Raw genomic sequence first — 41,584 nt, 5'->3', positions numbered from 1 at the left:
GTAAGCATTATCAACCGCAACGGCCAGGTTATTTATGCCACAAAGGGCTATAACAACTACAGCAATGCTTTCGATGGGCACGCCGTTAATGGAACGCTGCAACAGCCGGGCACCTACTTTTACTCGGTAGAGTATAAAAAAGGTGAAGATACGTTAAGAAAAACCGGGTACATTGTTGTGAAGTATTAAAAGAATATCCGCCATAAGAGTAATGTCAGTGGTTATTGCCTGGCAATCGGCTTGTTTATCGGTACACCAAATATCAATTTTATAACTTGCTATAATTCAGCCATAATGATATATTAGGAGTATATTTACATCCCCCATTTTATTAAGCTTCGGATCCCTTCATGTATTAATTATTTCGCCATGAATAAACAACTACACACTGTTAAAAATTTAATCGCAACAGGCCATAAGCTCTGCCGGGCAGCGTTTATTTTGGCCATGCTTTTAGTTTGCGCCCGCAATGTGCATGCACGAGCTAAGGCAGATACGCTATCAGGCAATAATAATATAAGGATCATCAGGATAACAAATGGCACTTTCGATCATCCTTTTGATCCGGCAATCCTTAATTATAAGGTTACACTACCTGCCGGAACAGAATTTGTAGACATAACTTTTTATTTTGCGGATTCGCATGCCTCTTATTTTTCAAATTACGACGGCCAGACTTATTATTCGAGCAATTTTCCCAACGGCGTGCCTGTGACCGAGTACAACGTTGCTTATGGAGCAGCAGATGTATATATACCCATCACCGCAGAGAATGGGGCGGTTAAAACCTATCATTTACAAGTAGCCGCTGAAGTACCCGACTCCAAACTTTCTATCCTATTTGTTAGCAAAGGAACTTTAAGCCCTGCATTTTCACCCGATATAACAAACTATGACTTAGAGGTACCGCCCGGCACATCCCCTGTTACCATAACACCCGTTGCCCACGACCCGCTTGCCGATGAAAGAATTGGCACTCTATACGGACCGACCGACATCACTACCCCGGAAGGTTATACCAATGTTTCTATAATTGTAACAGCGCAAAGGCAATTAGGCACAACGGTGTATAAAATAAAGATAAAACGCCCCCCGCTGCTTACCAGCCTCCCGATCAGTGCTGGTACTTTAAGCCCCGCGTTTAACTCTGATATTGAAAATTACACGGTAAAAGTGCCTTACTCTACCACTGGTATAAAACTTGCACCGTTACACAATAGTGCATCGGGCACGGCTACCATAAAGGTAAACGGCACTACAGTAAGCAGCGGTACCGCATCGCCATTGATACCACTGGTTGTAGGCGCAAATAACATCAGCACAGTAGTAACCACTTCGGATGGTGTTAAAAAAACGTATACGGTAAATGTAACCCGCGTAGGTGTAAACGATGTAAGTATAAGCATATGGTCGGTTAGCCCCGGTTTATTGACCCGATTGGGTACGCCGGATAGCTGGGCAACATCGGTAAGCAGCAGTGTGAACAGCGTTAGGCTTACCATTGCTACCATAAATGCAGCAACTATAAAAATAAATGGGGTGATAACAGCCCAGAACACCGCTTCGGCCCCAATAACGCTTACCGGCGCAACCACAACCATACCGGTCGAGCTAACGCTGGCGGATGGTGTAACAAAACGTTTGTTAACGGTTACCGTAAATAAAGCGGGCTCTAATGATACAGGTATCAGCTATATGGCCATCAGCCCCGGCAAGCTAACCCGGGTAGCTACAACAGATACCTGGACAACGGAAGTAAGCTCCAATTTGGCCAGTGTAGAGCTCGCCTTTGGCACAAAAGACCCGGCGACTATAAAAGTAAATGGGGTAGCCACAGCACAAAGCACGCTTTCGGCCCCCGTAGCGTTAAGCGGAGCCACAACAACAGTCCCGGTAGAGATCACGGCAGAGGATGGTATAACCAAACGCGTGGTGACCATACTTGTTAAAAAGGGTGGAGGTTTTAATACGGGTGTCAACAACCTGGCCATCAGTAACGGCACAATTTTTAAACGCGTGGGTACAACGGATATATTTGATGGCCAAACTACCGGCAGTTCTTACCAACTTACAATCGGGACCATCGACCCGGCATATATATATGTATATGGGGCTAACTATACGCCGCAAAATACACCGTCAATGTTGCTACCCACCGGGGGAAGCGTTAGCGTGCTGATTGCGGCAGAAGACGGGGTGACGAAACGATGGATCACTATATATACGACCAAAGTGACGCATGACACCGGGATACAAAATATGAAGATGAACCCCTTAAATGAAATAGTACGCGTTGGCACAACAGATACATTTACAGCAGAAGTAGAAAATACGGTAACCCATATTGGCCTTTACTTTACCCTTAAAAGCCGCGCAGCAACCATGACTATAAATAATGTAGTCAATCTCGGCAGCACTTACAACGAAAATATTCCTCTTATGGGCACCTACACCACTATTCCGGCAGAGATTACAGCGGATGACGGCGTAACCAAACGGCCCTTAACTTTTATTATACACAGATTGCCCCCTCCCGAAACCTTTGAAGTAACAAGGAATAAAAACAACGGCATCGACGTAGTGCAAAACCAACCCAACCCCGAAGTTCAGCCACCCGCCGAACTGACGGTTCACCAATCAGTATCGCCAAACGGCGATGGTATTAATGACCGCTTTACCATAGATGGCATTACGGCCTACCCGCAAAATACGGTAAGCATTATCAACCGCAACGGCCAGGTTATTTATGCCACAAAGGGTTATAACAACTACAGCAATGCTTTCGATGGGCACGCCGCTAATGGAACGCTGCAACAGCCCGGCACCTACTTTTACTCGGTGGAATACAAAAAAGGTGAACAAACACTAAGGAAAACTGGCTATGTGGTTGTTAAGTACTAAATGCAACAAAAGTTATTTAAGCGTACCAATAATTATATTTCCCGTTCCTTTGCACCGGCAAGCATCCGGGTAAAATCGCTGCGCTGAGGCAGGTCTAAATAGGGGTACTTTATTTTACTAAGATACAATCCCTGCGGATAGGCCGGTTTAATGAGCTGTGGTAATTGCGGATCGATAAGGTGCGCCTCAAATTCATCAACGCTTAATTTGCCGGTGCCTATCTCTATCAGCTTACCCGTGATGATGCGCACCATCCGCCCTAAAAATCTATTGGCCGAAATATGGAAACGCAGCTTATCGCCCGTGCTATCGGTAAAAACCTTCGCTTCGCTGATGTTACAGATGGTATGCTCATTCCGCCCCGGCATTTTGCAGAAGGCATGGTAATCGGTATAGTTGAGCAATAACCCGGCGGCGCGTTGCATATTGGCGAGATCCCAATCCTTCACCAAATACATCGAACTGAAATTGCTCAGAAAAGGGTCTTTATAGGTATGGATAAAATAATCGTAGCTGCGTTCGGTGGCGTCAAAGCGGGCGTGTGGCAGGCCTTCCATGGGAATGATATCAAAAACCGAAATATCATCCGGCAGGATATTATTCATTCTGAAAATCAAATCGAAATCCCATGCCTCTTCTGCATCCATGTGGAAAAAGAACTGGCTGGCGTGTACCTGCGCATCCGTGCGGCCGCAACCGGTTATGTAGGTTGGTTTCTTAAATACCTGGCTCAGGCAGTTCTCTAAAACCTGCTGAACGCTGATGCCGTCCGGGTGTTTTTGCCAGCCGTGGTAATTGGTGCCGAGGTAACCGATATAGAAAAAGTAGCGCACGTTGTTAAGGATAGACGGGTAAAAATAATCATTTAGCGGTGCCGTGTCATTATTATGTCCCCTTTTAATTGCGCGTTTGGGCGTACTGATCTTTTTTGTACTATTACCCAACATTATAAACGCATGGACCACGTACTGGATAACCCCGTTTGGAACGCCTTATCATCAGGCAATAAAAATTTAGCTGAAGGCAACGAACGCATCAAATATTTCGACCCGCAGGTTTCACCATTTGTGGGTTTTAAAGATAACACCGAAGCAAGCTTTGAAGAGCTATACCACATGGCACCGGTAGGGAGGGTTTTCGGGTTTGTTTCCCCGGTTGAGGTGGAGATGCCTGCGCCCTGGGAAGTATTGGTGTACATTAAGTGCCTGCAAATGGTGCATAACCAAAATACCGTTGTTCCTGTAGATACAACCGTCGAACTTATCCCCTTAACCGAAAAAGATATACCGCAAATGCTCGCCCTCACCAAGCTAACTAACCCCGGCCCTTTTGCCGAGCGGACCATAGATTTTGGGCATTACCACGGCATGTTTGATGGCGATAAACTGGTTGCCATGGCCGGGCAACGGATGCATGTTTTTAACTACGCCGAGGCAAGCGCCGTTTGTACCCACCCCGGTTATTTGGGACGAGGCTACGCAAAAAAGGTATTGCAGTTCCAGGTACAGCGCATCCTCGCCGCTGCGGAGATCCCATTTTTACACGTACGCCATGATAACGAGCGCGCCTTTCGTGTATATGAAAGTCTCGGCTTTGCTACCCGCAAAACTATCCACTTTTACATTATTAAAAAAATATAGCGTAACCGCTAACGGTCTTCTCTCGCGCGGCTTCTTCCGCTTTCTATGTAGGCTTTTATTTCCTCTACATCGTTTTTAGTGAAGCCATGCGCCTCAACTTTATTACCGCTATGGAAAAAGCGGATGGTTGAAAAGCCGATCATCGGCGTATCTGTTTCTACGGCCGATATGCTCTCGTAGGCGATAGTAGTAGTATCGCCGCTAAACAAGCCGGGGACCTTGATAGTAACGCCATTCTCTTCGGTGTAAATTTCGGATGGGAATACTTTATTGCCTTCAGACAGGCGCGATGCGGTATATTTCATGGTAGTTTAATGTGGATTAACAGCATCAAATATAAACCCTTTATAGTGATTATTTTTAGCTGCATTTATCTTAAACGTTTTGCTGTATTGTATATTTTACCAGACACTAAAACAGCCATTGAATATCTTTAAAGGCCCTTTATCTGTTAAATGCCGCCTCCTGAATTTTGGCATTATTATTAATATATATCAAGCATCTAAGAAAAATTAAAACTGACAAACAATATGAAAACTTCATTACAAACCACCATCCTGTTAAAAGCATTCGATATTGAATTGAAAAAGATCATTGACGCTGATTTGGAAAAATATAAAGCCGAGCAGCAACGCAAAAAGAACCTGTCGTTTATAAAACAACTGCTGGCTGCGTAATCGCATCTGCTCTACATATATGGCACCCTAATAGGGTGCCACCGCAAACCTCAAGTTTTTAATTTGGGGTTTTTGTATTTTGAGCTGTCAAACACCACAGGCCTTTCATTTTTTAGGTTGTTTTGATAGCTTTGGTCTTGCTCGCGTTAATGCGACAACCTCTCAAACCCACCAATATGAAAATAGCTACCTATAATGTAAATGGTGTGAACGGCCGCCTGCCGGTACTGCTGCGCTGGCTACACGAAACCCAGCCCGATGTGGTTTGCCTGCAGGAACTAAAAGCACCGCAGGAAAAATTCCCGCTGCAAGCTATTAACGATGCCGGCTACAATGCCATTTGGCACGGCCAAAAAAGTTGGAACGGCGTAGCCATACTGGCCCGCGGCCTCGAAATTAAAGAGCTGCGCCAGGGCTTGCCCGGCGACCCGGATGATATACAAAGCCGGTATATAGAGGCGGTAATTAACGATGTAGTGATCGGCTGCCTGTACCTGCCGAATGGCAACCCGGCACCGGGCCCCAAGTTTGATTATAAGCTCGATTGGTTTAACCGCTTAGCCAGCCACGCCACCGGGCTGATTGCCTCGGGCTTGCCGGTAGTATTAACCGGCGATTATAATGTGATGCCTACCGAACTGGATGTGTACAAACCCGAGCGCTGGCTGGACGACGCGCTCTTTAGGCCCGAAACCCGGCTGGCCTTTAAAAACCTGGTGGACCAGGGCTGGACAGACGCCCTGCGCAAACTTTACCCCAATGAAGTGATCTATACCTTTTTTGATTATTTCCGCAACGCTTACGGGCGCAACGCGGGTTTGCGGATAGATCATTTTTTGCTTAGCCCCAGCCTGGAAGGCCGCCTGCTGGCCGCCGGGGTTGACCGCCATGTGCGCGGCTGGGAAAAAACCAGCGACCATTGCCCGGTATGGATTGACCTTAAAGCCGAATAAACAAAGCGGGCATTCAAATTATTGAATGCCTGCCGTAATATAATATCGCTTTGTTATTAGTTAGAAAGCGCCTTTATCTTTTCTGCCGCGTTTTTATTGCCGGGATTTAAATCCAGCGATTTCTGATAATTCAACAACGATTCTTTATTGTTCCCGGTGATCTCGAGCGCTTCGCCCAGGCTATCGTAAGCATTGGCGCTTTTTGGATAAAGCACGATGTTCAACTTAAAGATCGCCACCGCCTCTGCAGGCTTTTTTTGCCCAAGCAACTGATAGCCCCAGCCGTTAAGTTCACCTTCCGGCAACTCTAAATTTTTTGTTTGCTTTTTCAACTGCGCGGCTACTGGTACCGCTTTGTTAAACCCTTGCTTAATAAGTTCGGCTCGTAATTTCTTTACTGAAGGCGACAGGCCAAATCCATTAATTTCGTGCATCTCGGGTATGTAGTACCCTGCTATCTCATCAACAAATTGCTCGGGGTTTGCGCCCATCAGGTTGCTGAGCACCACAATAGAAAGGTCGTCTTTTACATAAATAAACACGGCGTTCCTGCCGCCGCCAACAGGGCCAACAGCGGGGTGTTCTTCGCGGGTAACCGTTGGCCAGCCCAGCGCGTAGCCATTAGTAAGCTGGTTAAACCCGCCTATTTTGCCATTGTTTAAAATGGCGGGCTGCCACATAGTTTGTATACTGGCTTCCTGCTTTAACAGCTGGCCGCTTTTAAGCGCAATTATCCAGTTGGCCATATCGCCCGCGGTAGATAATATGCCGGCCGCCGTACGGAAAAACTCCGGAAACTGCATGTAGCCAACTCCCGGACGATTGCGAATAAGGCGGTTACCTACGTGCCTAACATTGGTATAAGCACCCGCCGAGTTAGGAATAATGTCGAACGAATCGCCAAACCGTGTCAGTTTCATGCCGGCCACTTTAAATTGCCGCTCCTCTATAAATTTGGTGAAATGCATGCCGCTTAACTTCGTGATGATCTGCCCCATTAGTACGTAGCCGGTTTGGTTGTAGGCAAATTTTTCGCCTGTTTTAAACTCAAGCGACAAGGCTTTTACTTGTTTCATGGCAGCCTGCTCGTCGCCATTACCCATTACCTGTTCTGTTTCGTCTAAAATATCCGGCAAGCCCGAAGTGTGGGTTAACACCTGCTGTATAGTTATTTGTTGCCAGGCAGCCGGTAAGCTGTCTATGTAAGCAGAAACCCGGTCCGAAACCTTCAGTTTCCCCTCCTCGGCTAACTGCATTACCGCTACACCCACAAAGGCTTTGGTGATAGAGTTTATGGAGAAGATACTTTCGTTGGTTGCGGCGATATTATTCTCGGGGTTGGCAATGCCATAGCTTTTAAGCTTGACGATCTTCCCCTGCCTTACTACCGCCAGTTGCAATGCGGGGATACGCTTCTGCTGCATTTTGTTCTTTACAAACACGTCGATGCTATCAGGATCGGTCGTGTTTTGCGCCCGGGATAAGGATGGTAAAGATATTAAGGTGATAAGAAATGCGGAGGTTATGTATTTAAGGTTCATGGTATGCGAATTTATACCATTAGGATAGCCTGCAGCACATTATGTTACAAACCAATAGGCAATGGGCTGAATAGTAATGTGTTTAAAATTCAGCGCTCCGGCAGATGTTTACCAGCCGATATAAAGACATTTACAAAACGGCTATTTATCAATTGCTAATAAATAATTTGTCGCACCGGGAATTTTCTTTACCTTTCTCTCCTAATCTTTATCACAAAATACATGTATACCATTCTCTGCCGCAAACCGCGGCCGGCTCAAATTATTAAGTCTTTTTTTAAACTCGCCCTACTGTTATTGTTATTAACCAGCTTTAAAGCAAGTGCGCAAAACTGGGCCGACGACGACAAAACCTATGGGATCGGGCTCCGGGCAGAGTATGATATGCCTATCGGCAACTTAAAGTTCACCTACAAGGCCGCGCCGGCTGCTGGCATCAGTTTCTACATAAACGAGGGAACTGCAACGGCGGAGGTTGGTTTAGGATACCGTGAGTATAAACCCAAACTGGATACTTTTTATTACCTGGTTAATGATAATGATTACGGTACAGCCACTTACAGTAAATTTAAAACAATTATGTTTTACCTGGGCGGCGCCTACAACCTTTCGCTTAGCGATGCCATGCGCATTTACGGCGGCTTTAACCTTGGGTTTTACTTCACAAAATTTAGCTCGAACACATCAGATGCATTTGTGAACTATACTGAAGATATAACTGAAAGGCAGGGGTACATAGCCCCAAAACTCGGTTTTAACTTTACCCTGAGTGATCATCTTCGGCTTAATGTTCAGGGGGCGTATAATTTATTTGCTCCGTTGGGTAAGGCAGAATATAATTCGCGCGTGGGCACTTTTTATTATTCGGTTACCACGGGAGCTGCTATTATTTATAATTTTTAATACCATGAAGTATTTATACCAAACCATAGCCGCTTTCTTGTTTTTTTCTTTTGTAAGTTGCCAAAAGGGCGAAAACCCTTACGTATCAAAAGATGTGATAGCCAGGCTGGATAGTATCCGGCATCCGGCCATTAAAAACGTCGCTTTTATTTACAATAGCGAGGTGTATTACCTGGCCGATTTTAATGGCGCGGCCCAGAAGATAACCAGTTCGGGTGGTATCAAAAAGTTCGTAAAAATGTCGCACGATCATACCAGGTTTGCTTACCAAAACGGTACAACTATTACCGTTGTAGACAAAAGCGGAACGGTGCTGAAATCGTTATCCTATGCAGATATCCGCAATTTCGACTGGAGCTTTGATGATAAAACCCTTTATGTTGTTAATGGGGAACAGATAACGTTTTACGGCCCGGCTATTACTACGCCGGCTATGACCAGCTATAATGGCTATTACGATTTTATTTCCGCCGCGATATCCAAAAATGGTGACCTGGTTTACATTCTGCGCAAATACCATTTTGATGGATCAGACGAGTACATGATGGTAACCCGCAAAGCCGCAGGCGGAGATCCTGTTTTCTATAAAGCCGAAGATAGCCTTTTGCCGCCCATGAAAAATGTTTGCTTCGCGGCAAACGGGGTTGATGTGGTACTTACTTTTGCCGAGCCGCATTCGGGCGATGATTTTGGCGGGGTAGCTATTTTTGATAACCTGGAACAATACCCTGTTAAAACCTTTAGGTTTAATGGCGTTAGCACACCAACTTATAACAGAGAGGTAAAATACCTGCTTGCCGGCCTCGAGGATAACGACCCGCATACCGGGCATTACATCAGGGCTTTGTACCTGGATACCGATGTGCCCAACAACGACAAAATACTTACCGCCTATCCGGGCGTGAAGTACTTAGACTGGAAGTAATACCCCCCCGCCCACTGAAGTTAAACGTAACCTGAATATCGTATATCTTTAAAACCCGTTGATCGAATGTCAGCGGGTTTTAAATTTTAATAATACTTTTGCCTGCGTCTATCCATAAAGCATGAGTGCACCGAGCCCGGAAATCTTAAAAAGCAAACAACACTTTCACATTCTTGATGGGATGCGGGGCGTGGCGGCCCTGGCTGTTGTGCTATTTCATTTTATGGAAGTAGTTTATACCGACTACAGCCTGAACTTTATCGGCCATGGCTTTTTGGCGGTCGATTTTTTCTTTTGCCTTTCGGGCTTTGTTATTGGCTATGCTTATGATAACCGTATCGGCAAAATGGGTGTATGGGAATTTTTTAAATCGAGGCTCATTCGTTTACATCCGCTGGTTATTATGGGTTCGGTATTAGCGCTGCTTGGATTTTTGTTCGACCCCATTGTTGCGGTGGCGGATGCCTACAGTGCAGGTAAGATCGCCTTAATATTTCTTTGCTCTGTTTTAATGATCCCCTACCCGGTGGTGACAGAACGATATTTCAACCTCTTTAACTTAAATGCGCCTGCCTGGTCGTTATTTTGGGAGTATGTGGCCAATATACTTTACGCACTCCTACTATACAGGCTTAACCGGAAATGGCTGATATTGCCCGCCCTGTTGGCTGCGGCAGGCATTTTCTATGTGGCCATCCATTCGGGGAATTTAATGGGCGGATGGAGCGGTGGCACCTTTTGGGATGGCGGGATCCGCATAGCGTATTCGTTCCTGGCGGGCCTGCTTATTTACCGTTATGATCTAATCATCAAAAACAGGCTTGGCTTTTTAGGATTGGCGGTGCTGCTGTTTCTGGCATTTGTAATGCCTTTTGGCAGCTGGAACTGGTTAACCGAGCCATTGGTTTTACTGGTTTATTTCCCCTTGCTTGTTTCATTAGGAGCCGGAGCTACGCTTACCCCGGGGTTAACCAAGATTTGTATCTTCTCGGGTAACATTTCTTACCCGCTGTACATGACGCACTATACCTTTATCTGGATATTTGCTAACTATAACACCAAGTATAAACCATCGCTAAGCCAGCTGGAATATATTATTCCCATTAGTATGGTGCTGCTGTTGGGGTTTGCCTGGCTGGTAATGGTAGTTTTTGATATGCCCCTGCGCAAATATTTAACGGCCAAACGCAAACAGGCATAGGCGGCGATACTGCTATATTTCCACAGCAGCCGGCTTTACCGGTTTTCGTAAACAGTAGAGTAAATAGCGGTAAGTTTCCCTGCCGTAAAAATAACCTGTACAAAATTGTAACGCTTATCGCTTATGGTTGAAACAAAATACCATTGCGGCGATGCGCTCATCTGAGGGTCGTAAGCTTTGTTTACATCTTTAAAAAAGATGGACATCCGCTCAAATTTATTAGCGTAAGTACCTTTGTTTTTTATGTTAACCAGTTTTTGATATATGGCATCTACAGGATTACCAACCGCAATCGTAGCGCTTGCACCATTGCCTATAGGCCACATGTTTAGCTCTACGCCATCATTCGTATATATCGATTTCACTTTATCGTCGGCAAAATTGAGCTGGATGCCAGTGCTTGTTCCTTTAGTTTCATCCAAATAAACTGATGAATACAGTGGTATTTTATTTTCCAGGCTCTCCAGATTGGTGTATACGTTATTAACAATACCCATATAGGTGATACCGCGCTCGCCACGCATAGCCTGTACTTTTGCATAGATCTCGGCGCTGGTTTGCCCTATGGCTATACCCCATTGCCCGCCCGTGGTAAGCGTATCGCTGGATATCAGTTTTGGCGGGATAGGATCCGGACCCGTCGTTTCGTTTATGGAATTTTCTTTTTTACAGCCAGCAACCGATAAAATGATCATTGTAAGGATAGGGAGTAGGCGTTTCATATCTTGGTATTTATTACTATTACGTGGCTGTAGACCAATGTGCTACATCAATTTAAAGGAATTTTATTCATGCGATACAACGCCACACGCTGGCTGAAAAGAAACGCGTAACACCGAACAAATGATAGGCAAGGGTTAATAACTACCCGTTATTAATTAACCGGGCCATTAAAAACGCCGCCCCCGCTGCCAGGGCTCCTATAAAAACCACCTTAACTGCTCCCCCGAGGGCTGGTTGCCCGGTAAGCTTGCTTTTAAAGTAACCGAAAACAAAAAGGCTGATCAGCGTAACCAAACACGAATAATAAAGCGCGGTCACTGAATTCTCAACCAATATGTAAGGAGAAAGCGGGATGATGCCGCCAATTATATAAGACACTCCAATGGTGACAGCACTTCTTGTAGCGCGGTTAGCCTGCGGTTCCTCTAAACCGAGTTCGTAGCGCATCATAAACTCTACCCATTTATCTTTATCCTTTGCCATTTCATCGGCCACCTGTTGCTGTAAAGATTCGGACAGGCCAAAGGCGGCGAACACAGCTTTCACTTCGGCTTTTTCCTGCTCGGGCACCCTGTCAACCTCTTCATACTCCCGTTTTAATTCAGAGTTGTAGTGGTCCACTTCGGTACGCCCGGCCAAAAAGCCGCCAAGGCCCATCGCTATAGATCCTGCTACGATTTCGGCAATCCCGGCGGTAACAACTATTCCGGATGAGCTGATAGCGCCGCTTAAACCGGCAGCCAGCGCAAACGGCACTGTTAAACCATCCGACATCCCAATAACAATATCCCTGATGGTTTCTGAGCCGGTTACATGATGTTCTTTGTGCATAGGGGGCTTTATTCGAAATAATTTGATTTTAGTCCTTTATCAATGACCCAAAGATAACCCCGAAAGCTGATTTAATTCTATCGGGGTACCTGCTCGTTATTTTGCGCCAGCCTCAAACGCAAAGCCCCCAATATTTCGATCGAGGGCTTTTCGTTTTTTGATATTAAATCGGCACTAATTAATTCGCCCCGTCGCTAAGATAAGCAGCCAATGCATTTATCCGGCCCGATACAACGGCGATCTGTTGCCTTGCTTCTGCCCAGTTGCGTTGTTCAAGAGCTTCGCGAATACCCGGAAGAGTTTTAACGCCATAGCCCGTATAAAAGCCCGGGGCATAAATGGTGTGTTTGTACCAGCCCCGGCGAGGTAGCCCATCGGCGGTTAATAATTGCTGCTCGGCTTGGAATAATAGTTTGTTCAGTTTATCGTGGTCGCCATCTTTAAGTACAGCCGCGCTCCAGTAAGCAGCCAGTTTATCTGCGCTTTTCTTTAAGGAATCCAGCGCGCCGGTAAGAGCTTTAAAGTCAATGGCAGGCACGGTATCCTTAGCTACCGGTGCTTTGTATTGCCGGATTGGGTCGGCAGCAATGCTGTAGTAATTGGCCGCGACGAGTTGGTTATCCATTTTTGTGGTCTCACGGGTATCGTCCGCCAGTTTGCTGAGTTCGGTGGCATACTTGCTGATAGTGGTTTGCAAACTTCGGAAATCGAAAGGAAGCACCTCTGCGTTAGCCATACGCAATACCGAGTGGCCTGCCGTTTGGGCCAGCGCAACGCCATAAGCAAAATCAGGGTCTTTAAAACGCCTGTAATCATCAAAGGAATCGTAAATGGAATGGTATTCGCCGCCGCCATCCTCGCCGCCAAAACCAAGATCGAGCGTGGTGATGCCCAAATGCTGCAGAAACGACGAAAAATCTGATCCCGAACCCAGGGCTTCGAGTTTTTGCCCCTTGCGTTCCAATATCTCCTTTTTATCGCTTGTGGAAGACGCATTAACCAGTTGCATGGCTTTTTTGCGATCGAAAATGCTCACTTTGGTTTGCGGGTCGGTTACACCCTGGGTAACTTCGTCTATAAAACTTTCCAGCGCCTGCGAGCCGCCTGCACCTAAAAACCCCCGCCCATTGCTATCCGAATTGATATACACCACCGTTTTTTGCTGCAATTCTTTATCGTGGGCCTCGGCGTATTCCGTAGAGCCTATTAAACCGGGCTCTTCGCCATCCCAGGAGCAATAGATAATGCTGCGCTTGGGTTTCCAGCCGGTTTTCAGCAATTCGCCAAGTGCGCGGGCCTCTTCCAGCATAGCCGCCTGCCCGCTAATAGGGTCGTTAGCACCGTTTACCCAGGCATCGTGGTGGTTACCGCGCATCACCCACTCATCCGGGTAAGCAGAGCCTTTTATTTTCGCCACAACATTATAAGCGGGCACCATATCCCAGTTAAACGCCAGTTTTAAATGCACCAGGGCCTTGCCCCCGCCAATATGGTAAGTTATAGGCAACGAACCCGCCCATCCGTCAGGAACCACGGGGCCATCTAATGCGGCAAGCAGAGGCTGCGCGTCATGATAGCTGATGGGGAGCACCGGTATCTTCAATATGGTGGTAGCATCAGCCTTGTTTAAGCGTTTGGCATCTTTGGTTGCGCCAACGCCGGGTGTAAGCGGGTCGCCTGGGTAAAGCACCATATCCATCACCGAACCGCGCTGTACGCCGAACTCGTTTTTGTATGCCCCCTTAGGGTAAACATCGCCAGCAGAATATCCATCGTCGGCAGGATCCGAATAAATAATACAGCCGATAGCGCCATGCTCATAAGCCACCTTTGGCTTAATGCCCCGCCACGACCGGCCGTACTTGGCTATCACAATTTTACCCTTTACATCTATCCCCATATCGGCCAACTTGATATAATCATCGGGCAGGCCATAGTTTACAAATACCAGCTGCCCGCTTACGTCGCCATCGGCGCTCCAGGCGTTATAGGTTGGTAATTGATTAGCCTGGGCCGATGTGCCGTCCTCCGCCAATGCGGGCTCTTTTAACAAAGCGGTATAGGCTTTTGGGCCGGTTAACTCCAATACCCTTGTTTTTGGTGTTGGGAACAAAACGGTGTAGGTTTCTATATGCGCATTCAATCCATAACTTTTGTACATAGCCAAAATTTTATCGGCTACGGCTTTGCTACCCGGCGAACCTAAGTTATGCGGGTAAGCGGACAGCGTTTTTATGGTTTCGCCAATACGTTGCGCACTCAATGCCGCGTCGTAGGTTTTTTCGGCCGCTATTTGTTTGGCCGACGATGCGGTCGTAAAGCCAATTAATGGTTTTTGCTGCGCGAAACTTGCTGCCGACAGCATGAGTAAGCTAAGGGTAAGGGATTTCTTCATAAGCAATTATGGTATTCGGTGAATATACTAAAAAGCTTAATGCAAGCGCGTTCTTCAGCACATCAACCCCACAAAATTACAATCAAAACCTTACACGTAACGACACTGTTACTATTTGGTTTGCAAGCCGTTGCCCCGAATACTTACATTTGAGTAAAACCAATATAATGAGCCAGATCAACAAAGACGACATTAAGCAGGAAGTGTTTGACCTGTATGATGATTACGCGCACAACCGGCTGGACCGCCGCGCATTTGTACAAAAACTATCTCTTTATGCCGTTGGCGGGTTAACCGTGCCAGCGTTAATGAGTTTCCTGATGCCCGATTACAAAGGAAATGTGCAGATCAAATCAGAAGACCCGCGTTTGAAATCAGAATACATCAATTACCCTTCACCAAAAGGTGGGGGCACTATCAAAGGCTTGTTATCAAAACCCATTGATGCTAAAAAGAAGCTCGGCGGTATTATTGTAGTGCACGAGAACCGTGGGCTAAACCCCTATATTGAAGATGTAGGCAGACGGGCCGCACTGGCGGGCTTTATTTCGCTTGCACCGGATGCCCTTACACCCCTGGGCGGCTACCCCGGTAATGACGATGCCGGGCGCGAGATGCAAAGTAAACGCGACAAAGGCGAAATGGAGGAAGATTTTATCGCCGCATACAATTATCTTAAATCACACAAAGATTGCACCGGTAAGGTTGGCGTAGTGGGCTTTTGCTATGGCGGCGGCATAGCCAACATGATGGCCGTGCGAGTACCAGATTTGGCAGCAGCCGTACCTTTTTACGGCAGCCAGCCTGCGGCTGCCGACGTACCTAAAATTAATGCTCCACTGATGATGCATAACGCATCGCTGGATACCAGGATCATGGCTGGCGCACCGGCCTATGAAGCAGCTTTAAAAGAGAACGGTAAAAAATACCAGGCCTTTGTTTACGAGAATGTAAACCACGGCTTCCATAACGATACTACCCCGCGTTATGATAAAGCCGCGGCAGAGCTCGCCTGGAAACGTACCATTGATTTTTTTGCAGAGAATTTGAAATAAGGAAAACACTTGTTACACATAGAAAAGCCCTAAATCCGAAAGATTTAGGGCTTTCTTGTTTTTCAGTCGGCAGTTAGTATATGGTGATTGGCCCCCAAAGCGTAACATCATAAGTTAAAAGCAACCGTTCTAAAGATTAACGCGGGAAAGCAAGAACCCCGGTTGAAGCTATTCCCGGAAGGCAGAACAGGCAAAAAAGCATTACCAGGAACAGCGTTATACCGATAGAAGTAATTACCCTGCTCATCAGAGCGTCCCCTTGAACAACGTGGGCGTTTATCTTTTTTAATTCCGTATCCATAGCAGATGAATTATGAGGACCATGTAGCAGCATATCCAGATAATCGCCTGTATGGCCGGTTGCCGGTCGTTCCTGTGGTGATAAATTTACGTTCATATCGGTAGGTTTGTTATGTAAACATACACAGCCGATAATGCATTACAATGAATTATTTTAAAATCAGGGGTTTCTACCTGCTTTTTTAAGTTAGGTGATTTTTATCCTTTTAACCTTGTAAAACCCTAAATACTAAACATTTGTGATGGGTGCGAAATATTTGTTAATCCTTTGAAAGGCTTTGCTTTTATTCTTCAGCGATAACGCACAAATGTAAAGGCTTCAGATTCCGGTCGGGGATTTCTGTTTCGGAATGCACTCAACCAGCTCCTTTTCGCCGAAAAGCAAACTTGTGGATTATTATATCGGGATACAAAACAAATAGCAGGTTTACGTATCTTTATACTGTAAGTCAATCTTTTATCCAAAATGGTTATGCGTGTAATAAAAATCCTTGTGGCAGTATTGATGATACAGTTGATCGTATCGTGCAGTTCTAAATCGCTTCCCGACCCCTCCCTTGCCGGAAAGTGGAAAATCACAAGCGCCCTTGGTAACGATGGCCGGCATTGGACCGGCTCTTTCACCCTGACAAAGGATGGCGGTGAAAACAAATTTACCGGTCTTTTTCTATGGGACGCCGTTGACGGCAGCGCGTCTGGTACAGATAGCGTTACCGGCGAATACAACACTACAACACAGGTGCTCACCATGCGCTCGGTAACCATAAGTGGTAATATAGAAAGCGTAACTTATACGATGAATGTGTCCACTAATAACAGGGTAATGAACGGCGTTTGGACAGGCTCCAGCGATGGCACCGTTGAAAACCCGGGTCGATGGTCGGCGGAAAAGGAATGATCAACTGTTAATTCACAACTTTAGAAAATTGCTGTTGCTATAGGGAAAGATTATTTAATTCTATTTTCGGGCAAATATTCTGCTCCATGAAAGAACAACTGCTTGCCCTAATTTCGGGTTTAAAAGAAAACACCATCACGTTCAGCGAGGTTATCGCATTTATAGAAACTTATTACCGGCACCAGCCAACCGCGTTTAAAAATGGAGAAGCCTACAATGAGGCAACGCAAAACCAGGGAAGCGCGAAGGTTTTTGCCTTCGCCCAATTAAACAACTTAAGGGCTACGGACACGCTTTACTTATTTGCCGAACATTACCAGTCGGTGCTCGCTCACCCCACCGCTACAGACCATCAAAACATCAGGCAGTTTATTACCAATGGCTGGCCGGGCGTGGTTTTTGAAGGTGAGGCTTTGATAGGGAAAGTCTAATTTTTGTTTTGAATAACTTATTCCTTCTACGATAAGCGTTCAGAAAATCGCGTCTTTGCGTTTTATTTACTTTAAAAAAGCATTCAGATAACCTAATATGGTGTTGGTTTGAATCATCAAGCTTACATGGCTTTGCGAAGGAACAATAGCCAATTGCGATTTTGGCATTGGGCTCATATCAGCCATTATCCCACCTCCCAGTAATTGATACGTTTTCATCAACTCAACTTTATCCAGGCCATCATTGTCGCCGGAAATAATTAATACAGGCGAGGTAATTTTCGCAATATTGGCATCACCCATGTCAAATGGCTCGCCAGCATATGCGATTATTTGTTCCAGGAACTTTGTCCATTTTGTCTTGTCGGGCGCTACTGCATCATAAGCCGCTTTCATAGGGCTATTATCAAATAGTTCAGGCTTCATACTTTTGAAAGCATTTGCTATTTCAGGCCGCCAGCCAGTGCTTTTATAGGTAGAGGAAATGATCACTAATTTTTTTACGCGTTTAGGGCTTTGTATAGTCAACTGATAAGCCACTGAGCCACCCATGCTATATCCTGCAACATCAGCACTGTCAATTTTTAAATAGTCCATTACGCCTGTCACATCACTTGCCAGCGTAGCCAACGCTAATTTCCTTTCCGAAAACGGGGTGTGCCCATGTCCCTGCATTTCAATGGCAATTACTTTTCTTGTTTTTGACAATTCGGGTATCAGCTGCGCCCAGTTTCCTTCAATGGTCATAAAGGCTCCATGGAGCAAAATAAGAGGTTTACCCCCGCCATACACTTCGTAATAAACTTTAATGCCATTAACAGGCGCGTAACCGCTTTTGGCTGGTTTAAGCTGTTGCCCGTTCGACTGAGCTGCCGTAAAAAAAAACAACGCAATTATTAGTACCGATTGGAGGATATTAGATCCTTTGAATACCTTTTTCATAAAACCGTATTTAAAATGTTTTTTGGCCTTTATTTACAATACAAAGATGAGCGGTATTGCAGGATTTTATGCTGTGTAAATACGACTTGTTAAGGGTGGATAGCGACTAAATTTTTAATTCCGTTTAGCGAATGGTAGGCGTTTCGGATGGCGTTCTTTTACTTGAATTTCCTTTTCAACTTTCTTAAAATCTCTGGGATGTTTACTGAAAACCATTGTCCATCATATTTTTTAACACTAATTATGCCATCTATAACAGCTTCCTCATCTTCTTCTTTTTGAATTTCTTGGTGATATAATTGCTGTTGAATTTGATAATTTGAGATTTTTAAAGCCTCTATTGTCGCGTCTTTCATTTGAATAGTAGCGTGTGCAAGCATTATCTGCGAGTTGAGGTGCATAACGTTTGCTTGAATTTGAATCAATGCAACATTGGGATTATTAATACGATTAAAAGCATCGGAATTAGGAAGGTTTATGTACATTTCCAAAACGTCTTTTATCTTTTCCATAGCATCATCTTTATCTTTTGGAGTAACGGAAAATAACGTGGAGTGAGCCTGTTCCTTTAGAGTCGTTTCTACTTCAATACCTAAATCGCTTAAAAATTGTCCAAAATACATTAGGTATTGTTGACATGGGGTTTTAATAGACTCGGGAAATTTGAAGACGCTGATAAAAGAATCTTCGCTATTTGCTGACAACGTTAAATATGTCAACTTTATCAAGGAATTTATTTCCTCAATAAAAGCTCTAACATGAAGACTAATCGAGTCAGATGTATATGGTAATATTAAATTCAAGCCGACGACATTTTCAACATCAACCAAAAATTTTGAATCTTCGCCATTGTACTTATCTGGCAACAGACTTTCTAAAACAGATAAAAAATTATCAAAAGTAAAGCCCTTGTCCCATGCGTTTAGATAGAATGAATAATTGAGGTTGATATCGAAAGACATCTCGTAAAAATGAATAAATATTGATAGTTCTGACGCAATTGGGTTTTCTAAATCATAGTAAATAATTTCATCAAAATATTCGTATATTTCTCTTGAGCTATAATTTAATATTGTGTCATAAACTTCCTTTGTTTGGAAGCGATGTTCTCGATATGTATTGTTTTCGTCGTAAGGCTCCGCATCCTTGTGCCCATCAATAACAATATATGATTTCTTTGAATCTTTAATTGGAACAAATTTTATGTCAAGCATGAAATTGTAATTGAAGTAGCAAGTTAATAATTAAGGTCGGATAATGACACAAAACAAAAAAGCCTCTCTGATTTCTCAAAGAAGCTTTTTAACCTGGGTAGCGGGAACAGGACTCGAACCTATGACCTTCGGGTTATGAGCCCGACGAGCTACCAACTGCTCCATCCCGCACTGTATTTAATCTTCATAGCGGCCATAACATCCGCAATGTTTGTTCCTTCTTGCAATGAAGCCCGGGTTTGTGCCCCGCCGTTTAGAAATCAAAAGCCTCAAATCGTAAAGACTTGAGGCTTTCTAATTTTCTGGGTAGCGGGAGCAGGACTCGAACCTACGACCTTCGGGTTATGAGCCCGACGAGCTACCAACTGCTCCATCCCGCACTATATTTGGTGTTTATTACCTTCCGTTCATAACCCCGGAAAGTGGTTTCCAATTGTCAAAATGCAATTTGCACTCCGTTTTTATTGGACTGCAAAGATATAATTCGTTTCTTTGCAGTCCAAATAATATTTTAATTATTTTTTCTATGGCACACAGGGCAGGTTTTGTAAGTATAATTGGTAAACCCAACGCGGGTAAGTCAACCCTTATGAACGCCCTCGTGGGCGAAAAAATGTCTATCATCACACCAAAAGCGCAAACAACACGTCACCGCATTTTGGGTATTGTGAATGAGGAAGATTATCAAATTGTATTTTCGGATACCCCGGGTATCATTAAACCGCACTACGCATTGCACGAAAGTATGATGCACCAGGTAGATGGCTCCATTGTAGATGCCGACCTGATTTTGCTGGTTACCGATATCCACGAAGAATACAACGAGCAGGATGTGCTGAAAAAGCTGGAAGGCTCTACGGCTACGCTTATTGTATTAGTAAACAAAATAGACCAAAGCGACGAAACGGAAGTAAAAGAGAAAGTTGATTACTGGCAGGAGAAATTGAACCCCAAAGCGGTGTTCGCAATATCTGCCCTGCATGGCCACAACATACAGGCCATTATGGAGCTGATACTGGACGAACTGCCAGAACACCCTGCCTATTACGAAAAAGACGCGTTGACCGATCGTAACGACCGCTTCTTCGCCTCAGAAATGATACGGGCGCAAATTTTTAAGCAATACAAGAAAGAGATTCCATACAGCACCGAGGTTATTGTAACCGCGTTTGTAGAGGGCGAAAAATTACACCGCATCAGTGCGGAGATCATTGTTGAGCGCGATTCGCAAAAGAATATCATTATTGGGGAGGCCGGAAAAATGCTGAAAATAGTAGGCACCTACGCCCGCCGCGATATGGAAGATTTTTTCCAGAAGAAGGTCTTCCTGGAAATGTTTGTAAAAGTTATCCCCGACTGGCGCAGCAAAAAAAACTACCTGAAAAAATTCGGGTACGAATAGCAGAACAGAATCAAGATGTAAGAATCAAGATTCAAGAAGAAAATTTTATAATAATGCAGAATTAGGAGAAGAAATACGATTTTTATGTCGTCTTGATTCTTGGCTCTTTAATTCTTGATTCCAATACACATGAGTAATATAGTAGCTATAGTAGGCAGGCCAAACGTTGGCAAATCCACTTTATACAACCGTTTAACCGAAAGCCGCAAAGCTATTGTTGACGATTTTAGCGGCGTAACCCGCGACAGGCATTACGGTACCAGCGAATGGACCGACCAAAAATTTACAGTTATAGATACCGGGGGTTACGTGGCCAACTCCGAAGAACTTTTTGAAGTTGCCATTCGCGAGCAGGTATTAATTGCTATCGAAGAAGCATCGGTGATCTTGTTTATGGTGGATGTTACTACCGGCATTACCGATTTGGACGACGAGATAGCCAACATTCTGCGTAAAGGTAAAAAACCTGTTTTCGTAGTAGTAAACAAACTGGATAACAACTCCCAACTGGCAGATGCTACCGAGTTTTACAGCCTTGGCCTTGGCGAGATCTATACACTGTCGTCTATGACGGGCAGTGGCACCGGCGAACTGCTGGACGAAGTAGTTAAACATTTCGAAGACGTTCCGTTTGACGAGAATGAGCGCCCTAAATACGCTATTGTTGGTCGCCCTAACGTAGGTAAATCATCAATCATCAACGCGCTGATAGGCCAGGATCGTAACATTGTTACCCCAATTGCCGGTACCACCCGCGATAGTATCCACATCCACTACAACCAGTACGGTCACGATTTTATGCTGATCGACACTGCGGGAATGCGTAAAAAAACCAAGGTGAAGGAAAATATCGAGTTTTACTCGGTAATGCGTACCATCAAAGCCTTGGAAGAGGCTGATGTGGTTATCCTGATGATTGATGCTGTTGAAGGTTTGGAGTCGCAGGATGTGAACTTGTTCCACCTTGCTGAGAAGAACAAAAAAGGTATCGTTATCGTAGTGAACAAATGGGATTTGATTGAAAAGAACAACAAAACCATCAAAGTTTTTGAAGAACAGATCAAACAAAAAATAGCGCCATTTACCGATGTGCCTATCGTATTTACCTCGGTTACCGAAAAACAACGCGTGCTGAAAGTTATTGATGTGGCCAATCAGGTTTACGCCAACCGTGCCCGTAAGATCCCAACCTCTAAATTAAACGAGGTAATGCTGCCAATTATCGAAAATTATCCGCCGCCATCTTTAAAAGGCAAATACGTAAAAATTAAATACATTACGCAGATAGCAGGCCAATCGCCCATGTTCGCGTTCTTTTGCAACCTGCCGCAGTACGTAAAGGAGCCTTACTACCGCTTCATCGAAAACCAATTGCGCGAGCATTTTGAGTTTTCGGGCGCGCCTATACAGGTTTGGTTCAGGCAGAAGTAGGCAGTTATAATATTTATATATGCAAAGGCGATAGGTTTTATACCTGTCGCCTTTTTGTTTGAAATCATTACAACTATCTTTATGGAAACAAAGCAAATATGGATATTGATGGTAACGAAAGTATTGCTGCGTCTTTTCCCGCAAACTATACCAATGCAGAACTTGGCATAACGCTGTCGGCCGAACAATTTGAGCCTTTTAAGACGGGGATTTATGCGGGCAGCATGGACGAAAAGTGGAATATTTTTGTTTTGGGTGATGTATTGTTCTTTTCTCGTAGCTGGACGAATAACTGCATTTTTAAAGTATACATAGAAGAACAAGAAGATTTAGTTCTTCTTAAAAATGTTGATATTAACAATGACCCGGCGGAATATCGCGTTGTAGATATAAAAGCAAGCGTTGACCATGTAAAGTGGATAATACAGCTTTATTTGTCCAGGCAAGAAGTTGTAGACCCTAAATTAAAGTTACCGTTTATACGTGATACTATAAGAAAAGAGGATCCCGATAATGAATGCTCCAAAATAGTAGGCTCGCGTACTGTCGCGCAGGTAAGGCATATTTATAACGCCTTAAACTCTTCGCCAAATGATGAGTTATTTACTGTTCGGGGATGGGTAAAATTCGAAGCAAACCTTTTAAGCAGGGTGGATAAAGAGGCCTTAGTAAGCATTTATATTGCAAACAAGGCTAAGGATATTGCCAAAACCCTATACTTTGACGAAACGGCAAATGAGTTACTCGGTAGCATTATTATCGAAAAAATAAGGGCGGAGTAGCTAACCGTAAAGGTACCGGTCATTTCAAATTGTATCGTCTCAAAAATTCTTATCCGTCAATATCTTCGTACCTTTAAGGCGTTCTATGATATAGCGTGCTTCCGCTTCATCCAGGTCGTTGCCAAACTTTATCGTTTTTAGGCCGTAATCAAACTTAACGGTGCCCGAATTATAATTGCTTAAAAACCCTTTTTGCTCCCGTCGGCCAAACTGAAACCCATTATAAATCGAAAACTCTTCTAAGGCGCGTACATGTTTAACCTCATTTAAATCGTAAACCTTAGGCGATAAAAAGAACAGCGCTCGGTTGCGGATAGAGATAGTGCCCTGCCCCGCTTCAATAATCTCTTTTCCAAGGAGCATAAAAAGGATAGTGCTCACTACAAAAATGCCGCCTAAGGTCCAGCCGGTAAGCCAGGCAATCATAAAAAGGTCTATCGCACCATCGTGGCCAAACATGGTTAGTGCATTTGTTTCGCCAAAAAACCAGCCCACCATCCATGCGCAAAAGAAAAGCATTACAAAATAGTTTCGCTTGCTGGGGATAACAACTTCCACTTTGTCGAAATTATCGGTGATGATGGCGCGGCCACTATACGGAGTTTCCATTTACGGAAGGAATTAGGGTTTAATCGTTTATAAAAGTAAGGTTCCGGCTGGTAAAAGCAAATCTTTACATCGTTATTTTTTGTCCGCCGTTAGCGCTATTATTTTTAGTAATTTTACTTTTATCATTATGCAACCAACCCTCAATAAATACAACATCAAATTCCGCGAAGCACTTGCAGGCTTAAACCCCGAGCAATTGGCGGCTGTAAATAAAATGGACGGACCAGTGCTGGTGGTAGCCGGACCCGGTACGGGTAAAACGCAGATTTTAGCCGCGCGTATAGGTAAAATATTAACCGATACCGACGCCCAGCCAAACGAGATCCTCTGCCTTACTTATACCGATGCTGGTGCTGTTGCCATGCGTAAGCGCTTGTTTGAATTCATCGGCCCGGATGCTTACCGCATTAATATATACACTTTCCACGCTTTTTGTAACGAGATCATTCAGGAGAACCTGGAGTATTTTGGCAAGCTGAATTTGGAGTCGTTATCCGATCTCGAATCGGCTATGTTATTCCGTGAATTGGTGGATGAATTTGGCAACGAGCATTTGCTGAAGCGCTTTACGGGCGATATTTATTATGATGCACCCCGCCTAAAAACCCTCTTCTCTACCATGAAACGGGAGAACTGGAGCAAGGAGCTGATTGTGCAAGCCGTACAGGAATATCTGGACGACCTGCCCAACCGCGAGGAATTCATTTACAAACGCGCTAACCTAAAAGCAGGCATCAACATCGGCGACCCGAAGCAAAAGGATATCGACAAAGCCAAAGATACCATGGCCAAACTGCTGGCCGCCGTTGCGGAGTATGATAACTATGCCGCTAAAATGAAGGCCCGCGGCCGGTACGATTATGACGATATGATCATCTGGGTGCTGAAAGCCTTCCGCGAGAACGAGGAGATATTGCGCAAGTACCAGGAACGTTATCAGTACATATTGGTAGACGAGTTTCAGGATACCAGCGGTTCGCAGAACGAATTGCTCAAGTTCCTGCTCAACTATTGGGAAACGCCAAACGTTTTTGTGGTCGGCGATGATGACCAGTCGATCTTCAAATTCCAGGGCGCCAACATGAAGAACATCCTCGATTTTGCCGGGGACTACGTGAGCGCCCTGCATACCGTGGTGCTGAAGCATAACTATCGCTCCAACCAGCAGATATTGGATATTTCCAAAGCACTCATTAACAATAACCGCGAGCGTTTAACCACGCAACTTCGGCTGGATAAAAACCTGAAGGCCTCGCACCCCAGGTTTGATGAACTTACTATAGAGCCCATCATTCAGGAATACGAAAACCCTGCACAGGAATTAGTGAACACGGCTCTGCAAATAAAAAAACTGGTTGATAAAGGCACCGAGCCCGGCGAAATAGCCGTGATCTACCGCAACCACAGCCAGGTGGAAGAACTCCTTACCTACCTGGAAGCGCAGAAGATAGCCGTAAACACCAAACGAAAAATAGATATCCTTACGGTGCCTTTCGGCGAGAAAATTTTAAATATTCTTCGGTACCTGGCGATGGAGCTCGATTCGCCTTATAGCGGAGATGAATTGCTGTTCGAGATCCTGCATTACGATCTGTTCAGCATCCCGCCCATCGAAATTGCCAAGGCAAGCATCGCGGTTTCTAAAGAGAATTTCGCGACAGCAAACAAAAACGAGCCGGTAACCAGCCTGCGCCGCCATATTCACGAGATGAAACTGGTTGCCCAAACAGACCTGTTCAGCAAGCAGCCCAACGTAGAGATGAAGTACCTCATCAACGATATTGATGAATTGCTAAAATCGGCGGTGAGCGTTACGCTGCAGCAGTTTTTCCAGGATGTGGTGGCTAAAATGGGCATCCTCAAATACATTATGCAGCAGCAGGATAAAGGCACGCATATGCAGATCCTCACCAGCTTCTTCGATTTCCTGAAGGATGAAAGCCGTAAGGACCCGGAGATAAAACTTTCCGGCCTTATCGCTACTATCGAGCTGATGAAGAAGAACAATATCCGGCTGGAGCTGAACAAAGTGATCTTCTCTGATAACGGTATCAACTTTTTAACGGCCCATGGCTCCAAGGGGCTGGAGTTTGAGCACGTATTCTTCATTGGCTGCGATAAAAAAACATGGGATGGCAAGGGCCGCAATTACGGTTTCAGCTACCCGGATACGCTCACCAGCTCAGCATCAGACGACATTGCGCAGAAAGAAGAAGCACGCCGCTTGTTCTACGTGGCCATTACCCGCGCCAAGCAATGCCTCAATATTTCCTATGCCGGCAAAGATGCCAAAGGTAAGGACCAGGAACCATCGCAGTTCATCGGAGAGATCCTGGCAGATACCGACCTGCAATTACAATTCCCTAAAATAAGCGATACTGATATGCTCGGCTTCTTCGCCACCCAATTCAGCGAAGCGGATAAGCCGGTGGTGGAACTGCTGGACAGGAACTATATTAACCAATTGCTTCAAAATTACACGCTCTCGGTTACACACCTGAGCAACTACCTGGATTGTCCGCTGCGGTTTTACTTCCAGTGCCTCATCCGCGTACCATCGGGCAAAAGCCCGTCGGCAACATTTGGGCAGGCGGTACACTGGGCGCTCAACAAAGCCTATCGTAAACTGCCGGAATATGGCAACGAGTTTATGCCAACCGAAGATTTTGTAAAGGAATTTAAATGGTACATGTACCGCAACCGCGATTCGTTCACCAAAACCGACTTTAAACTTCGGGTGGATTACGGTGAGAAGATCCTCCCTCCTTACTACGAGCTTAATGCCCCCAACTGGAACAAGGTGGCCCAAACCGAGCGCAGTATTAAAAACATTGAAGTTGGCGGCGTTCCGATAAAAGGGAACCTGGATAAAATAGAGTTCGATGGCAAGGATGTAACCGTGGTGGATTATAAAACCGGCCGTGTGCGCAATGCCAAGGATAAACTGCTTCGCCCTACCAACGATGCACCCAACGGCGGCGATTACTGGCGGCAGGCGGTGTTTTACAAGATATTGATAGATAACGACCGTACTAACGACTGGCAGGTGGTAAACACCGTGTTTGATTTTATAGAACCAGTGAGCGACGAGTATTTTAAGGAGAAAATAGTGATAAGTCCGCAGGATATTGAGGACGTTACCGGGCAGATTACATCGGTATATGCCAAGATAATGAACCACGAATTCAGCGAGGGCTGCGGCAAAAAAGAATGCGACTGGTGCCATTTTGTAAAAAGCAATTTTAAGCAGCCGGGTAACATTTTGGAGACCGTTGAAGGGGAAGAAGTAGAATAGAACGATTTCTTTCCTCTCCTCGAGGGATATTGCCCATTAAAAGACAGCATATTCAGTTTTGTAAGCCCTTCAATGAACCGCTTTAATTTAGCCCTCTTTTACTAACCATCAAGCATCAGTGCTTAGGAATTAGGGTTAACATAACTTAACACAATTTCAATTATCATTTTTCAATACGCTGATAATCAATGATCTAAAAAAAGTCAGGGTTAACATATTTCCCCCAATAATAGTGTCACCATAAATCTTAAAACTTTTATTATAAACCCGTAACCAAATAATAAGCACGGTCTTCTGATGGGCTATACTCTTGAGAGAGGGGAAGGGCGGGGATGTGAGAGGGGAACCCTTTGCGCACAACCTTAAAATGCTAACAGTAACAGATATTCATCAGGAATAATTAAATTGCCTTTATGAAATACATCGCCCTTTTTTTCTTCTGCTTTTTCGCCCTTACGGCATCTGCCCAAACAGTGGTAAAGCAGGATGCCGCTATCAAACAAATGGTAGATGAGGTTTCCAATAAAAACATCGAGGCCATTGTGCGCAAGCTGGTGAGTTTTAAAACCAGGCATACGCTAAGCGATACCATCAGTAAAACCGAAGGCATAGGCGCGGCCCGCAACTGGATCAAAAGTGAATACGAAAAATATGCCGCTGCATCAAACGGGCGTATGAAGGTACAATTTGATGCCTTTGTACAGCCGCAGGGCAGGCGTTTAAGCAAAAATACACCGATGAAGAACGTACTGGCTGTTTTAAAAGGGACAGATACAGCAGACCACCGGGTTTATATCGTTTCCGGCCATTACGATTCGCGGGCTACCAAAGCGATGGATTCTACGTCCTTTGCACCCGGCGCGGTGGATGATGCATCCGGTACGGCCGTTTCTATGGAACTGGCGAGGGTGATGGCAAAACGTTCGTTCCCTGCTACAATTATATTTATGGCGGTTGTTGGCGAAGAGCAGGGCCTGTATGGGTCCACCAACGTGGCTAAGCGCGCCAAAGCCGAGGGATGGCAGGTAGATGCCATGCTGAATAACGACATTGTAGGCAACACCTACGGCATGGAAACTGGTTTAAAGGATAACCGCAGCATCCGGGTATTCAGCGATGGCGTGCCAATCGCCGCTACCGAAAAAGAAATTGCCGCGCTAAAATCTTTGGGCGGCGAAAACGACAGCCAATCGCGGCAGCTGGCCCGCTACGCCAAGGAGATAGGCGAGCGCTATGTAGAGCAACTGGACGTAAAGCTCATTTATCGTACCGACCGCTACCTGCGGGGCGGAGACCATCTCCCCTTTTTAGAGCAAGGCTTCACCGCTGTCCGTTTTACCGAGATGAATGAGAATTTCGACCGCCAGCACCAGGATGTTCGTAAAGAAAATAGCGTAGATTACGGCGATCTGCCCGACTTTGCAGATTATGATTATACGCAAAAAATTGCCCGCATGAATTTGTCAATCCTGGCCAACCTTGCCTCCGCCCCGGCGCAACCGCAAAACGTGGGCGTAATAACCAGCGATCTTACCAATAAAACAAAACTAAAGTGGGATGCTCCAAAAGGCAAAGCACCTGCAGGCTATTATGTGCTGATGCGCGAAACCATTAGCCCCTACTGGGAAAAGAAGTTTTATGTAACGGATACCAACGCTACTATTGGTTATTCCAAAGATAATTATCTGTTTGCGGTGCAATCTGTTGATGCAGCCGGGCACGAGAGTTTGCCGGTGGTGCCTAAACCGGTGCGGTAGTTTTTTTGCCGTAGAGACGCAATATTTTGCGTCTCCCGCGGGATGGTAGCCAAGCGGACGGTAAAATATTTTGCGTCTCCCGCGGGATGGGTAGCCAAGCGGACGGTAAAATAGCGGAGACCTTGCACATGGGAGACGCAAAATATTGCGTCTCTACAATAGAAAATCATCTTCCTTATCACCATTTAATAGCTTATCCCATCTTGTTTTTCTTGCCTATCAACAGGTATATTATACACCCTATGCAGGGGGCAAACAATACAATTAGCACCCACAATAATTTGGTAGTAGAATCTTTAAAGGTAGAATTTACGATATCAAACAGGCAATAAATAGGGAGCCCTACAGATATAAGAATCAGAAAAAGCTCTGGTGTGCCGATATTTAAAAATAGCGTTGGGTTCATAGATGATAGGTTTTAACTAAGGTAATTAAAAAAGGTCAACAAGATCTCCCACAGTACAGGTGTCTTTTTACGTAGAGGCGCAATATTTTGCGTCTCCCATAGGACAGGTGATAAAGCGGAAGGCAAGATGCGGTCTACCTTGCAAGTGGAAGACGCAAAATATTGCGTCTCTACGATAGAAAATTATCTTCCTTATCGCCATTTAATAGCCATTGCTGTGGATTATTTGCGATATAATTTCGAATGTTTGTGTATTCTTTTTCGCTTCTGATGATGTGGTCGTGGAATCTTGGCTGCCATTCAAAATCGATACCATTAATGGTTGCGTACGTTTTTACAGATGCTTTAAACCCGCGCATTACCGACCCCAAATTTTGTCTTTGCGGTCCGAACTTATTTGGTTGCCAATCGATTTTTGCTGGTTTGTTAAGGAAAAGGATTCCGTGTATGTGATTGGGCATTATCACATATTCGTCAAGTTCTACGAAAGGAAAATGGCCGGGTATGTTTTGCCAATTGGTTTCGGCAATAGCGCCAATTTCTGACGGCTTAAGTACAGCATCGTCCAGCTCTGTTGAAATTATTTCGCCAAGATGATGTATGCGATTGTTTGTACAGATGGTTACAGAATACAATCCATGAGAACCATAGTCCCAGTTTGTTAATCGAGCAGAAGGAACGCGAAACTTGTCTTTAAATTTATCCTCCATTAAACCAATATAGGATAATTCGACCGTAGAGACGCAATATTTTGCGTCTCCCGCAGGACAGGTAGCGAAATAGCGAGCGGCGAAATAGCGAAGACAATGCAAGATGGGAGACGCAAAATATTGCGTCTCTACTTCACACTCCTGCGCGACACAATAAAATATCCCACTACAAAAACCACAACCCCTATAATAAGGCTTACGAATACGTCTTTGGTGAAGATATCTACATTGATGGTTGACGAGGCACTGGCCTTGCCAAGGCCCTTTTTAAACATGCTCGTCAGCGCCAGTATAGGGTGTGCGTACGGCAGCGTATAGCTATACTCCCACTTTTGCGCCACAATAAGGCCGACAATAGTTAACATAAAGCCAATGCCCATTGGTTTCAGGAAATCGCTCCACAACAAACTCATCAGAAACTGCAACGACAAGATGCCCAGTGCCGATAGGAACAACTTAAAGTAGATCTCCATAAACTCCAGCTCCATGTGGTAGGCATTAAACTTAAGCTCGGGTTTCAACAAGCTCAATAGGTTTCCCAGCGCTATAGTGAACAACGCAAAAAGCATCATGCATAAAAAAACCAGGAACAGCGCGTAAAAATATTTGGCAGCATAAACCGCCCATCGCGAAATAGGCAGGCTGAATAATGTTTTCCAGGTATCAGCCTTATGCTCAATATTGTTTACCGAATAAGCAACAAATATGGCATACATCGGCAACAGCAAAGAGCCCATTATACCCAGACTAAAGCTTGCATACTGCAGCCACAATACCATCGGCGGCAAACCCACAAATTTTTCGCTTTTAAGATACACACCAACACTAACCAGCACCGTTATAAACAGCGGCAGGATAATGGCACCCCAGAAACCGGGCGTTTTACGGCTCTTATAAAATTCCGACCGGAACGATAATATAAATCCCTTCATCTGTGGTTAGTTGCTTTTGGTTATAGCCAGGAATAAGTTCTCCAGGTCTTTATGCTGTTTGTTAATGGCAAATACCGTAATGCCGTTTTGGTTGAGCAGGGCGTTTATTTCGCCCATCTGTTTTTTGGATGTAAAAGGTACGGTAAGGTTCTCGTGGTTGATATCAATAACCTCGTAATTGTTGCGTTTAAGCAGGTTGGCCGCATCTACCGTGTTATCGGTCTCCACATAAACCTGTGGCTGGCTAATGGCCTCCAGGTCCTTCACACTGCCCTGGAATAGCAACTCGCCATTATTAATAATGCCTACGTGCGTGGCCATTCTTTCTATTTCGGCAAGCAGGTGGCTGCTGATGAACACGGTTTTGTTATGGTCGCGGGTTAAGCGTACCAGCAGCTCGCGGATCTCGATAATGCCATTCGGATCCAGTCCGTTGGTGGGTTCATCCAATATCAAAAGTTTCGGGTCGCTTAGTAAGGCAAGCGCTATGCCCAGGCGTTGCTTCATTCCCAGGGAATACTGCCCGGCCTTTTTCCCGGCAGCGTTTGTGAGTTTTACAAGCGCAAGCATTTCATCAACCCGCGCATCCTTTACGCCCAGCAGCATGGCGCGGTTCAACAGGTTTTCGCGGCCGGTCATGTGGGCATATATCGCGGGCTGCTCTATCAGCGAGCCAATTTGCGATAGTATGGCAACGCGGTTGGTTTGTAATTCTTTTTCAAAAACAAAAATGCTGCCTTCATCTGTTTGTAACAGATTAAGCAGCATTTTTATGGTGGTGGTTTTACCGGCACCGTTTGGGCCTAAAAATCCGTATATACTTCCTTGCGGAACCTGAAGGGATAATGATTTAACAACCTGCTGGCTGCCAAAGCTGAACGATAGGCCTTCGGTACGAATTACCATACGTTCTCTTGAGCAACAGATACAACAGTTTTTACTAAACCAATGCCTTTAACAAAAAGCGATTTGGCTTGGGTGGCTGATGCGTGTGCAGATGCAAATTGTTGTGTTTTTTGTTCAAACTGGTAGCTAACCCCCATTACAATGGCAAATAATACTGGTGCCAATAATAAAATGAAGGGATTTGAATTTGAAACTAACTTTTTCATTGTGTGTTTGATTTTGATAGGACAAAGGAATACCAAATAACCCACGCGCTAAAATCATTTAGACCAACGGGCGGGAATTGTAGATGAACGGCCCTTTTTGTGATTAAACCCTGTTCATCGGTCTTTTTTGCCCGTTCGTCGAAAAAAGCGCCAGCCTGCTGTAATTCGCGGGCTTTTTTAGCGTCAAAATACTACTTTAGGTGCTGTTAAAATGTATATTATTTGATGAAAAAAGGCTGGCAAATATTCTGGCACCTATTTTTTTGGCTAAGCATGATATCGTTCTTCGTGTTTATAGCCTATAGCGGCGGTAAAACCAGCCTGCAAAACCTTCTTGTGATATTTGTAGTTTTTGGGGTGGTAAACATTGGCCTTTTCTATTTAAACTACCTCGATTTTATCCCCCGCTTTTTAGATAAAAAGAAGTACTGGCAATTTGTAGTAACGGTAATTTGCACGGTGATCATCGTCGGGGTTGCAAAATATGGGCTGGCTTTGCTGTTTAAACCCATCATCCTGGTACGAGCGGGCAAAGAGATTGGCTTTTGGCAGTATATTGTAAGTTCGGCCTTTACCAGTGTAGTTTTCGTATTCCTGAGCACCATATTAAGATTTACCGTAGACTGGTTCCTGAACGAACGCATTCAGCGCGACTTGGAGAACCAGCGCCTCAGCGCGGAGCTATCCTTCCTTAAATCGCAGATCAACCCGCATTTCCTGTTCAACTCGCTAAACAGCATTTATTCACTGGCTTATCAAAAATCGGATACTACGCCAGAGGCGATACTGAAGCTCTCCGAAATTATGCGTTACATGCTTTACGAGTGCAACGACAATAAGGTAGATTTAACCAAAGAACTGCAATACCTGCAAAACTATATCGACCTGCAGAAGATCCGTTTCGGCAACAAAGCCTTTATTAATTACGAAGTGCATGGCGAGGTAACCAACCAATCCATTGTGCCGCTGTTGCTGATCTCCTTTATAGAGAACGCCTTTAAACATGGCGTGGCCAACGACCCGGCATCGCCCATTGTGTTAAAAATAAACCTGAGCGAGAGCCACCTGTACTTTTTTGTGCAGAATAAAAAGCATACCCATAACCGCGATGCATCGGGTGGAATTGGCCTGGTTAATGTAAGACGCCGACTGGACCTACTTTACCCATCTAAATATAATTTAGAAATTCGCGACGAAACCGATACCTACACCGTACAATTATCCTTAGTTTTATAACCATGATCAGATGCCTTGTAGTAGACGATGAGCCCTTGGCCCTCCACATACTGGAAGATTATATTTCCAAAATACCTTTTCTGCAGCTGGTAAAATCTACCACCAACCCTATCGAGGCGCTAACCCTGGTTCAGGATGGTGGTATCGATCTTGTTTTTCTGGATGTGCAAATGCCCGAACTTACCGGCATTCAATTCCTTAAAATATCAAACGGCAAGGCAAAGGTGATCTTGTGCACCGCCTATCCGCAATACGCGCTGGAGGGTTACGAACTGGATGTGATAGATTACCTGCTAAAACCCATCGCTTTCGACCGCTTTTTTAAATCGGTACAAAAAGCGCAAACGGTTATTACACCGGCAGCTAAACCCGCAGCCCCGGCAGAACCCGCCAAGCAGGACGATTTTATGAGCGATTTTATCTTCGTGAAAACCGAGCATAAAATTCAAAAGGTATACCTGCACGATATTTTGTTTATTGAAGGATTAAAGGATTATATATCCATCTTCACCCCTACCGAGCGTATTATTACGTTACAGGGCATGAAAAAGATGGAAGATGCTCTGCCCGAAAAGCATTTTATGCGCGTACATAAATCCTACATCGTATCTATTAATAAGATAGACAGCATCGAACGCAGCCGCATTTTCATCGGCGATAAAATAATCCCTGTGGGTGATACGTATAGAGAAGATTTCTTTAAGATAGTTGACGGGAAGAATATTTAAAAGGACAGCCAAACTCCTATTGTCAGAAATGACAAGGCGGTAAAACAAGAGAGCCCGTTTACTTGCGTAAACGGGCTCTCTTGTTTTATAAAATCTACTCCTTATATCGATAGTATCTCTACGATCTTTAAAAAGTTAGCGTTAATTTCTACGTGGTGTTTGCAGGCGTGTTCAAACGGTGTGAACGCGATCTCGTTATGTACAATGCCTATCATCTCGTTACGGTGCCCGTCTCTAAGCGCCTCAACAGCGGCTACGCCTACACGGCTCGCCAGCACCCTATCCATACAAGACGGTTTACCGCCGCGCTGGATGTGGCCCAGGATAGATACCCGGGTATCGTAATTAGGGAATTTCTCTTTTACCTGGCGGCCAATTTCAAATGCGCCACCCGGGTCTTCTCCCTCAGCAACCATCACAATTTTTGATGATTTGTCCTTACGCCCATTTTCCAGCCTGTCCATCAGCGCATTAATATCTCGTTTTGTTTCAGGGATGATAATAGCTTCCGCGCCCGATGCAATACCGGTACGCAAAGCAATTAGCCCGCTGTCGCGGCCCATTACCTCAACAATAAAAAGCCTGTCGTGAGATTCCGCCGTATCACGAATCTTATCCACGGCATCAATTACCGTGTTAATGGCGGTATCGTAGCCAATGGTAAAGTCTGTTCCGTAAAGGTCGTTATCAATGGTACCCGGCAAGCCAACAATCGGCATGTCATATTCGCTGCCGAATATGCGTGCTCCGGTAAAGGTACCGTCGCCACCTATGGCGACAAGACCCTGTATGCCGTGTTTAACCAATTGGTCGTAAGCCAAACGGCGGCCTTCGGCAGTTTTAAACTGCTCGCTGCGTGCTGTTTTAAGTATGGTACCGCCACGCTGGATAATGTTGGCAACCGATTTTCCATCCATCGGGAAAAGCTCGCCGTTTATCATGCCTTCGTAGCCGCGGCGAATGCCAACAACTTCTATATTGTAGTATTTTGCTGTACGCACAACTGCCCTAATAGCGGCGTTCATTCCCGGCGCATCGCCGCCCGAAGTAAAAAGTCCTATTTTTTTGATCTGCGTCATTTGTTTGGGGAACGCCCTTGTAGCTTCTGATAATGTATTTACTTACTTCTTAACGATATTAAAAGGCATTCCTTTATATACCGCTTCAAAAGTTCGGCGAATTTACACTTTTTTGCTGAGAATGACGGGCATTAAAGCTAATGAAGCGCTAATGAAAAATGATTACGGCTTATTTGGCAGCTTTATAGGCAGTTAGGCCGCTGTTTAAGAATTTAGAAAACGTTTCGATATCGCTTGCACCCTGCGGCGGCACCATCGATTCGCCCTTTTCGTTGATGATGACATAAAATGGCTGCGCGTTTGTATTGTATTTAGAGATCTCGAAATCCAGCATCTTGCCACCAATGGTATTGATCTTTTTACCTGTTGCGGCAGAGGTGTATTGCTCAGCAGCTGGCAGGTCGGTTTTATCATCTATAACCATTTGCAGCATTACAAAGTTATTTTGCAATGTTTTTAATATGGCAGGGTTAGGAAATACTTCCTGTTCCATTTTTCGGCAGTTAACGCAATTCCAGCCAGTAAAATCTATCAGCACCGGGCGGTGCAGCTGCTTAGCAACTTCTATCGCCTGGTAGTAATCGTACCATTCATCAAGGCCTTTCACTTTGGGCAGGCGTTTAAAAAGCTCTTCGTATTTTTTCTCTTTAATGGTTGTGGTGTTTGACGCAATTACAGCAGCAGCACCTCCGCCACCAGAAATATCAAAATCCTGCGTACTCAGCGGTGGCAACAACGCGCTGATCGACTTTAGCGGCGCGCCCCATAATCCGGGTATCATGTAAACAGTGAATGCAAATGCACCTATAGCGAAAAACGTACGGGTAACGGTGAGGTGGGTAACATCGCTGTCATGCGAGAATTTTATTTTACCGATGAGATATAAAGAAAGTAAGAGGCCTATAGCTATCCAAATAGATAACACAACCTCCCTGTCTATCAGGTTCCAGTGGTAAGCAAGGTCAACGTTAGATAAAAACTTGAGCGCCAAGGCAATTTCTATAAACCCCAAAACAACCTTTACACTATTAAGCCATCCGCCAGATTTTGGCAGACTTTTTAATGCCGAAGGGAACATGGCAAATATGGTAAAGGGCAATGCGATAGCCAGCGAAAAACCAAACATTACAATTATTGGTGCAAGGCGTTCGCCTTTCAGAAAAGCATTTGCCAATACCCCGCCAATAGCCGGGCCGGTACATGAAAACGACACCACTACTAAGGTAGCAGCCATAAAAAATATGCCTGCTAACCCGCCTTTGTCAGAGTTCTCATCAAGCTTGTTGGCCAGCGAACTGGGCAGCGTTATTTCAAAAGCACCCAGGAATGACACCCCAAACACAATCAGCATTAAAAAGAAAAAGAAATTAAAAACGCCGTTGGTGGCCAAATTATTTAAAGCAGCCGGCCCAAATGCAAGCGTAATAAGCAGCCCGAAAACAACGTAGATGAATATAATAGACAAGCCATACAGGCACGATTGCCAAACAGCTTTTGCCCTTGTGCCTCCTTTTTTAGTAAAAAAGCTAACTGTAAGCGGCAACATTGGGTACACGCAAGGCAATAGAAATGCAGCAAGCCCGCCTGCAAAACCAAAAAAGAACAGCTGCCACAACGACTTCGGGATCTCTTCAGATGCTCCGGCAGCTTTTGTAACAACGCCGGTCTTCGCCACAGAATCTGCCTTTGCTTTAGCTACCGAATCGGCCTTTTTGCGAATAACAACACTATCGGCTGCTGTAGGGATATCGGTAAATTGCATTTCACCGGTGGCAGCGGTATCCGCTTTTTGGAATGCATTTGCCTGTTTCGGTATAAAAACCGCCAGGGAAAATAGCGCTGCTAATACTATGATTCCTTTGAGGAGCATGCTGCGCCTGGTTGCTGTGGCCATTATCTATCCTTCGTTAAAAATTATTTAGCTAATGGGATAGAGAACTCTACTTCATCAGGTGGCAGGCATTTTACATTATTGCACACCATAAATTCCAGCTTGCCTGTTACAGCACTTGCCTTCGGCGATTTTATTTTTATTTTTTGGCTAAATACAACCTCTTTTTCAAAGTAACCAACGTTCATTTTAAATACGTCCTCGTATTTACTTATCGGTTTTGGTTCAACAGTTTTACCAACCGGCGCGTAATCTTTAGATGGTTTGAAAGTAAAAACGGTTTTAGATGGCCCCCCTTCTTTAACGTTTTGCGAGTAAATATGCCAATCCTTTTGGATGGTGGCTTTTAAATACACCACCGCTTCGGTAGCGCTAATTTTTTTCGCCGCGTATGACCATCTTACCGGTGTTTCTATTTGCGCATGGGCTGCCGCGGTTATTACCAAAGCTGCAACCATTAAAAATAATTTCTTCATCTTATGTGTTTATAAATTCTATTTCCTTTAAATTATATTGTTCTTCTGTGCCATTGCGCTCTACCACCAGCAACCCGTTCTCTACCACGTTTTTAATGGTGCCGGTAAACGTTTCCCCGTTAGACCGGTATTCGCTTGCTTCGTTTAACCGGTATAGTCGGCTTAAATAGGTACTCCTTACAATATCTGTTTTGCCGGCCTTCAGTTTAAGGTACCAGCCTTCCACATGGCTGCAAATTTCAGATAATATATCTTTCAAATCATAATCCCTTTGTAATATCTGCTTAACAGAAATAGCGCTTCCGGCGCTTTCGGGGTAATTATCCTGATTGATATTGAGCCCGATGCCTATAATGGCATTTTTGATTTGTCCGCCCTGTATCATATTTTCAATTAGCATGCCGCCAAGTTTACGGTTGCCAAAGTAAATATCGTTGGGCCACTTAATTTTTAAACCGTCGCCCAGCAGGGGGTGCAGCGCATCGTAAACCCCTAAACTAACGGCTCTTGTGAGGTCGAATTGTTGTGTAGGAGAAATAAAATGAGGCTTTAATAACAGGCTGAAGGTTAAATTTTTACCCGGCTGCGCGTGCCAGGTGTTTTGATGCTGCCCGCGGCCAGCATATTGGCTCTCTGCCATAATGACCGTTCCATCTGGTACTGGCTTGGAATTTGACAAGATATTTTTGAGGAAAGTATTGGTGGAGTCAACTTCTTTTAGTGTCACTAAATTTTGTCCAACAAATAATCCTGAAATTATGTTATTTTGCAACGTTATAATATTTTATAAACCCAAATCGTTCAAAACTAATTCTTTTTGATGGTAAAAAGTAAAGTGATAAATGAATCTACCTATATTTCTGAACTGGCCATACATGGTATGCAGGAGAAAAAGGGGAATGAACTGGTAAGGCTCGACCTGAGGAATATCAAAAGTTCGGTAGCTGATTATTTTGTGATCTGCCATGCAGACTCTGCCACACAAGTAAAAGCGATAGCAAATAGTGTTGAAGAAGAAATTTATAAGGCCATACAGCAAGACCCCTGGCGAAAAGAGGGGCTTGAATATGGCGAATGGATCCTGCTGGATTATATTGACGTAGTGGTGCACATCTTCCGTACTGATAAACGCGAGTTTTACGGGGTTGAGGACCTATGGGGTGATGCTGAAATTAAAAGCTATAAAAGCGCTTAAACAAAAGCTCAAAATAGATACCCTTTTTAATTAATTATTATTGATTGTTGAGCTTGTAGAAAATGGAAAAAGATAAAAAGGCCGATGGCCAAAAACCGATAAGGAAAATACCGATTAAAAAAATAACGCCAAAACCGCCAAAATTTAACCTGATGTGGCTTTACGCCATTGCTATTATTGGTTTACTTGTGGTGCCAACCTTTTTGGGCGGCAATAACGGCAAGCCCATAAACTTTCAGCGGTTTGCCGGCAAAATGCTGAAGACCCGCGATGTGGACCACATTAGTGCCTACAAAAACGGCGACCTGGTGGTTGCAGAGGTTTACATTAAAGCAGATAGTTTAAAAACAAAAGGCGAATACGCCGATGCCAATAAAAATCAGGGCACTTTAAAACTAAATGCCGATGGCCCGCAATATTATTTTACCGATGCATCTTACGAGAGCCTAAAACAATCTATAGCCAATGCCGATAAGGCTGTGGGCGATGGGCAGGTTACCTCTATAGAGTATTTGCAAAGCAAAGAGAATTTGCTGAGCAACTGGCTGGTACAATGCATCATCATGGCAGTACTGCTGGTAGGTGTTTGGTTATTCATCATGCGTCGTATGGGCAGTGGTGGCGGTGGCGGCCCGGGTGGCCAGATCTTTAACATCGGTAAATCAAAAGCTACCTTGTTTGATAAAGAGGCCCAGGTATCGGTTACGTTTAATGATGTTGCCGGTTTGGAAGAAGCTAAACAAGAGGTAATGGAAATTGTAGATTTCCTTAAAAACCCCAAAAAATACACCAACCTGGGTGGTAAAATACCAAAAGGCGCATTGCTGGTTGGTTCGCCGGGTACGGGTAAAACTTTGTTAGCCAAAGCCGTTGCAGGCGAAGCGCAAGTGCCTTTCTTCTCTCTTTCAGGTTCCGATTTTGTGGAGATGTTTGTGGGTGTGGGTGCATCACGTGTTCGTGACTTGTTCCGCCAGGCAAAGGATAAAGCGCCATGTATCATCTTTATTGATGAGATAGACGCTATTGGCCGCGCCCGTGGCAAAAACAATATTGTAGGTGGTAACGATGAACGCGAAAACACGCTGAACCAGTTATTGGTAGAGATGGATGGTTTCGGTACCGATTCTGGTATCATCATCCTTGCAGCTACCAACCGCCCGGATGTGCTGGATTCCGCTTTATTGCGCCCGGGACGTTTCGACAGGCAGGTATCTATCGATAAACCGGATCTGGTTGGCCGCGAGCAAATCTTTAAAGTACACTTAAAACCGGTTAAACTGGCAGATGGTGTGGATGCTAAAAAATTATCGGCACAAACCCCTGGTTTTGCAGGTGCCGAAATAGCCAACGTTTGTAACGAAGCAGCCTTGATAGCCGCCCGTAAAAACAAAGAGGCTGTTGACATGCAGGATTTCCAGGATGCTATTGACCGTGTAATAGGTGGCTTGGAGAAAAAGAACAAGATCATTTCGCCGGAAGAAAAACGCATTGTTGCTTACCACGAAGCGGGCCACGCTATAGCTGGCTGGTTCCTGGAGCACGCCGATCCTTTGGTGAAAGTTTCTATCGTTCCGCGTGGTGTTGCAGCCCTGGGTTACGCGCAGTACCTGCCAAAAGAGCAATTCTTATACACTACCGAGCAATTGCTTGACGGCATGAGTATGACCTTGGGCGGTCGCGTTGCCGAGGATATCACCTTTGGTAAGATCTCTACCGGTGCACAGAACGACTTGGAGCGCATTACCAAACTGGCTTACGCCATGGTTACCATTTATGGTATGAATGAGAAGGTTGGCAATGTATCCTTCAACGATCAGCAAGGCGAGTACCAGTTTAACAAACCATATTCAGAAAAAACGTCTGAATTGATCGATACCGAAGTACGCAACCAAATAGCAGAGGTTTACGCCCGTACCAAAGCATTGTTGATAGACAAACGCGAAGGTTTGGAGAAACTGGCTAATAAGCTGATAGAAAAAGAAATTCTTTTCCAATCAGATCTGGAAGAACTATTAGGCAAGCGCCCTTTTGATAACCGCACCACTTACGATGAGTTTGTAAACGGCGAAGGCGAATCTAACCAGGAGCCGGTTGCGCAAAGCTTAGTACATGAAGGGGTTAACGATCATTCGGGTACTTTCTCAAGAAACCCGGGAGAAACCGATACAACAGCAAAGGACTAATTTTTTTAAGTTGAGAGTCTAAAGTTAAAAGTAAAAGTCCTGCGAGGACTACTTTTAACTTTAGACTTTTTACTTTTAACATATTATGAGGGATATCACTACATCGAAAGAAAAACTGCTTAAGAAAGTGCGCAAGGCGCTTTTAGAGAAGCGCGACAACCCCTATCCCAACCTGGAAGACCAGCCTATGTACCCACCCAATGATGAAATATTGGAGGTGGTTTTTGCAGAACAATTTACAGCGGTAAGCGGACAGTTTGTTTTTTGTGAAGACGAAGTACAATTTATTGAGAACTTACTGGAGCTCGCCGAAGAACGCAAATGGCATAAAATATACTGCTGGGAACCCGCCCTGCAGCAAGTGCTAAATACCTACGAATACCCCTTTTTTGAAACCGATAAAGATTTTGAGCAGGCCGATGTTGGCTTTACCCTGTGCGAAGCTTTAATAGCGCGCAATGGCAGCATATTGCTTTCTAACGCCAACGCGGCGGGCCGCAGGCTAAGCATTTATCCACCGGTACACATTGTGCTGGCCTACACTTCGCAGCTGGTGTTGGATCTTAAAGATGGCTTTAAACTCATCAAAGAAAAATACAGCACACGCCTGCCATCTATGATCACCACCGTTACCGGCCCAAGCCGCACCGCAGATATAGAAAAAACACTGGTTTTAGGCGCCCACGGCCCCAAAGAGCTATTTGTTTTTTTGCTGGACGGATAAGGAGCTTGAGAGATATAAGATACAAGAACCAAGACTTGCCTCAATAACTAATAGTCTTTTTCCCACGTGTTATGTTCTCTTCTTCCTTTTCTTGATTCTTGTATCT

General features: G+C 44.7%; 39 protein-coding genes and 2 tRNA genes. 21 read left to right on the top strand and 20 right to left on the bottom strand.

The window, feature by feature from the left end; translation table 11 throughout:
- Positions 1-189 (top strand): gliding motility-associated C-terminal domain-containing protein (locus ABIX36_RS19990; RefSeq protein WP_348083940.1); only part of this gene is annotated, 189 nt, incomplete at its 5' end.
- A 180-nt stretch (positions 190-369) separates the two neighbouring features.
- On the top strand, positions 370-2,901 hold the full coding sequence (locus ABIX36_RS19985) for a cadherin-like beta sandwich domain-containing protein (protein ID WP_348083939.1): 2,532 nt from the start codon (positions 370-372) through the stop codon (positions 2,899-2,901).
- A gap of 32 nt (positions 2,902-2,933) precedes the next feature.
- On the opposite strand, the gene ABIX36_RS19980 is transcribed toward ABIX36_RS19985, so the two are convergent.
- Positions 2,934-3,848: a tRNA pseudouridine synthase A gene (locus ABIX36_RS19980; protein ID WP_348083938.1), complete on the bottom strand. Its 915-nt coding sequence runs from the start codon at positions 3,846-3,848 to the stop codon at positions 2,934-2,936.
- Positions 3,849-3,857: 9 nt separating this feature from the next.
- On the opposite strand from ABIX36_RS19980, the gene ABIX36_RS19975 reads away from it, so the two are divergent.
- Positions 3,858-4,541, top strand: coding sequence for a GNAT family N-acetyltransferase (locus ABIX36_RS19975; protein ID WP_348083937.1), 684 nt, complete (start codon positions 3,858-3,860; stop codon positions 4,539-4,541).
- Positions 4,542-4,549: 8 nt separating this feature from the next.
- Here ABIX36_RS19975 and ABIX36_RS19970 read toward each other — a convergent pair whose 3' ends face one another.
- Positions 4,550-4,846, bottom strand: coding sequence for a hypothetical protein (locus ABIX36_RS19970; RefSeq protein WP_348083936.1), 297 nt, complete (start codon positions 4,844-4,846; stop codon positions 4,550-4,552).
- Positions 4,847-5,071: 225 nt separating this feature from the next.
- On the opposite strand from ABIX36_RS19970, the gene ABIX36_RS19965 reads away from it, so the two are divergent.
- Both ABIX36_RS19965 and xth read left to right on the top strand, forming a co-directional pair.
- The gene (locus ABIX36_RS19965; RefSeq protein ID WP_348083935.1) at positions 5,072-5,218 is read left to right on the top strand and encodes a hypothetical protein; all 147 of its coding nucleotides are present in this window, start codon (positions 5,072-5,074) and stop codon (positions 5,216-5,218) included.
- 176 nt (positions 5,219-5,394) lie between these two features.
- On the top strand, positions 5,395-6,171 hold the full coding sequence (gene xth, locus ABIX36_RS19960) for an exodeoxyribonuclease III (RefSeq protein WP_348083934.1): 777 nt from the start codon (positions 5,395-5,397) through the stop codon (positions 6,169-6,171).
- 56 nt (positions 6,172-6,227) lie between these two features.
- Here the strand turns inward: xth and ABIX36_RS19955 are convergent, their stop codons facing one another.
- A complete protein-coding gene (locus ABIX36_RS19955; RefSeq protein WP_348083933.1) occupies positions 6,228-7,712 on the bottom strand; it encodes a serine hydrolase in 1,485 nt (494 codons plus the stop codon).
- A 297-nt stretch (positions 7,713-8,009) separates the two neighbouring features.
- Between ABIX36_RS19955 and ABIX36_RS19950 the strand changes: the two genes are divergently transcribed.
- The 3 genes from ABIX36_RS19950 to ABIX36_RS19940 all read left to right on the top strand — a co-directional run bounded on the left by ABIX36_RS19950 (position 8,010) and on the right by ABIX36_RS19940 (position 10,741).
- Complete coding sequence (locus ABIX36_RS19950; protein ID WP_348083932.1) at positions 8,010-8,615, top strand: hypothetical protein; 606 nt, start codon at positions 8,010-8,012, stop codon at positions 8,613-8,615.
- A gap of 4 nt (positions 8,616-8,619) precedes the next feature.
- Positions 8,620-9,540, top strand: a complete 921-nt coding sequence (locus ABIX36_RS19945; protein WP_348083931.1) for a hypothetical protein — start codon at positions 8,620-8,622, stop codon at positions 9,538-9,540.
- A gap of 121 nt (positions 9,541-9,661) precedes the next feature.
- Positions 9,662-10,741: an acyltransferase gene (locus ABIX36_RS19940; protein WP_348083930.1), complete on the top strand. Its 1,080-nt coding sequence runs from the start codon at positions 9,662-9,664 to the stop codon at positions 10,739-10,741.
- Positions 10,742-10,776: 35 nt separating this feature from the next.
- Here the strand turns inward: ABIX36_RS19940 and ABIX36_RS19935 are convergent, their stop codons facing one another.
- The 3 genes from ABIX36_RS19935 to ABIX36_RS19925 all read right to left on the bottom strand — a co-directional run bounded on the left by ABIX36_RS19935 (position 10,777) and on the right by ABIX36_RS19925 (position 14,690).
- The gene (locus tag ABIX36_RS19935; protein WP_348083929.1) at positions 10,777-11,463 is read right to left on the bottom strand and encodes a hypothetical protein; all 687 of its coding nucleotides are present in this window, start codon (positions 11,461-11,463) and stop codon (positions 10,777-10,779) included.
- A 142-nt stretch (positions 11,464-11,605) separates the two neighbouring features.
- Positions 11,606-12,295, bottom strand: coding sequence for a VIT1/CCC1 transporter family protein (locus tag ABIX36_RS19930; RefSeq protein WP_348083928.1), 690 nt, complete (start codon positions 12,293-12,295; stop codon positions 11,606-11,608).
- A gap of 178 nt (positions 12,296-12,473) precedes the next feature.
- Entirely contained in the window at positions 12,474-14,690 is a 2,217-nt protein-coding gene (locus ABIX36_RS19925; RefSeq protein WP_348083927.1) for a transferrin receptor-like dimerization domain-containing protein, read from the bottom strand.
- A gap of 167 nt (positions 14,691-14,857) precedes the next feature.
- On the opposite strand from ABIX36_RS19925, the gene ABIX36_RS19920 reads away from it, so the two are divergent.
- The gene (locus ABIX36_RS19920) at positions 14,858-15,745 is read left to right on the top strand and encodes a dienelactone hydrolase family protein (protein WP_348083926.1); all 888 of its coding nucleotides are present in this window, start codon (positions 14,858-14,860) and stop codon (positions 15,743-15,745) included.
- Positions 15,746-15,881: 136 nt separating this feature from the next.
- On the opposite strand, the gene ABIX36_RS19915 is transcribed toward ABIX36_RS19920, so the two are convergent.
- Positions 15,882-16,142: a hypothetical protein gene (locus ABIX36_RS19915; protein ID WP_348083925.1), complete on the bottom strand. Its 261-nt coding sequence runs from the start codon at positions 16,140-16,142 to the stop codon at positions 15,882-15,884.
- 375 nt (positions 16,143-16,517) lie between these two features.
- Here ABIX36_RS19915 and ABIX36_RS19910 point away from each other — a divergent pair, with 375 nt between their 5' ends.
- Positions 16,518-16,943, top strand: coding sequence for a hypothetical protein (locus tag ABIX36_RS19910; RefSeq protein WP_348083924.1), 426 nt, complete (start codon positions 16,518-16,520; stop codon positions 16,941-16,943).
- Positions 16,944-17,029: 86 nt separating this feature from the next.
- Positions 17,030-17,374 carry a HopJ type III effector protein gene (locus tag ABIX36_RS19905; protein ID WP_348083923.1) on the top strand — a complete coding sequence of 115 codons (345 nt, stop codon included), beginning with the start codon at positions 17,030-17,032 and terminating at the stop codon, positions 17,372-17,374.
- 66 nt (positions 17,375-17,440) lie between these two features.
- Here the strand turns inward: ABIX36_RS19905 and ABIX36_RS19900 are convergent, their stop codons facing one another.
- From ABIX36_RS19900 to ABIX36_RS19885, 4 genes are all read right to left on the bottom strand, one after another.
- On the bottom strand, positions 17,441-18,262 hold the full coding sequence (locus ABIX36_RS19900; protein ID WP_348083922.1) for an alpha/beta hydrolase: 822 nt from the start codon (positions 18,260-18,262) through the stop codon (positions 17,441-17,443).
- 212 nt (positions 18,263-18,474) lie between these two features.
- Positions 18,475-19,530 carry a hypothetical protein gene (locus tag ABIX36_RS19895; protein WP_348083921.1) on the bottom strand — a complete coding sequence of 352 codons (1,056 nt, stop codon included), beginning with the start codon at positions 19,528-19,530 and terminating at the stop codon, positions 18,475-18,477.
- 94 nt (positions 19,531-19,624) lie between these two features.
- A tRNA-Met gene (locus tag ABIX36_RS19890) sits at positions 19,625-19,701 on the bottom strand.
- A gap of 132 nt (positions 19,702-19,833) precedes the next feature.
- Positions 19,834-19,910, bottom strand: a tRNA-Met gene (locus tag ABIX36_RS19885).
- 146 nt (positions 19,911-20,056) lie between these two features.
- Between ABIX36_RS19885 and era the strand changes: the two genes are divergently transcribed.
- The 3 genes from era (at position 20,057) to ABIX36_RS19870 (ending at position 23,145) form a co-directional block, all read left to right on the top strand.
- The gene (gene era, locus ABIX36_RS19880; RefSeq protein ID WP_348083920.1) at positions 20,057-20,932 is read left to right on the top strand and encodes a GTPase Era; all 876 of its coding nucleotides are present in this window, start codon (positions 20,057-20,059) and stop codon (positions 20,930-20,932) included.
- Between the two features lie 129 nt (positions 20,933-21,061).
- On the top strand, positions 21,062-22,363 hold the full coding sequence (gene der, locus ABIX36_RS19875) for a ribosome biogenesis GTPase Der (RefSeq protein WP_348083919.1): 1,302 nt from the start codon (positions 21,062-21,064) through the stop codon (positions 22,361-22,363).
- Positions 22,364-22,461: 98 nt separating this feature from the next.
- Positions 22,462-23,145 carry a hypothetical protein gene (locus ABIX36_RS19870; protein ID WP_348083918.1) on the top strand — a complete coding sequence of 228 codons (684 nt, stop codon included), beginning with the start codon at positions 22,462-22,464 and terminating at the stop codon, positions 23,143-23,145.
- A gap of 39 nt (positions 23,146-23,184) precedes the next feature.
- Here ABIX36_RS19870 and ABIX36_RS19865 read toward each other — a convergent pair whose 3' ends face one another.
- Positions 23,185-23,754 (bottom strand): hypothetical protein, encoded by a 570-nt coding sequence (locus tag ABIX36_RS19865; RefSeq protein WP_348083917.1) that lies wholly within the window; start codon positions 23,752-23,754, stop codon positions 23,185-23,187.
- Between the two features lie 127 nt (positions 23,755-23,881).
- Between ABIX36_RS19865 and ABIX36_RS19860 the strand changes: the two genes are divergently transcribed.
- Complete coding sequence (locus tag ABIX36_RS19860) at positions 23,882-27,049, top strand: ATP-dependent DNA helicase (protein ID WP_348083916.1); 3,168 nt, start codon at positions 23,882-23,884, stop codon at positions 27,047-27,049.
- A gap of 413 nt (positions 27,050-27,462) precedes the next feature.
- Positions 27,463-28,806: a M20/M25/M40 family metallo-hydrolase gene (locus ABIX36_RS19855; protein ID WP_348083915.1), complete on the top strand. Its 1,344-nt coding sequence runs from the start codon at positions 27,463-27,465 to the stop codon at positions 28,804-28,806.
- 576 nt (positions 28,807-29,382) lie between these two features.
- On the opposite strand, the gene ABIX36_RS19850 is transcribed toward ABIX36_RS19855, so the two are convergent.
- The 4 genes from ABIX36_RS19850 to ABIX36_RS19835 all read right to left on the bottom strand — a co-directional run bounded on the left by ABIX36_RS19850 (position 29,383) and on the right by ABIX36_RS19835 (position 31,966).
- Positions 29,383-29,922 (bottom strand): transposase, encoded by a 540-nt coding sequence (locus ABIX36_RS19850; RefSeq protein ID WP_348083914.1) that lies wholly within the window; start codon positions 29,920-29,922, stop codon positions 29,383-29,385.
- Between the two features lie 128 nt (positions 29,923-30,050).
- Positions 30,051-30,854, bottom strand: coding sequence for an ABC transporter permease (locus ABIX36_RS19845; RefSeq protein ID WP_348083913.1), 804 nt, complete (start codon positions 30,852-30,854; stop codon positions 30,051-30,053).
- A gap of 6 nt (positions 30,855-30,860) precedes the next feature.
- Positions 30,861-31,760, bottom strand: coding sequence for an ABC transporter ATP-binding protein (locus ABIX36_RS19840; RefSeq protein WP_348083912.1), 900 nt, complete (start codon positions 31,758-31,760; stop codon positions 30,861-30,863).
- Positions 31,754-31,966: a hypothetical protein gene (locus ABIX36_RS19835; RefSeq protein WP_128533833.1), complete on the bottom strand. Its 213-nt coding sequence runs from the start codon at positions 31,964-31,966 to the stop codon at positions 31,754-31,756. Before ABIX36_RS19835 ends, ABIX36_RS19840 begins: the two co-directional genes overlap by 7 nt.
- A 225-nt stretch (positions 31,967-32,191) precedes the next feature.
- Between ABIX36_RS19835 and ABIX36_RS19830 the strand changes: the two genes are divergently transcribed.
- Both ABIX36_RS19830 and ABIX36_RS19825 read left to right on the top strand, forming a co-directional pair.
- Complete coding sequence (locus ABIX36_RS19830) at positions 32,192-33,202, top strand: sensor histidine kinase (protein WP_348083911.1); 1,011 nt, start codon at positions 32,192-32,194, stop codon at positions 33,200-33,202.
- A 2-nt stretch (positions 33,203-33,204) separates the two neighbouring features.
- The gene (locus ABIX36_RS19825) at positions 33,205-33,930 is read left to right on the top strand and encodes a LytTR family DNA-binding domain-containing protein (protein WP_348083910.1); all 726 of its coding nucleotides are present in this window, start codon (positions 33,205-33,207) and stop codon (positions 33,928-33,930) included.
- A 101-nt stretch (positions 33,931-34,031) separates the two neighbouring features.
- On the opposite strand, the gene pfkA is transcribed toward ABIX36_RS19825, so the two are convergent.
- The 4 genes from pfkA to ABIX36_RS19805 all read right to left on the bottom strand — a co-directional run bounded on the left by pfkA (position 34,032) and on the right by ABIX36_RS19805 (position 38,103).
- Positions 34,032-35,009 carry a 6-phosphofructokinase gene (pfkA, locus tag ABIX36_RS19820; protein WP_348083909.1) on the bottom strand — a complete coding sequence of 326 codons (978 nt, stop codon included), beginning with the start codon at positions 35,007-35,009 and terminating at the stop codon, positions 34,032-34,034.
- A gap of 169 nt (positions 35,010-35,178) precedes the next feature.
- Positions 35,179-36,903 (bottom strand): cytochrome c biogenesis protein CcdA, encoded by a 1,725-nt coding sequence (locus tag ABIX36_RS19815; RefSeq protein ID WP_348083908.1) that lies wholly within the window; start codon positions 36,901-36,903, stop codon positions 35,179-35,181.
- Positions 36,904-36,923: 20 nt separating this feature from the next.
- On the bottom strand, positions 36,924-37,376 hold the full coding sequence (locus ABIX36_RS19810) for a protein-disulfide reductase DsbD domain-containing protein (protein WP_348083907.1): 453 nt from the start codon (positions 37,374-37,376) through the stop codon (positions 36,924-36,926).
- 1 nt (position 37,377) lies between these two features.
- A complete protein-coding gene (locus tag ABIX36_RS19805; RefSeq protein ID WP_348083906.1) occupies positions 37,378-38,103 on the bottom strand; it encodes a biotin--[acetyl-CoA-carboxylase] ligase in 726 nt (241 codons plus the stop codon).
- 93 nt (positions 38,104-38,196) lie between these two features.
- On the opposite strand from ABIX36_RS19805, the gene rsfS reads away from it, so the two are divergent.
- The 3 genes from rsfS (at position 38,197) to ABIX36_RS19790 (ending at position 41,478) form a co-directional block, all read left to right on the top strand.
- Positions 38,197-38,571, top strand: a complete 375-nt coding sequence (gene rsfS / locus ABIX36_RS19800) for a ribosome silencing factor (RefSeq protein WP_348083905.1) — start codon at positions 38,197-38,199, stop codon at positions 38,569-38,571.
- Between the two features lie 62 nt (positions 38,572-38,633).
- Positions 38,634-40,754 (top strand): ATP-dependent zinc metalloprotease FtsH, encoded by a 2,121-nt coding sequence (gene ftsH, locus ABIX36_RS19795; RefSeq protein ID WP_348083904.1) that lies wholly within the window; start codon positions 38,634-38,636, stop codon positions 40,752-40,754.
- A gap of 85 nt (positions 40,755-40,839) precedes the next feature.
- Positions 40,840-41,478 carry a lactate utilization protein gene (locus ABIX36_RS19790; RefSeq protein ID WP_348083903.1) on the top strand — a complete coding sequence of 213 codons (639 nt, stop codon included), beginning with the start codon at positions 40,840-40,842 and terminating at the stop codon, positions 41,476-41,478.
- The last annotated feature ends 106 nt before the right edge of the window (positions 41,479-41,584 follow it).

The organism is Mucilaginibacter sp. (assembly GCF_039925265.1).
Taxonomy (GTDB): Bacteria; Bacteroidota; Bacteroidia; order Sphingobacteriales; family Sphingobacteriaceae; genus Mucilaginibacter.
This window is presented reverse-complemented; position numbering and strand designations above follow the sequence as displayed.

What these genes read in the sequence shown, in the direction of transcription:
- ABIX36_RS19920 (WP_348083926.1), top strand. Translation starts at nt 14,858, where the DNA reads ATGAGCCAGATCAACAAAGACGACATTAAGCAGGAAGTGTTTGACCTG.
- rsfS (WP_348083905.1), top strand. Translation starts at nt 38,197, where the DNA reads ATGGTAAAAAGTAAAGTGATAAATGAATCTACCTATATTTCTGAACTG.
- ABIX36_RS19930 (WP_348083928.1), bottom strand. Translation starts at nt 12,295, where the DNA reads ATGCACAAAGAACATCATGTAACCGGCTCAGAAACCATCAGGGATATT.
- ABIX36_RS19815 (WP_348083908.1), bottom strand. Translation starts at nt 36,903, where the DNA reads ATGGCCACAGCAACCAGGCGCAGCATGCTCCTCAAAGGAATCATAGTA.
- ABIX36_RS19855 (WP_348083915.1), top strand. Translation starts at nt 27,463, where the DNA reads ATGAAATACATCGCCCTTTTTTTCTTCTGCTTTTTCGCCCTTACGGCA.
- ABIX36_RS19845 (WP_348083913.1), bottom strand. Translation starts at nt 30,854, where the DNA reads ATGAAGGGATTTATATTATCGTTCCGGTCGGAATTTTATAAGAGCCGT.
- ABIX36_RS19830 (WP_348083911.1), top strand. Translation starts at nt 32,192, where the DNA reads ATGAAAAAAGGCTGGCAAATATTCTGGCACCTATTTTTTTGGCTAAGC.
- ABIX36_RS19905 (WP_348083923.1), top strand. Translation starts at nt 17,030, where the DNA reads ATGAAAGAACAACTGCTTGCCCTAATTTCGGGTTTAAAAGAAAACACC.
- ABIX36_RS19870 (WP_348083918.1), top strand. Translation starts at nt 22,462, where the DNA reads ATGGATATTGATGGTAACGAAAGTATTGCTGCGTCTTTTCCCGCAAAC.
- ABIX36_RS19985 (WP_348083939.1), top strand. Translation starts at nt 370, where the DNA reads ATGAATAAACAACTACACACTGTTAAAAATTTAATCGCAACAGGCCAT.
- ABIX36_RS19970 (WP_348083936.1), bottom strand. Translation starts at nt 4,846, where the DNA reads ATGAAATATACCGCATCGCGCCTGTCTGAAGGCAATAAAGTATTCCCA.
- ABIX36_RS19975 (WP_348083937.1), top strand. Translation starts at nt 3,858, where the DNA reads ATGGACCACGTACTGGATAACCCCGTTTGGAACGCCTTATCATCAGGC.
- ABIX36_RS19910 (WP_348083924.1), top strand. Translation starts at nt 16,518, where the DNA reads ATGCGTGTAATAAAAATCCTTGTGGCAGTATTGATGATACAGTTGATC.
- ABIX36_RS19865 (WP_348083917.1), bottom strand. Translation starts at nt 23,754, where the DNA reads ATGGAAACTCCGTATAGTGGCCGCGCCATCATCACCGATAATTTCGAC.
- era (WP_348083920.1), top strand. Translation starts at nt 20,057, where the DNA reads ATGGCACACAGGGCAGGTTTTGTAAGTATAATTGGTAAACCCAACGCG.
- ABIX36_RS19850 (WP_348083914.1), bottom strand. Translation starts at nt 29,922, where the DNA reads ATGGAGGATAAATTTAAAGACAAGTTTCGCGTTCCTTCTGCTCGATTA.
- ABIX36_RS19895 (WP_348083921.1), bottom strand. Translation starts at nt 19,530, where the DNA reads ATGCTTGACATAAAATTTGTTCCAATTAAAGATTCAAAGAAATCATAT.
- ABIX36_RS19945 (WP_348083931.1), top strand. Translation starts at nt 8,620, where the DNA reads ATGAAGTATTTATACCAAACCATAGCCGCTTTCTTGTTTTTTTCTTTT.
- ABIX36_RS19955 (WP_348083933.1), bottom strand. Translation starts at nt 7,712, where the DNA reads ATGAACCTTAAATACATAACCTCCGCATTTCTTATCACCTTAATATCT.
- xth (WP_348083934.1), top strand. Translation starts at nt 5,395, where the DNA reads ATGAAAATAGCTACCTATAATGTAAATGGTGTGAACGGCCGCCTGCCG.
- ABIX36_RS19860 (WP_348083916.1), top strand. Translation starts at nt 23,882, where the DNA reads ATGCAACCAACCCTCAATAAATACAACATCAAATTCCGCGAAGCACTT.
- der (WP_348083919.1), top strand. Translation starts at nt 21,062, where the DNA reads ATGAGTAATATAGTAGCTATAGTAGGCAGGCCAAACGTTGGCAAATCC.
- ABIX36_RS19925 (WP_348083927.1), bottom strand. Translation starts at nt 14,690, where the DNA reads ATGAAGAAATCCCTTACCCTTAGCTTACTCATGCTGTCGGCAGCAAGT.
- ftsH (WP_348083904.1), top strand. Translation starts at nt 38,634, where the DNA reads ATGGAAAAAGATAAAAAGGCCGATGGCCAAAAACCGATAAGGAAAATA.
- ABIX36_RS19980 (WP_348083938.1), bottom strand. Translation starts at nt 3,848, where the DNA reads ATGTTGGGTAATAGTACAAAAAAGATCAGTACGCCCAAACGCGCAATT.
- ABIX36_RS19935 (WP_348083929.1), bottom strand. Translation starts at nt 11,463, where the DNA reads ATGAAACGCCTACTCCCTATCCTTACAATGATCATTTTATCGGTTGCT.
- pfkA (WP_348083909.1), bottom strand. Translation starts at nt 35,009, where the DNA reads ATGACGCAGATCAAAAAAATAGGACTTTTTACTTCGGGCGGCGATGCG.
- ABIX36_RS19790 (WP_348083903.1), top strand. Translation starts at nt 40,840, where the DNA reads ATGAGGGATATCACTACATCGAAAGAAAAACTGCTTAAGAAAGTGCGC.
- ABIX36_RS19825 (WP_348083910.1), top strand. Translation starts at nt 33,205, where the DNA reads ATGATCAGATGCCTTGTAGTAGACGATGAGCCCTTGGCCCTCCACATA.
- ABIX36_RS19965 (WP_348083935.1), top strand. Translation starts at nt 5,072, where the DNA reads ATGAAAACTTCATTACAAACCACCATCCTGTTAAAAGCATTCGATATT.
- ABIX36_RS19810 (WP_348083907.1), bottom strand. Translation starts at nt 37,376, where the DNA reads ATGAAGAAATTATTTTTAATGGTTGCAGCTTTGGTAATAACCGCGGCA.
- ABIX36_RS19840 (WP_348083912.1), bottom strand. Translation starts at nt 31,760, where the DNA reads ATGGTAATTCGTACCGAAGGCCTATCGTTCAGCTTTGGCAGCCAGCAG.
- ABIX36_RS19940 (WP_348083930.1), top strand. Translation starts at nt 9,662, where the DNA reads ATGAGTGCACCGAGCCCGGAAATCTTAAAAAGCAAACAACACTTTCAC.
- ABIX36_RS19835 (WP_128533833.1), bottom strand. Translation starts at nt 31,966, where the DNA reads ATGAAAAAGTTAGTTTCAAATTCAAATCCCTTCATTTTATTATTGGCA.
- ABIX36_RS19915 (WP_348083925.1), bottom strand. Translation starts at nt 16,142, where the DNA reads ATGAACGTAAATTTATCACCACAGGAACGACCGGCAACCGGCCATACA.